We start from the raw sequence: 55,690 nt of genomic DNA, 5'->3' as shown, positions 1-55,690 counted from the left end.
TACGTGCAGGCCGGCAAGCTGCGCGCGCTGGCCGTGACGTCGCGCCAGCGCGACGCCAGGCTGCCCGCGGTGCCGGCCGTCTCCGAGTCGTACAAGGGCTTCGAGGCGTATTCGTGGGTCGCGATGATCGCGCCGGCAAAGGTTCCGCCGGCAGTGCTGGGCAAGCTCGGCACGGCCATGACTGCGACGCTGCGCGACCCGGCGATCGCAAAGCAACTCACGGACGGCGGCTTCGAAGTGGTGGCCGGCGACGCGCAACAGACCAACAAGCTGATCCAGGAAGAGTCGGCGCGCTGGGGGCGGTTGATCAAAGCCCGCCACATCGCAGCCGACTGACGTCCGTGCACCCTGACCGATATCCAGCCATGCTTCCGTTTGCCTACCAGACTTACCCGCAACGCATCGTCTTTGGCTCCGGCAGCCTGGCACGGCTTGACGAAGAGGCCGAGACGCTGGGCGCACGCCGTGTCCTTGTGCTGTGCACGCGGGGCCAGCGCGGGCTGGCCGAACGCGCGGCCGCCGCGCTCGGCGCACGCAGTGCCGGCATCTTCGATGGTGCCGTGATGCATGTGCCGATCGCGCAGGCCCGCCTTGCCTGCCAGCAAGCCGCGCAGCAAGGCGCCGACTGTACGCTGGCGATCGGCGGCGGCTCGACCATCGGGCTGGCCAAGGCCGTCGCGCTGGAGTCCGGCCTGCCGATCATCGCGGTGCCGACGACCTACGCCGGTTCGGAGATGACGCCGATCTACGGGCTCACCGATGCCGGCCTGAAACGCACGGGGCGCGACGCGCGCGTGGTGCCGCGGACGATCCTCTACGATCCGGACCTGACGATGGCGCTGCCCGTCCCGGTCAGCGTGACCAGCGGCATGAACGCCATCGCCCATGCGGCCGAAGGGCTCTATGCCGCGGACCGCAACCCCGTAAGCCAGTGGATGGCGCGCGAAGGCATCGCCGCCTTTGGCCGCGCCTTGCCCGTCATCGGCGCGGCGCCGGCAGACCGCACCGGCGAGGCCCTGCGCAACGCACGCAGCGATGCGCTCTATGGCGCCTGGCTGTGCGGCGCCGTGCTCGGCAGCGTGACGGCAGGGCTGCACCACAAGCTTTGCCACACGCTGGGCGGGACGTTCAACCTGCCCCACGCCGAAGTTCACACGGTGGTGCTGCCCCATGCGCTGGCCTACAACGCCCCGGCCGCGCCGCAGGCAATGGCCACGCTTGCACAAGCGCTCGGCGCCGGGGAAGGCAGCGGCCCGCGCGCCGTGTTCGAGCTGGCGGCGAAGCTGGGTGCGCCCACCTCGCTGCGCGAACTGGGGCTCTCCGCAGGGGATCTGGAGCACGCGTGCGATCTCGCGCTGCGCAACCAGTATCCGAATCCGCGGCCGCTCGAGCGTGACGGCATCCGGCAATTGCTGGAAGACGCATTCGAAGGCAGGCCGCCGACCGCCTGAACCATCGCGCGGCGCGCGCAGTCAGGTCCGGCGGCGCGTCGGCCCGGGCAGCTCGGCCAGGAATTCAAGGAATGCGCCGATCCGCCGCGAGCCGCGCTGGTTCGGCAGATACAGCGCGGAGATCGCCGAACTCGCCAGGTCCGGATTGACCGACCATGCGTCAAACAGCACCGTCAGCCGCTGGTTGTCGATGTCGTCATCGACCAGCCAGTCGGGCAGCAGGCCGATGCCACCGCCCGCAAGCGCCACATCGCGCAGGACATCGATGTTGTTGCTGCGGAAATGGCCCCTGACGGGCACCCGGGTCTCGGTCTCGCCCTGCCGGAAGTTCCAGACCTGATCCCGCGACCCGTAGCTGAAACGGTTGCAGCGATGGTTTACCAGGTCGACCGGTTCGGCTGGCATGCCGTGGCTTTCCAGATAGGCGGGGCTGGCCACCACGCGGCGGCGAAACACGCCGATCTCGCGTGCCACCACGTTGTCATAGGATGCCGGACTCCCCAGCCTCACGGACAGGTCGATCCGTTCGCCCAGCAGGTCGACGATGTCATCGGTCAGCGTCACGTCGAGTTCGACCTGCGGATACTTCGCCAGCCAGCCGCCAAGATAGGGCGCGATGCATTGGCGTCCGAACGCGACGGGCAGCGACACGCGCAGTTGCCCGACCGGCACGTCGCCCCGGTCAGCGACCAGCGCGTCGGCCTCCTCGACGGCATCCAGGATGCTGCGGGCGCGCTGATAGTAAGCGGCGCCGGCTTCGGTGACCGATATGAGGCGCGTCGAGCGGTTCAGCAGGACCGCGCCAAGCGAATCCTCCAGGCCGTCCAGCGCGCGCGTGACCGACGATGTCGCCAGGTTCAGGCGGCGCGCGGCGGCGGAAAAGCCCTTGGCATCCACGGTCTCCACGAACATCTTCAAAGCCAGCAGCTTGTCCATCGTTTGCCTCAGCGTTCATGCAGTGGCTGCCATTATTGCCGAGCGCAGATGCCTTGTGCCGCCGACGGCACGCTGCCGGACGCGTTTGCAGCGACGCCGTCACCCTTCATCGCATCGCGCGGATCAGGGTTAATACCACCTTCCCCGCCCTTGGCCGATTGGGCCTTTCGCCCTATTATTTATCACACGATCACTGATCGATTGATCAATTAAGGAGGCAGCGATGGCACTGACAAGGCTGGCACATTTCTCGATCCGCACCACCGACCTGGAGCGGTCCTGCGCGTTCTACGAACGCATCCTGGGTTTCCGTCGCGGATATCGCCCACCGTTCGACTTTCCTGGCGCGTGGCTCTACATGGGCGACGACGAACGCGACTACGGCACCGTGCACATCATTGGCGTGGACCCTGATGATCCCTCGGGGCTGTCTGCCTATCTCGGCGACAAGGCCCAGCCTGCGTCGGGCACCGGCACGCTGGACCACATCGCCTTCCTGGCCACCGGCGTGCGCGAGATGTGGGCGACCCTGCGCGCCGCCGGGATTGCCTGGCGCGACCGCACCGTCCCAAGCCTCGGCTTGCACCAGGTCTTCCTGGAAGACCCGTCGGGCGTGACCATCGAACTGAACTATCCGGCCAGCGAAGTCGCCGGCCTGGAACTGCCGCATGCGGCGCAATCCACAAACGGAGCCATGGCATGAACCCCGCACCGAACCGGAAACCCAGGGCCATCGTCGTCGGCGGCTCGCTCGGCGGGCTGTTTGCCGCCAACATGCTCTCGCGCGATGGCTGGGACGTCGAGATCTTCGAGCGAACGCCCGAGGCGCTGACGGGCCGTGGCGCCGGCATCGTCACCCACCCCGAGCTGTTCGAGGCGCTCGCCGCCGCCGGCGTGGTAATCGATGACAGCATCGGCGTTCGCGTCGAGACCCGCGTGACGCTCTCGCGCGACGGCGCCGCCGTGTCCGAACGCGAGCTGCCGCAGACGCTCACGGCATGGGGAAAGATGTACGACGTACTGGCCAAGGCCTTCTCCGGCGTCTACCGCACGGGTGCCATGGTGACCGCCGTGGATTCGCTTGCCGACCACGCCGTGGTCACGCTGCAGGACGGGTCGACACACCACGCCGATATCGTCATCGCCGCGGACGGCTTCCGTTCCGCCGTGCGCGAACGCCTGCTGCCATCGGTGGGCCTGGAGTACGCGGGCTATATTGCCTGGCGCGGCCTGGTGGATGAGGTGCGGCTTTCTGCCGACACCCATGCCGCCATCTTCGGAAAGTTTGCCTTCTGCCTGCCGCCGCACGAGCAGATCCTGGGCTACCCGGTGGCGGGCGAAGGCAACAGCACCGAACCGGGTCAACGCCGCTACAACTTCGTCTGGTACCGCGCGACCCGGGAGGACGATCAGTTGCCGGACTTGCTGACGGACGCCACGGGAAAAGTGTGGGCCCATGGCATCCCGCCGGGCCTGATCCGGCCCGATGTGCTGGCCGACATGGAAAGCGCCGCCAGCGACCTGCTCGCGCCCCCGTTTGCCGAAGTCGTCGCCAGGACGCCGCAGCCGCTGTTCCAGCCGATCTACGACCTGACCGTGCCGCGCATGGCCTTCGGCCGGATCGCGCTGCTTGGCGATGCCGCCTTTGTCGCGCGTCCGCATTGCGGCATGGGCGTCACCAAGGCGGCCGGCGATGCCATGGCGCTGGTCCGCGCGCTGGCCGGCCACGCGCCGGTCGAAGCCGCGCTGGAACGTTACAGCGCCGAACGCGTGCCGGTCGGCCAGGCCGTCGTCGAGCATGCGCGGCATCTTGGCGCGTATATGCAGGCACAACTCCGCAGCGCACAGGACCGTGAAATGGCCGAACGCTATCGCACGCCCGAGGCCGTCATGCGCGAAACCGCTGTGTCGCGGCGCTTCTGAATCCTGAACGACAACCACTGGGAGACAACACCATGCCCCAAGCTGCCCCCTGCCCGTCTGGCCTCGGCCTTGCCATATCCGACACGCCCGTCGTGCCGCATCCGATGCTGGGCGAGCCGGCCTTCGAGCGCCTGCACCGCGTGCGACGGCGCTTCTCATGGTCGCTTACCGCCGCCATGCTGCTGGTCTATTTCGGCTTCATCCTGACCCTGGCCTTCCGGCCGGACCTGCTCGCCCAGCCGCTGGTGGCGGGCCGGCCGATGAGCATCGGCATCCCGATCGGCTTCGGCATGTTCGCGTTCACCTTCGCGCTCGTCGCCATCTACGTGCATCGGAGCAACACCGTCTACGACAGGATGATCGCGGACATCCGCAACGGAGAACCATCATGAAGCGCCTGCTGACCACGGTTGCCGCACTGGCGGCGACCACCCCGGCCTGGGCCGCCACGCCGCCCGTCGGCCAGGGGTTGAACCTGATCGCGATCGGCATGTTCGTGGCGTTCGTCGCGGCGACGCTTGCCATCACGCGCTGGGCTGCCAGGCGCAACCACAGCGTGGCCGATCACTACGCCGCCGGCGGCAAGATCACGGCCATGCAGAATGGCTGGGCCATTGCGGGTGACTACATGTCGGCCGCCTCGCTGCTGGGCATCTCGGCACTGGTCTTCACCAGCGGCTACGATGGCCTGATCTACTCGATCGGCTTCCTGGCAAGCTGGCCGATCATCCTGTTCCTGATCGCCGAACCGCTGCGCAACCTCGGCCGCTACACGCTCGCCGACGTGCTGTCCTATCGCCTCAGGCAGCGTCCGATCCGCGGCTTCTCGGCATCGAGCTCGATCGTGATCGTGCTGCTCTACCTGGTCTCGCAGATGGTGGGCGCCGGCAAGCTGGTCGAACTGCTGTTCGGGTTCAACTACACATCGGCGGTCGTGCTGGTCGGCGTTCTGATGGTGGTCTACGTGTTCTTCGGCGGCATGCTGGCCACGACGTGGATCCAGATCATCAAGGCGGTCATGCTGCTGGCCGGGTGCGCGTTCATGGCCTTCATGGTGCTGAGTCGTTTCGGCTTCAGCCTGGACACCTTGTTCGAGCACGCCATCACGGCCCACGGCAAGCATGACGCGATCATGCGCCCCGGCGGCCTGGTTTCCGATCCGGTTTCGGCCGTGTCGCTGGGCATGGCGCTGATCTTCGGCACCGCGGGCCTGCCGCACATCCTGATGCGCTTCTTCACCGTCGCGGACGTCAAGGCCGCGCGCAAGAGCGTGCTCTATGCAACCGGCATCGTCGGCGCGGGCTACGCCATGATCATCGTGATCGGCTTCGGCACGATCGCGCTGGTGGCACCGGACCCGCTCTATCACAACGGCGCGGGCGCGGTGATTGGCGGCGTCAACATGGTGGCCGTGCACCTGGCGCATGCGGTCGGCGGCAATGTTTTCCTCGGCTTTATCTGCGCCGTCTCGTTCTCGACCATTCTCGCGGTCGTGGCGGGGCTGACACTGGCGGGGTCCTCGGCCATTTCGCATGATCTATATGCGACGGTGATCCGCAAGGGACAGGCCTCGGACAAGGACGAGATGCGGGTTTCGCGCATTACCACGCTGGTGCTGGGCGTATTGTCGATCCTGCTCGGGATCCTGTTCGAAAAGCAGACCATTGCGTTCATCGTCAGCCTCACCTTCTCGATCGCCGCCAGCTCCAATTTCCCTGTCCTGCTGCTGTCGATCTACTGGCGCGGCCTGACCACGCGCGGCGCCGTTCTCGGCGGCATGATGGGGCTTGTGACTGCAGTCGTGCTGACCATCCTCAGTCCCACCGTCTGGGTGCAGGTGCTGGGCCATGCCTCGCCGGTCTATCCGTACGAGTACCCCGCGCTGTTCTCGATGCTGGCGGCCTTTGCCGGGATCTATGTATTCTCGGTCACTGACCGCTCGGCGCGCGGCGCCTGGGAACGGGCCGCCTATCAGAACCAGCGCGTGGACTGCGAACTCGGCATGGGAAGCAAGTCGGCGAGCTAGCGCCGCACGTCCCCAGGCCGACGGGCGGACGCGGACAACCGCGCCCGCCCGTCTTCTCGTGGATCGCGCGATTGGTACAATCCGCCATCACCCGCATCGCAATGGCGAAAGAGAACGTCATGGAGACAGGCCACGAACCCGACATGGAAGACGCCGTTGCCAAGGGCACCCGTCGGCTGTTGCCGGAGGAACGCGAGCAACAGATTGTCGAAAAGGCCATCGAGCACTTCACGCGCAACGGCTTCGGCGGCAGCACGCGCGAGCTGGCACGGCAGATCGGCGTCACGCAGCCGCTGCTGTACCGCTATTTCGAGAGCAAGGATGCACTGATCGAACGCGTCTACAACGAGGTGTTCCAGTGGCGTCCGGACTGGGACCAGCAGATCACCGACCGCTCCCTGCCGCTGACGGAACGGCTCTACGCGTTCTACCTCGACTACTCGTCCGTCATCCTCCGCGAAGAATGGATCCGACTGTTCATCTTCGCCGGGCTCACGCACGAAGGCATCAACAAGAAGTACCTCGGCAAGCTGCGCAGCAAGGTTTTCGTTCCAGTGCTGGCCGAGGTCAGGGCAGAGTTCGGCATTCCCGCCCCCCGTGACGCGGCCGAGACCGAAGCCGAGATCGAGATGATCTGGGGCCTGCACGCCGCGATCTTCTATATCGGCGTGCGCAAGTGGATTTACGGGCTCAAGGTGCCGACCGACATGGAAGCCGTGGTCCGGCAGAAAGTCGACATGTTCCTGAACGGCGCACCGGCGACCATACGCGCGCTGCGCGCTAAGGCGAAGTAGGCGGCACCGTCTTTAACGCCGACGAGCAACTCGCGCGCAGGGCAGCCTGCACAGCCACTGTGCGCACTTGTCTCTCTCATTCTCATTTGGATGATTCCCCTGGGATACGTAGCCCCGGGTGAAGTTGCTATGTCGTCTGACCTGAACCCGACGACACGGACGCTCGCTCGCCTCGCCCACGCGTCGCCAGCCAGCACAGGACGGAGCCCGCGCAAACCATCGCCGCCCCTTTCCAGAATGCGAGGGAAAGCGGCGCATGCAGCAGCGCAGCGGCCAGGGCAGCCGAAAGCACCGGGATGAAATACGACGCGCCGGCCAGGACCGTCACGTTGCCATGCAGGATGCCGACATTCCACGCGGCATAGCCAAACCCCATCGCACTCGCCGCCAACGCCAGGTAGATCAGGCCAGTGACGCTAAAGCTCATGACCTCGCCGCCGGTGAACAGGTACTTCGCCCACAGCGCGAGTGCCGTCAGGATGAAGAACAGCGTGACGCCGTTCTTGCCCTGCGCAATGCGCGCCGTCACCGTGCAGTAGCCCGCCCAGATCACCGCGCCGGCAAACGCCAGGCCGTAGCTCAAGGGGTTGTCCCGCACATTGCCAGCCATGCTCTGCGGATCAAGTCCCTGATCACCGCCGAGCACCGACGCGATGCCCAGGATGGCCACCAGGAAGCCGGGCACGATCAGCCAGTTTGCCCGCTGCCGGTTGAACAGGATCGCAGCCAGCATCGTGAACGTGGGCCAGAGGTAATTGACCATGCCGACCTCGATGGCCTGCCTCCCGGTGTTGGCATAGCCGATCGACAGCGACAGGCACAGTTCATACGAGACGAACAACAGGCTGCCCCAGAGCCGATAGCTGCGCGGCAGCGCGCCTAGCCGCACCGGCCCCACCGAGAACCAGAGCAGCACGGCGGCGACCGTGTAGATCAGGGCTGCACCGCCCGTGGCGCCGAAGCTTTGGCTGACGCCACGGATCAGGCCGACGATCGAACTCCAGAGCAGCACGGCCACGAGTCCGATCAGCGTTGCCTGTTTTCTTTGCATGAATGCCATTTGGGTGAAGCCATCGATAAATGCATGAAGGGTCGTACGTTACCGTGCCGGGGCCCGCACGTCGATCCGGATCGTCTTGATTTCGGTGTACTGGTCATGCGCGCACAGGACGGCGATGACCGGACCCACGAAGTAGAGCTTTATCCGGCCCAGCCGTCCGGAAACGGTTCCGCGCGCCCATATGGATCTGTCGCGGCGGCGCATGACGGAGTATGTGGCGCCCGCGGGCGTGGATGTCCCGCTGACGCTTCAGGCACGGTCGGCCTGCCCCGTCGCGGGCGTACCGCGCAGTTCCATCCACGCGTACATCGCCGACGCGATCACCATCGGCAGCAGGTAGTAAAGCGCCCGGTAAACGATCAGGGCCGCGACCACGACATGCTCGGGGGCAACCGGACGCAGCAGCAGCACGAACACGCTTTCCAGGACGCCGATACCGGCCGGGATATGGGCAATCGCGCCGGCGACCGCGCCGACCAGCAAGGCGGTGAGCGACTGCCACAGGGTCACTTCTTTGGGCAGCAGAAAATTCAGGATGCTGGCGAGCACGATCCAGTTCGTGACGGACAACGCTGTCTGCAGCAAGGCAAAACGGAATCCGGGCAGCCGGAACACGCGCTTCCCGAACCGTATGCTGCGTGTGCGGGCCTTCGCGCAGGCCAGCCAGTAGAGCAGCCCGCAGGTCAGCATCAGCAAGCCGATGGCGCGCAGCATCCATGGCGTGACACCCCACTCGACCGGCAATACGGGCGGCACGATGGCGAGCACGCCGCCGGCCAGCAGCATGTAGCCGGTCCAGTTGGTGATAATGGCAATGGTGTAGACGCCGGCCACTTGCGACCCGCTGACGTTGGCGCGCGAATAGAGCCGCAACCGCATGCCCAGCCCGCCCACCACCGCCCCCACGTTGAGATTGAAGATATAGGCGATAAACGCGATCAGCATGACGCGCGGCGTGGACAGGTGGTGTCCGGTGTATTGGCGCCCGAGGACGTCGAACGAGGCATGCAGGGCAAAGCTGACGCAGGCCAGGCCCATCACGGGCAACAGCGTGGCGACGTTGTAGCGCGTCAGGGCCTGCCATACCTGCGCCCAGTCGACGCCTCTCAGGCTGTGATAGATCAGGTACACGACGAGCGCCACGAAGGCGATGGCTGCCACACGCCGGATGATCGGCCAGGGCCTGCCGCGCCGCAGAGTCTGGCGGAGGCGGACCGTGGCCTTCATGGACCGTCCCGTTGAGCGTTGTCCACGTCCATCCCTGCCGGCGCATCGATGGCGGGCTCCGGTGCCTCCGGCGACACCAGCTGCGGCGTATGGGCCGGCAGCCATCCCGCCCACGCGGGAAACTTGCGCAGGAAGTGGAAGATCACCGGCGTGACGATGCCATGCCACCACGCCTCCGGCCGGCCCTCGGCCGCGGAGATCTCGGTGCAACTACGGGACATCAGGTCGCGCAGGTTATCCTTGAGCAAGGCCACGAACGCCTTATCGCGGATCACGAGATTGGCTTCGAGGTTCAGCGACAGGCTCAAGGGATCGAGATTGCTGGACCCGACGGTGGCCCAGTCATCGTCCACCACGGCCACCTTGCTATGGTTCGGCCGCTCGCAGAATTCGAATATCCGCACACCCGATTCGCGCAAGCGCGCATACAGCATGTCGACGGCGCGCTTGACCCACAGCATGTCCGGCCGGCCCTGGAGGATCAGCCGCACATCGACGCCGCGCTGCGCCGCGGCGCAGATCGCCTGCAGCAGCCGATAGCCCGGCAGGAAATAGGCGTTGGCAATGATGATCTCGCGCCGTGCCGCGCGGATCGCAATCAGGTAATGCCGCTCAATGTCGTTGCGGTGCTCGTGGTTGTCGCGCGTCACGAGCAACGCGGCCCCGGGCTGCGGGGGTTCGAGCGCTGTGTTGCCAGGCGTAGCCGGACGCCGCCACCGGTGCATGGCGTAAGGCCCGGTGGCAGCCGCGCCAATGGCCTCCAGCATGAACGCGTGGATCACCTGCGCGGCCGGCCCTTGCACCTCCACGGCATAGTCCTGCTTGGCGCTGGGGCTGGCCTGGACCAGGTGATCGACGCACAGGTTCATCCCCGCGACAAAGGCGATGGACGCATCGATCGCCACCAGCTTGCGATGCAGCCGCCGAAACAGATTGGTCCGCTTGCCCAGCAGGTGGTGGCCCGGCGAGAACATGCGCACCGCAACGCCTGCCTCGGCCAGTCGCGCCATATAGTCGGCAGAGAGCTCGGCCGTGCCGAAACCATCGACGGTCAGCGCTACTTGCACGCCCCGGTGCGCGGCCGCGATCAGTGAGTCGGCAAGCGGCTTGCCGACCTCGTCGTCGGCCAGGATGAACGTTTCCAGCAGCACGCTGCTGCGCGCGGCATCGATGGCCGCGATCAGGCTCGGGAAGAACTCCTCCCCATTCTCAAGCAATCGGAACCGGTTCCCCGACGTCCATGCGCTGTCCATCTGCGGCAACTAGCAGGATTGGTGCCCGGCGGCGCGCGCCGCGGTAGCGCGAGGCGAAACCCGCGCCGCGGCAAGGCCGGCGCCGACGGTTGGGTCCCGCCCACGGCACACGCATGGTGGAAATCAGGCGGCCCGAAGGTCGGCATGATGTAGGAATTGCCCAGCGAGCGAAGCTGGGTAAAGGGTCAGGGGTAAAGGGTCGGGAGGGTCGTGCGACCGTTACCCGAACATCGTGCTGCTCATCAGCGCCTTGGCCACAAGGATGCCGGCATCGGACTCTTCGGCGTACACCTCGACATCGCTGATCACCTGCCGGCGGCCGCGCCGCACCACGCTCGCGACGGCGCGCAGGCTTGCTCCGTTTGCCGGGGCCAGGTACTGGATGGTGAGCGAACCCGTCGCCCCGCCCTTCACCTGCTCCGGATCGGCACCGGAGGCCGCGGCGACGGCGCCCGCGATATCGATCAGCGTGGCGATCACGCCCCCATGGACCGTGTTGCCCAGGGTGACGTTCTCCTGCCTGTACGGCAACACCAGCTCCACATGCTCCGGCTTCAGCACATCGAGCTGCACGCCGAGCGCACGCGCGACCGGAGAGCCCATCAGGACCTCCTCCACCATCTGCCGCATGCGGGGGTGCGTCACGGCGGGAACGGAAACGGCTGGGGCGATGGCTTCGCGCATCTGTGGCTCCTTGGGATCGATGGTCAACCCAATGCAGCGTACGCGGCATGATGCAGCGGCTCAACGACCTCCGAGGTAATCGGAATGATTCCATGCCCTGCCGGCGGCACTCGCCTCAAATCTGTCCGCGCATGGAACCCCGGGACGCCGCGGCAGCCCGTTTATAATGCCCGACTGCCAGCCCTTTCCACGCCTGCATGTCGTCTTCCCCCTCAGACTCCGTCCTGTCCGCCGTCCAGTCCTCCGACGCCACCGGACTGGCTGACCGCCCTGACAGCCCCTGCATCGGCATCTGCTCGACGCTGTTCGACGAAATCTGCCAGGGTTGCGGACGCACCGCCTCGGAAGTCAGCAACTGGGTATTCCTGAGCGATGAGGAAAAGCAGGCGGTCTGGGAACGCATCACGCGCGAGGGCACGGCCCGGCGCTTCCGCCAGGGTTGAGCGCAGCCGGCCGCTTCCCGTTTCAGCCGCTGCCCAGGCGCTTATCCATGTCCTCGACCTCGTGCTTCGCCAGCCGCTGGCGGGCCAGCTTGCGCCAGCTCTCGGCCAGCGGCGGCAACTCGGCCATCTCGGCTAACGCCGCATAGTCCAGGCGATCCACATAAAGCACGCGCAGCAGGCGGGCCAGGCTCCAGTCCGGATACGAACGGCTGACCAACAGCAGTCCGTCGCCCACGCGCAGTTCGCCCTCTTCCAGCACGCGGTAGTACCAGCCCGTGCGCAGGCTCTGCTGCACCGCACGCGACATGCCCGCGTGTCCGAAGCGATGGTTCAGCTTCCAGCATGGCTGGCGCGCCTGCGACACCTCGACCAGTGCGGTGCCAAGGCGGAAGCGGTCGCCGATGCAGATGTCCGCTTCGGTGAGTCCGGTGGTGCTCAAGTTCTCGCCAAAGGCCCCCGGCGCGGACAAGACCGTGCCGGCCTGCGCGGAGAGGTCCGCAAGCTCGGCCCGCCAGGCCGCGTAATGGTCGTGGGCGTAGTGATGCAGCGCCTTTTCCGGACCGCCATGGTGCTTCGGATCGCCCTGGCCATCGCCCGACAGCCCAAGCGCTGTCACCCGCACGGCATCCGCGATCGCCCGCTTGTCGATGCCGCTCGGCACGCCCTTCGGACCGAAAGGGCGAACCTGGCCGATCAGGACCGCATCGACCGGGACGCCACGCAGCGCGGGCGGATTCGTGCGGTTCACAGGCCGGCCTCGTCGAGCCAGCGCGCGAACATACGGCGGCCCGCCGCCGCGACTCTCTCGCCGATCTCCGCGGTACGCGCGCGGATGGTGCGCGGGTCGATGCCAGCCTTGCCCAGTTCAACCGTGTGGCCGATCAGCCAGGCCTCGATATCGCGCGGCAGCACTTCTGGATGGAACTGCAGCGCCAGGACTTGCTTGCCGATCGCGTACGCCTGGTTGGGAACAGCGGCGGTCGACGCCAGCAGTTCTGCCCCCGCGGGCAGATCGAACGTGTCGCCGTGCCAGTGCAAGACCTCCCAGTTGGCCGTGGCCAGTTCGGCCAATGCCGAGGCACGACCAGTGGCGGTCGGCACGATTGGCGCCCAGCCGATTTCGCGCGTTCCCGGGTACACGCGCGCACCGCAGGCCCGCGCAATCAGTTGCGCCCCGAGGCAAACCCCGATCACCTTCCCCTTGGCGGCAATGCGCGCGCGAATGAGCGCGATTTCCTGTTCCAGCCACGGATACGCCTCGGTCTCATAGACCCCGATCGGTCCGCCGAGCACCAGCAGCAGGTCGGCCGGATGGTCCGCAATGGGCTGGAGATCATCCACGCCCGCCTGGAACACCTGCATGGTGTGGCCGCGCGCGCGCAGCGCTTCGGCAATCACGCCGCCGTGTTCAAAGGCGACGTGCTGGATGATGTGAGTGGTACGCGAAGGGGTGGACGTTGCCATGCACGGCTCCTGCCGATGGGATGGCCCGAAATAGTACTGCCATTCGGTCAATGACGTCCGGAACGCGGCTATTTGCCGCGACTGCCCCCTTCCTTTGCCGTGGCGGGCTCCAGCACCAGCGTGTCGAACGGTTCGCGCGCCGGTTCACGCCGCCGCGCCAGCGTGATGTACTCCACCGCCGCCCATTTGCCGGTCCAGTCGCGGTAGTTCGGCGACACAGGGTTGCCCGACTGCCCGGTCGAATCCATGAAATGCGAGGCATCCAGGTCGGCCAGGTCATAGAGCGCGCGCAGGCTGGCGGCGTGCGTGCTCTCGAACGGCGCCTGCTCGTCGCGCGGGTTGTTGCGCCCGACATTGACCGTGTAGGTGTCGCCTCCGGTCGGCACGCGCAGGTTGAACAACCCCGACAGGTACGGCTGCTTGCCGAACGGCTTGTGTTCGGAGCGCGCCGCATGCGCATTGCCCCAGCGCCATTTGCCGGGGTTGTCGCCATAGCGCCGCGACAGGTCGGCGAGCGCGAGTGTCCACGCATCCGCGACGGCATCGGCGCAGGTCTCGTGCTCGGTCGTCCCGGACTTGTCGCACCAGAAGCTGCCGAGCGAGCCGGGGCCGGCGGCATTGCGCAGGATGTTCAGCATCGGCTGCTGCACGTTGCGCTGCTCCCACATGCGCTGGAACAGCGCCTCGCCAACCTTGTCCTCGAACAGCCGTCGCGACAGCTCGCGCAGCCAGGCAGTGACGATCAGCGGCTCCGGCGCCGCGGCATCCATGGTGCCATCCCAGTTGCGTAACGCGTCGAACAGCTCACGCTCGCGCCCTGGCCGGGTGGCGTCATTCGCCACGGGCGATGCCAGCAGCAGCGGCAGGACATCGCGCATGGCCAGCGAGACCACGTCCTTCTGGATGGCCCCGAACGACTCGAACGTATGGCGCGGCACGCCATCGAGCAGTGCGCGGATGCGCTGGTAGCGATATGGCACGGTCCATTCGCTCGTGATGAAGTACGGATAGTCGGGCCCGACGATGCGCTGGTTCGCCGTCACGATGATGCCGTTGGGCGGATTGTAGGCACGCGGCAGGTGCTCGAACGGAATAAATCCGTTCCAGTCATAGCGCGCGTCCCAGCCGGGTGCAGGCGCCAAACCCTTGAGATCGTTGTCGGCGCGGCGCAGCGGAACCCGTCCCGGCGCGATGAAGCCGATATTGCCATCCACATCGGCATAAACCATGTTCTGCTGCGGCGAGTGGAAGTCGCGCAGCGCTTGCGTGAAACTCGCCCAGTCGGTGGCCAGGTTCATCTTCAGCCCGGCCTGGAAAGTGAGATCGTCAGGACGCAGCGCCGCCCACTGGAACGCCACGACGTAACGCGCGCCCAGCGGGGCCGCGGCATTGGCGACGGGTTCGGCCACATCGGAAATGACGGGGCCGTGACGGGTTTCGCGCACCGTCAGGGTGACATCGGCCGCGCCCTTGACATGGATGGTCTCGGCACGCGTCACGAACGACGCCCAGCCATCCGGCGTCTGGTATTTCTCGGTGCTGCCCGGCTGCAGGCGTTCGAGGAACAGGTCCTGGACGTCCGGCGCGGTATTGGTGAAACCCCAGGCAATGCGCGCGTTATGGCCCAGCACGACCAGCGGCGACCCAGGCAGCGTAGCGCCGGCCACGTCCAGCCCCGGCGCCTGCAGCCGCGCCAGGTACCAGAGCGCCGGCGCCTGCAGGCCGAGGTGCGGGTCGTTCGCCAGCATGGGCTTGCCCGACCGCGTATGCGCGCCGGACACCACCCAGTTGTTCGATCCCATTCCTTCCACGTAGCCCGGCGGCGCCATGTCGCCGACGCGGGCCAGTGCCGAGGCCAGCGGGGCCAGGTGGCGGTAAAGGTTGCCGTAGTCAAGCGTGCGGACCGGCCGCTCGCCCGGATACGGTGCCAGCAGTTCGCTGATGCGCGCGGTCGGCAATACCTGCGACAGCGCCATGCGCAGGGTTTCCTGCGTCCAGTTTCCGCCCAGGTCCCATGCCATCATGGTCTGCCAGCCCAGCGTGTCGGCGGGCTCCCAGTGCTCCGGATGCGTCCGCAGAATCACGAACTCGGGCGGCAGCGGTTCCTTGCGCTGGTCGATATAGGCGTTCACGCCGGCCGCATAAGCCTGCAATGCGGCACGCGAGTCCGGTTCGAGCTGCGCGAAGATTGCCTCGGCATTGCGGCGCACGCCCAGCGTGCGAAGGAAGCGGTCGGTATCAAGCGCCTTGGGCCCGAGGATCTCGGCGAGCCGGCCCGCGACGATGCGCTTGTTCATCTGCATCTGCCATAGGCGGTCCTGCGCATGCACGAAGCCCAGCGCGTAATACGCATCCAGCCGCGAAGCGGCCTGGATATGCGGCACGGCGTTGCGATCGCGCACGATGGTGACGCGTCCGTGCAGCCCGGGCAGCGCCAGCGTGCCCGCGGACTGCGGCTGCGACGCCTGCCGATACCAGATATAGCCGCCCGCCAGCGCCGCAGCGGAAACCAGCAACAGCACCGCTACCAGCCAGGCCAGCCATCGGAACCAGCGCATCGGACATCTCCCCGTGAGAATTTTTGTTTGACTGCAATTATCGCCACCAACGCGCACAAACAAGAAGCCCCGCATGCTGCCATGCGGGGCCTTGGATCCGGATACCCGGACGGGCTATCGGCTATCAGGCCGGCTTCTTGAGTTGCAGGGCCTTGTACTCGAGGAATTCCTCGAGTCCGTACTTGCCGGCCTCGCGCCCGTTGCCAGACTGCTTGTAGCCGCCGAACGGCGCCTGCATATTGAACGGGCCGCCGTTGATGTCCACCTGGCCGGTACGGATGCGTCGCGCCACGCGGATCGCACGCGCTTCGTCACCGGCCCAGACGCCGCCACCCAGCCCATAGACGCTGTCGTTGGCGATACGCACCGCGTCTTCCTCGGTGTCGTAGCAGATGATCGACAGGACCGGCCCGAAGATCTCCTCCTGCGCCACCGTGGCGCGCGGCTCCACATTGCCCAGCACGGTCGGCTTGACAAAGAAGCCCTTCTCCAGGCCCGCCGGCGCGTCGGGGCCGCCCGCGACCAGTTCGGCACCCTCTTCCAGCCCTCGGCGGATATAACCTGTCACGCGGTCCTTCTGCACCGCGGAAATCAGCGGCCCGAGCCGGGTGGTTTCCTGCAGCGGGTCACCCACCGTAAAGCCTTCGACCACCTTCGCGGCCAGCGCCTTCACTTCGTCATAGCGGCCGCGCGGCACCAGCATGCGCGTATGCGCCGAGCAGGTCTGGCCGGAATTCAGGAAGCACGCATTGATGGTGCCCTTCACCGCCGCGGGCAGGTCCGCATCGTCCAGCACCACCGAGGCGGACTTGCCGCCCAGTTCCAGCGCCACGCGCTTGACGGTCTGCGACGCCAGTTCCGACACGCGCTTGCCGGCCCGGGTCGAGCCCGTGAACGACACCATGTCGACCTCGGGATGGCTGGCCAGGACCTCGCCGACCACCGGGCCATAGCCGGTCACCAGGTTAAACACGCCCGGCGGCAGGCCGGCCGCTTCGATCACCTCGGCCAGCACGAAGGCATTGAGCGGCGCCACTTCCGACGGCTTGAGCACCACCGTGCAGCCGGCGGCGAGCGCGGGCGCCACCTTCAGCGTGATCTGGTTGAGCGGGTAGTTCCACGGCGTGATCGCCGCCACCACGCCGACCGGCTCCCGCACGACCAGCGAATTGCCGACCTCTTCCTCGAAATCGAAGCTTTCCACCAGCTTCGCGGCCTGGCCCCAGTTGTAGACCGGTCCGCCGACCTGGATCGCGCGTGCCAGCTTGATCGGCATGCCGACCTCGCCCGCAATCAGCTGGGCCAGTTCCTCGGTCCGCGCCTTGAGGCCCTCGGCGATCTTGCGGATATAGTCGGCGCGCACCGCCGGCGGCGTGCTGGCCCAGCCATCAAACGCGGCCCGGGCAGCCTGGATCGCGTCTTCCGCGTCGCGTGCGCTCCCCTCGGGGATACGCCCCATGACCGCTTCGGTGGTGGAATGGATGACATCGATCAGCCCCGTGCCGTGCGGGCTGACCCATTTGCCGTTGATAAAGAGTTTGTCTCGTTGTTGCATGGCCACAGTTGTCAGTTTGGTCAATCAGCGGTTGCAATTATTTTGTTACTTTTATGGTGCACCACATTGTAGAGCGGATTGGAGCAAGCGGTTTTTCAGGCTGCGCCATCCGCGAGGCAACAGATGGCGATAATCGGCCGCGCCCCTGGGATCTCGCCAGCGCGGCGGATACATAACAGGGAGCGAGACGTGGTTAACCCGATTTACCGCAAGACCGAAGCCGGCCTTGACGAGATCAAGACGCGCGCGCGCAAGCTGGATCACAAGCTGCGCGCCCTGCTGCTGATCGTCAATGGCGAACGGCGCGAGCAGGAACTGCTGTCGCAGCTTGACGGCATGGGCATAGGGTCGGAGTCGCTCAAACAGCTGGTGCAAATGACCCTGGTCGAGACCGTGCCGGAAGCCGCCCCGCAGCAGCGGCCCGCCCCGGTGAAGGCCGCACCCGCCAGCGAGGACAGCAATCTCTTCTCGATGTATGCCATGCGCCGCGTCGAAGCGCAGGAGCCCACCCAGGCGCCGGCTACGGCGCCCCACTCCGAGGCGGATATCCGGGCCTACCAGCGCCTGTACCACTTCTACACGGATGTCATCAGCCAGCACCTTGGTCTGCGCGGTTACGTCATGCAGGTCAAGGTCGAAAAAGCCACTGATCTCCCGGCGTTGATCGCCCTGCGTGACCCGCTGAACGGCGCACTGCTCAAGGCCAAGGGCGAGATCACCGCGCAAGCCATCACCGGGCAGCTCGACGAGATCGTCAGGATGATGGGGATGGACGAAGGCAGCTGAACTCGCGCCGTCGCAAACAGCGAACAAGAAGCACAAAGGCCGCCCGGAGGCGGCCTTTGCGTTGACACGGGTTCAGGCGCTTAGCCGTCTTTAGCCGTCCTTAGCCGTCGATACCCTGCGACTGCAGGTACTCGTCATACGTGCCGAGGTAATCCGTCAGCGTGCCATCGGTACGCACTTCGATCACGCGTGTGGCCAGGCCGCTCACGAACTCGCGGTCGTGCGAGACGAAGATCAGCGTGCCCTGGAACTTGTCCAGCGCGATCTGCATCGACTCGATCGACTCCATGTCCATGTGGTTGGTCGGCTCGTCCAGCGCCAGCACGTTGTGCCGCCCCAGCATCAGCTTGCCCCAGATCATGCGGCCCTTTTCGCCACCGGACAGCACCTTGACGTTCTTCTTGATGTCGTCCGCCGAGAACAGCAGGCGGCCCAGCGTGCCGCGCAGCGAGGTTTCGTCGTCGCCGGCCTGCGTCCACTGGCTCATCCAGTCCATCACGTCGCGGTCGGTCGGGAATTCCTCGTAGGTATCCTGCGGCATGTAGCCGACGTTGGCGTTCTCGGCCCACTTGACCAGGCCGCGATCGACCTCGACACCGCGCTGCACGCCGGTCTGCACCGCACCGTTCAGCAGGCTGCGCAGCAGCGTGGTTTTGCCCGCGCCGTTCTCGCCGATGATCGCCACGCGCTCGCCGGCCTGGATCGCCAGCGACAGGTTGTTGATGATCTTGCGGTCGTAGGTCTTGGTGATGCCTTCCACCTCGACCGCCAGGTTGTGCAGCTTCTTCTCGAACTCGAAGCGGATGAACGGGTTCTGGCGCGACGACGGCTTGATGTCCTCGACCTTGATCTTCTCGATCTGCTTGGCGCGCGAAGTCGCCTGGCGGGCCTTGGACTTGTTGGCCGAGAAGCGGCGCACGAAGTCCTGCAGTTCGCTGATGCGCTCCTTGGCGCGCGCGTTGGCGGCCATCTGGCGCTCGCGGGCCTGCATCGACGCTTCCATGTAGTCGTCGTAGTTGCCCGGGTAGACCTTGAGCGTGCCGTAGTCCATGTCGGCCATGTGCGTGCACACGGAGTTCAGGAAGTGGCGATCGTGCGAGATGATGATCATGGTGGAGTTGCGCTCGTTGAGCACGGTTTCCAGCCAGCGGATCGTATTGATGTCCAGGTTGTTGGTCGGCTCGTCGAGCAGCAGCACGTCCGGATTCGAGAACAGTGCCTGCGCCAGCAGCACGCGCAGCTTCCAGCCCGGCGCGACGTCGCTCATCGGGCCCTGGTGCTGGGTGGTGGGAATGCCTACGCCCAGCAGCAGTTCACCGGCACGGGCCTCGGCGGTGTAGCCGTCGTACTCGGCATACTTGGCCTCCAGCTCGGCGGCCTTCATGTAGTCTTCGTCGGTCGCTTCCGGGTTGGCGTAGATGGCGTCGCGCTCCTGCGCGGCGGCCCACATCTCGGTGTGGCCCATCATCACGACGTCCAGCACGCGCATGTCTTCATAGGCGAACTGGTCCTGGCGCAGCTTGCCCAGGCGAATGCCCGGCTCCAGCATGACGTTGCCCGACGACGGCTCCAGGTCGCCACCGAGGATCTTCATGAAGGTGGACTTGCCGCAACCGTTCGCGCCGATCAGGCCGTAGCGGTTGCCCTCGCCGAATTTGACCGAGATATTCTCGAACAACGGCTTGGGGCCGAACTGCATGGTGATGTTTGCGGTAGAAAGCACGTCTGGAACCTTGTCTGGAAACGGGGTATGGCGCCATTGCGCCAGGCTTGCCGAACGGGGCGGAGTCGAATGCGCCCCGGTTCATGGGAGAACCCGGCAGGAATTTGGAAATCGGGGGGAATAACCGCTTATTTTACCATCCGCACGCCTTCCCGGCGACCGGATGGGGTGGATCGAACCGTCGTCAGGCCAGCGTCGGCAGCACCGGATAACCCGACACGCTCAGCGTGAACCCTTCCGCACTTGCGCTGAGCTGCGCCTGCGCGCCAACCGGCAGCGTCAGCTTGCGCGCGCAGTGGCCGAAAGGCAGGCCGGTCACCACCGGCACCTTCAACTCGTCGCGCAGATAGGCCACGACGGCGTCCATGTCGTAGCCGTTGTCGTAGTCCGTCACGCGGTAGTTGGAGAAATCACCAAGGACGATGGCGCGCTGCGCACCGAGCACGCCGGCCTGGTGCAACTGCACCAGCATGCGTTCCACGCGATACGGTGGCTCGTTGATGTCTTCCAGGAACAGGATGCCGCCTTCCACCTTTGGCATGAAGCGCGTCCCCAGCAGGCTGCACAGCATGGCCAGGTTGCCGCCCCACAGCGTGCCCGCCACCGTGCCCGAGAACGGCTGCCCGCCGTCCTGCGGGGCCAGCACCGTCACCGTGTAGGCCGGATCGCGCAGGATGCCTTCGAAGTGCTCCCACATGAACGGGTCGACCATGTCCGCGCCGAAATCCGCCAGCAGCATCGGCCCGGCAAAGGTCACGGCGCCGGTTGCTGCCAGATAGGCCAGCTGGAACGCCGTGAAATCGCTGTGGCCGACGATGGGCGTGCCGCTGGCGCGCGCCTGTTCGGCGATCCGCGCGAAATCGAGCCGCTCCAGCAGCCGCGCGATCCCGTAGCCGCCACGCACGGCCAGCGTCAGCTCGTGCGGCGTACCGGTGCCGATCGCATGCAGGTCCGCGAGCCGTTCGGCATCGGTGCCGCCAAAGCGCAGGTAGCGCCGCGCCAGCACATCGGGGTTAGTCGTGTGGTACCCGTGCGCCTTGAGCCAGGCACAGCCGCGTGCCGCGATGGCGACATCGTGCGGATACCCGGACGATGCGATCAGACGGACTTCGGTATGCGGCTGGATGCTCGGTGTGCTCATACGGGTTGGGCTTGATCAGGGTTGTTCGGGATCGGACAGGGTTCGTGCAGCGAGTTGCGCGGCCTTCTGCGCGCGGCGCCGGGCGCCGAAGAAGTCCTTCAGCATCTGCCCGCATTCGGCGGCCAGCACGCCGCTCGTCATGGTGGTCTGGTGGTTGAGCTGGGCCTGCTCGAACAGGTTCACCACGCTGCCGGCCGCACCCGTCTTCGGGTCCGTCGCGCCGAACACCACATGGCGCAGGCGCGCATGGAGGATGGCGCCGCTGCACATCGCACACGGTTCCAGCGTCACGTACAGCTCGCACTCGGGCATGCGGTAGTTGCCCAGCACCTGCGCGGCCGCGCGCAGCGCCTGCATCTCGGCATGGGCCGACGGATCCATCGACGTGATCGGCAGGTTGTGCCCGCGCGCGATGATGGCATCGTTCCACACCACCACCGCGCCGACCGGCACCTCGCCCGCGGCTTCGGCCAGGCGCGCCTCGTCCATGGCGGCGCGCATGTAGCGCTCGTCGCGAGCGATGTCCTCCGCCGTGCGGGTTTCCGTCATGAGCGACTCAGTCCTGTGCCGGCAGCTCCGCCGTGGCGGTGACTTCGGCCCAGCAGTTGGGCGTTTCGAACAGGACCAGGCGGGTCAGTTGCAAATGGTGGCCGAAGCAGTCCTTGAACACCGGGGCCAGCATGTCGAAGGCGATCTGCGCCAGGTTCTCGACCGTCGGGATGGCGTCCAGCACCACGGTCTTGTGCCCTTCCATCGACTGCAGGAAGTTCAGCAGCGCAGTGTCGCCCCGATAAATCAGGAACGCATGGTCCCATTTGGACACCAGGTGGTCCTGGGCCAGCGACTTGATATCGCCGAAATCGAGGATCATGCCGTCATCCGACGCGCCCTCGCGATGCAGCACCTCGCCCGACAGCGTCAGGTCGAGGCGATAGCGGTGGCCATGGATGTTGCGGCACTGGCCGCAGTGGTTCGGGATGCGGTGGCCGGAATCGAATTCGAGCCGGCGGGTAATGGAAACTTGTTTGCTCATGGGTACGGGCGCTTGCAAGGCGGCCTGCATTGGGTGGACTTCGTGCCGGAGTCCGCGGGCTCTATTGTGGCCCACGCTGCGGCCACGGGACAGGCATCCACCTGAATCAGCGGATGCCCAGCAGCTTGTGGGTCTGCAGCGACAGGCGCCAGCGCGGGTGTCGCTGGCAGAACGCCACGGCGGCGGCGGTATTTTCGCGGGCCAGCGGGCCGTCCATGGCCTGCACCAGGAAATACCGGAAATCCAGCTGCTCGTATGCGGCGAAGTCCTGCCCGGCCTGCGGCATCACCACCTTCAGCTCGTCGCCCTTCCTGACCACGAGTTCGGAGCCCATCTTGGGGCTCACGCAAACCCAGTCGATTCCCGACGGCACCTCGATCGTGCCGTTGGTTTCGATCGCGATCTCGAAGCCCTGCGCGTGCAGCGCGTCGATCAGCGGACCATCGAGCTGCAGCAGCGGCTCGCCGCCCGTGCACACCACCAGCGGCTTGCCGCCGGCGCCTTGCGGCCATTCGGAAGCAACCGTGGCGGCGAGTTCCTCAGCCGTGCGGTACTTGCCGCCGCGCGTGCCGTCGGTACCGACGAAATCCGTGTCGCAGAACTGGCAAACCGCCGTGGCCCGGTCCTCTTCGCGCCCGCTCCACAGGTTGCAGCCGGCAAAGCGGCAGAACACCGCGGCACGGCCGGCGTTGGCGCCTTCGCCCTGCAGCGTATAGAAGATTTCCTTGACGGCGTAAGTCATGCTTTGCGGCGCGTTCCGGTCAGGAACGCAATGGTTTCAGCGGCCAATGGCGACCAATGGCGGCCGGTCTTTCATGGGTCGGGAGAGCGAGGCCAGGACTCCGGATCAGAGATGGCTTGAGGCAAGGCGGTGCCTCCGGCAGTGCATCGGGGCGGGGCTCCGCATGGCCTCTCGCAGGCTGTATCCGGCAGCGGCCAGACAACATGGAAGTATACCAGACGAGTCAGGGTTATCGCTGAGATGGCGACCGCACCGCACGCCGGGCGAGGGGCCGCCACCGTCACCTCACCCCCACCTCAATACCGGGCAGCCTCAGCAGGGCTTACGAACCATTCTTGCGTTCATTTCAAATATCTTCTGTCGATCACCACCTTAATCCGCAAAGGTAAGACAGGCACACTGCCGCCATCCCACTTTCTCCTGGAGGCAGACCATGCCCATTGCCCTGTTAGCGCTGACCCTCAGCGCGTTCGCCATCGGCACGACGGAATTCGTGATCGTCGGGCTGATCCCGACCATCGCCACCGACCTGCACATCAGCGTGCCATCGGCCGGCATGCTGGTCAGCCTGTATGCCCTTGGGGTGGCGGTCGGCGCTCCGGTGCTTACCGCACTGACCGGCCGGCTGCCGCGCAAGGCGCTGTTGCTGTCGCTAATGGCGCTTTTTACGCTTGGCAACCTGCTTGCCTGGAAGGCGCCGAGCTATGAATCGCTGGTCGTGGCGCGCATCCTGACCGGCCTGGCCCACGGTGTGTTCTTCTCGATCGGCTCGACCATCGCTACCGGCCTGGTGCCGAAGGACAAGGCGGCCAGTGCCATTGCCATCATGTTCACCGGCCTGACCGTCGCACTGGTGACGGGCGTCCCGCTGGGCACGTTCATCGGCCAGCATTTTGGCTGGCGCGAGACATTCCTGGCGGTCTCGGGACTCGGCATGGTCGCCTTTGTCGGCAGCCTGCTGTTCGTGCCGTCGTCGATCCCGCATTCGCCGCCTGCCTCGCTGCTGCAGCAGGCCCGCGTGCTGGCTGAGCCGCGCTTGTTGCTGGTGTACGCCAAGACCGCGATCGGCTATGGCGGCTCGTTCATTCCGTTCACCTTCCTGGCGTCGATCCTGCAGGATGTGTCGGGCTTCAGCGCCAGCGCCGTCGGGCTGGTGATGCTCGTGTACGGCGTATCCGTGGCGGTGGGCAATATCTGGGGCGGTCGCCTGGCCGATCGCCATGGCCCCATCCCTGCCCTGCGGCTGGTCTTCTTGCTGCTCGCCGTGGTGCTGTTCGTGCTGACGTTCACCGCACCGCACCGGTGGCTGGTCGTCGCCACCGTGCTGGCCTGGGGTGCCGTTGCCTTCGGCAATGTGCCCGGCCTGCAGGTCTACGTAGTCAAGCAGGCAGAGCGCCATACGCCGCATGCCGTCGACGTGGCCTCCGGGCTGAATATCGCGGCTTTCAACCTTGGCATTGCCGGGGCGGCCTGGGCCGGTGGCCTGATCGTCACGCACCTGGGCCTGATGCATACGCCATGGATCGGTGCGCTCGTCGTGCTGGTGGCGCTTGGTCTGACCGAACTGAGCGGCCGGCTGGACCGCGCCGCCGGATTCGACGCACGCGGCCCTCTGCCTGCCGGCGCCGCGATGCACTGAACCCCGGCCCCTTGCCCCACTCGGCAAGGCCGGCGGCTCAGCGTGCGCCGAGGTAATCCATCTTGCCGATCTGCACGCCCTTGTGGCGCAGGATGTCATAGGCGGTGGTGATGTGGAAGTAGAAGTTAGGCAGGGCGAAGCCCAGCAGGTAGTTCTTGCCATCGAAGGTGACGGCACCCTGCCTGAGCTTCAGTTCGATGCTTCTTGCTTCGCTGCCTTCGAGCTGCTCGGGACGGACCGACTTCAGGAAGGCCACGGTCTTCGCGATGCGTTCCTGCAGTTCTGGAAACGTCGCCTCGGTATCGGCGAAGGACGGCACGTCGATCCCCGCCAGCCGCGCCGCGCAGCCCTTCGCGGCATCGCTGGCGCGCTGCACCTGCGTCGCCAGTGCATCCATGTCGGCGATCAGGCGCGTCTGGATCAGGTCGGCCGGATCCATGCCCTGCGCCTGCGCATGCGCCGCGCCTTTTTCCAATATGGCCGACAGGTTGTTCAGGGCGCGGATAAACGCGGGAATCGATACTTCATACATCGAGAGGGCCATATGGTCTCCTGGCATGGTCATACCTGGTTCTGGGTATTCGGCTGTGCTGCGTCGCCAGCGGCAGCATAAATCGAATCCGCGCCTCTTGCAGGCGGTCCATGCGCCGGCCCACCGCGTCGTGCTTTAAGATATCCAGCTACCGTCCCCGCATGGGGCCTGTCCGGCCGCCCCCCCGATGAACGCGCCCTTCCCGATCCGCACGGAATGCCCGCCCGGCGCCTGCACTTGCCGCAGGGAAGAACTGCTGGCCGATCCGAACGCCGACCTCAGCGTCCTGCGCCTGACCCGCGAGGAGGAAAAACGGCTGGTGGCGCGGCTGGAAAGCGTGACGAGCCTCGCCGACCTGCGGCATCTGGGCGGCCGCTTGCAGGCACAACTTGGCATCGTCCTGACCATCACGCCGAGCGCGAATGGCGTGCGCACGCTGCGGGGGATCAACATCCAGCTCGAAGATAAGCCGGGACTATGCCGGAAGACGAAGCAGGCGATTCCCGCGGCGATACGCCGGGCGATGGAGATGACGCCCGAGATTGCCTACGCGCTGCTCGATGAGCAGGATCTGCTGGGCGGGGCCTGAGTTGCGCCCTTGCCTTACCTGACTGGCACGGGCCACACCCGGCCGTCGCCAACCACGTAGCAATGCTCCCCCGGTTGCGCCCGGATGGTGGCGTGTCCTGTGAATGCGCCAAACGCAGGCAGGATTGCCCCTTCTGCGCCGAACACAAAACACGGCAGCCGCAAGACATCGCCGCCGGTGCCGCGCAACACGCAGGCCGGGTGCAGATGGCCCGCCAGCACGAAGCCTTGAGGCGAAGTCCCCGGCATGTGGCACAAAGCGAATGGCCCGGCCGAAAGCGGCTCGGTGACGACTGCGATCTCCAGGTCGGGCGGCGGATCCCCGGCGTGAGCGTCGTGGTTGCCGCGTACCAGCGTGCAGCGCAGATGCGCCGGCAGGCAGCGCCGCCAGTCGCGCAGCGCCATCAGCACCGCGCCCGTGCGCGCGGCGCGGGCGTGCAGAAAGTCTCCGAGAAACACCAGTTCTCTGGCCGGATAGCGCCGCGCCAGCGCATGTAGCCGCGCCAGGTTATCGGCAGTGGTCCCGCTCGGCACCGGCTGGCCCAATGCACGGAAGGCCGCGCCCTTGCCGATGTGGACATCCGCCACGAGCAGCATGCTGCCTGCCGGCCACCACACCGCATGCTCTGGCAGCAACCACAGCGTCTCGCCGGCCACACGCACGGCATGGGCTCCCGACGCAACCAGGTGGATATCGCTCATGCCGGTCATAGCAGCGGTAGTGGCCGGGACGGCTTGCGCGTCCGCCGAGGCTTGCGCGGGCCTGCCGGTCCTGCGTGGTCGGACATGCCGAAGCGCGCTTGCTCTGCCACGCGTGCCGCATCGACGCCCGGCGGCATGTCATGCATCGGCCCCGTATAGTCGGGCGCCGGACCTGCCGCGCGCTCCAAGTCAGCGAGCATGCGGGCGATGCGGTCCGCAAGCTTCTCCGTGCTCAGTTTTTCGCGCAGGAATTCCACGATCAGCGGGAACGCCAGCGGCGACGGCCGCTCCAGCACGCGCAAGTCCAGCCGCATTGATGCCAGCCGCGCCAGCGTGGTGGTCAGGCGGTGCGCATCCAGCTCCTGCATCAGCACCTCGCGTTCGGCCTGCCCTAGCAGGAGATTACCGGGGTCGTGCTTGCGAAAGACTTCATAGAACAGGCTCGACGAGGCCTGCAACTGCCGCGCGCTCTTGGCCGCGCCGGGATAACCCTGGAACACCAGCCCCGCCACGCGAGCGATCTCGCGGAAGCGGCGCAGCGACAGCTCGCCGGCGTTCAGGCTGCCCATCACGTCGGCGGCCAGATCGCGATGGCGCTCTTCGGCCAGCACCTGCGGCAGCCATTGCCCCCAATCCAGCGGCGCGGACGCCAGCAACTCCAATCCATAGTCGTTGACTGCCACCGAGAACGTAGCCGGCACTTTCTGCCCCAGCCGCCATGCCAGCAGGCTGCCGAGGCCGAGATGCACGGAACGCCCGGCAAAGGGGTAGAGAAACAGGTGCCAGCCTTCGCGCGAATGCAGCGTCTCCGCCAGCAGCGTGTCCGGTGTAGGCACTGACGACCAGCGCATCTGCAAGGCCACGAGCGGCTCGATCAACGGCAGTTCGGGCGTGGTGGCGGGATCCAGCTGACCCGCGCGCACGGCATCAAGTGTGGCGACGACGGCGTCGGCCAGTTCCGTGGAAAGCGGCATCTTGCCGCCGTTCCAGCGCGGCACGGCCGGCCGCTTGCCGGTGGCGCGGCGCACGTAGGCGGTCATCTCCTGCGTGCGCACCAGCTCCAGCAGGCGGCCGCCAAACAGGAAACAGTCGCCGGGCGCCAGGCGGGCAATAAAGCCCTCCTCGACCGTCCCCAGCGACGCACCGCCGCTGCCTCCGCGAGTCCAGTATCGCACCTGCATCGTTGCATCGCTGACGATCGTACCCACGCTCATCCGGTGCCGGCGCGCCAGCCGGGCGTCCGGCACGCGCCAGACGCCATCATCGTCGGGCATCGCTCGGTGATAGTCGGGATAGGCAGACAACGTACCGCCGCCATTGCGCACGAAGTCGAGGCACCATTGCCATTCCTCCCCGGTCAGCGCGCGGTAGGCCCACGCGGTCCGCACTTCGGCCAGCAGGTCGTCGGCCCGGAATCCGCCGCCCAGTGCCACCGTGACCAGGTGCTGGACCAGCACGTCGAGCGGCTTGTCCGGCGAATCGCGCGCCTCGATCCGCCCGGCCAGCGCGGCCTCTCTCGCGGCGACCGACTCCACGAGCTCCAGGCTGTGCGTGGGCACCACGGTCACGCGCGATGCCCGGCCGGGGGCGTGCCCGGATCGCCCGGCGCGCTGCAGCAGCCGCGCCACGCCCTTGGGCGAGCCGATCTGCAGCACGCGTTCCACCGGCAGGAAGTCCACGCCGAGGTCCAGGCTGGAGGTACACACCACGGCGCGCAACTCGCCGTTCTTGAGATGCTGCTCGACCCATTCGCGCACTGCACGGTCCAGCGATCCGTGATGCAGCGCAATCTGCCCTGCCCAGTCCGGTCGAGCCTCCAGCAATGCCTGGTACCAGAGCTCCGCCTGCGATCGCGTATTCAGGAACACAAGTGTCGTGCTGCTGGCTTCCAGTTCGTGCACCACGTGCGGCAGCATCGACAGGCCAAGGTGGCCCGCCCACGGAAAACGGCTGGCGGCGTCCGGCAGCAGCGTGTCGATGATCAGAGTCTTGGGGGTATGGCCGTGGACCAGTACGCGCCGTTCCGGCGGGACACCGGCCAGCAGCACATCGCGCGCATGGTTCAGGTTGCCAAGCGTCGCGGACAGGCCCCACACGCACAGGTCCGGCTGCCACTGGTGCAGCCGGGCCAGCGCCAGTTGCACCTGGACCCCGCGCTTGCTGCCGATCAGTTCGTGCCACTCGTCGACCACGACCAGCCGCACGCTTTGGAGCGCCTCGCGCGCATCGGCGCGCGTCAGCAGCAGCGACAGGCTTTCCGGTGTGGTGACCAGCGCGGTCGGTAGCCGGCGCGCCTGTGCCGCGCGCTCGCTGCTGCTGGTGTCGCCGGTGCGCAGCCCCACGGTCCAGTCGAGGCCGAGTTCGGCAAGCGGTGCAAGCAGCGCCCGGGTGGTGTCCGCCGCAAGCGCGCGCATCGGCGTCAGCCAGAGCACGGTCAACGAAGCTGGCGGCGCTCCGGGGCGGGTTGGCGGGCTGGCAAAGGCGAGCAACGCGCCCAGCCATGCGGCATAGGTTTTGCCGGTGCCTGTGGTGGCGTGCAGCAAGCCGCTTTGCCCTCGTCCGATGGCGTCCCATACCGCGCGCTGGAAGTCGAACGGCTGCCAGTGGCGCGCGGCAAACAGCTCCGGCAGCTTGCGCGCTACCGAGGGCGAAGGTGGCGTGACGTCACGCCGCTTTGTTGCCATGCTTCCCCCGACCGGTCATCCTGGCGACCCCTTCTCAGGTGGACCCTGGCAGGGGAAGACCACGAGCGAATCCCGCGGCCAGCCACCTTCTACCGTGAAGCGTAGGCGACGCGTTTGCGGTCGTCAGCCGGAGACATCCCGTTCCGTTGTCGGCGTATTCCCACATGAGACCGATCTCGTGATCGCCAGAAAGCAAGAAGCCCGCACAACAGCGCGGGCTTCGGATGACAGGCTCAGTGCCCGCTCAATCGCCTGGCATGGCGATTGGCGTGCGCCGCGTCACTCCCATTCAATCGTCGCAGGCGGCTTGCCCGACACGTCATACACGACCCGGTTCAGACCCCGGACTTCGTTGATGATCCGGTTCGAGCAACGACCCAGCAGCGAATACGGCAAGTGCGCCCAGTGCGCCGTCATGAAGTCAGTGGTCTGCACCGCACGCAACGCGACCACATAGTCGTAGGTCCGGCCATCCCCCATCACGCCCACGGACTTGACCGGCAGGAACACCGCAAAGGCCTGGCTGGTCAGGTCGTACCAGCTCTTGCCCACCTGCTGCGGCTCGCACAGGCCCGCAGCGGCGTCCTGCTCCGTCGCGATGGTCTTGCGCAGCTCTTCGATGAAGATCGCATCCGCACGGCGCAGCAGTTCGGCGTAGTCGCGCTTGACTTCGCCGAGGATGCGCACGCCCAGGCCCGGGCCAGGGAACGGGTGGCGGTACACCATCTCCGGCGGCAGGCCCAGCGCCACGCCGAGTTCACGGACTTCGTCCTTGAACAGGTCGCGCAGCGGCTCCAGCAGCTTCAGGCCCAGCGTTTCAGGCAGGCCACCGACGTTGTGGTGGCTCTTGATGGTGGTGGCCTTCTTGGTCTTGGTACCGCCCGACTCGACTACGTCCGGGTAGATCGTGCCCTGGGCCAGCCACTTCGCATTGGTGAGCTTCTTGGCTTCAGCCTGGAACACTTCCACGAACTCGCGGCCGATGATCTTGCGCTTCTGCTCGGGGTCGGTCACGCCGGCCAGGTGGCCGAGGAACTGCTCCGACGCATCGATATGCACAACCTTGGCATGCAGGCGGCCGGCGAACATCTCCATCACCATCTTGCCCTCGTCCAGGCGCAGCAGGCCGTGGTCGACGAACACGCAGGTAAGCTGGTCGCCGATCGCGCGATGGATCAGCGCGGCAGCCACCGACGAATCCACGCCGCCGGACAGGCCGAGGATCACCTCCTCGTCGCCCACCTGCTTGCGGATCAGCGCAACGGCTTCTTCGATGTGGTCCTTCATCACCCAGTCCGCGCCGGCACCGCAGACGCCCAGCACGAAGCGCTCCAGCATCTCGCGGCCCTTCGACGTGTGCGTGACTTCCGGGTGGAACTGGACGGCGTAGTAGCCGCGCGCCTCGTCGGCCATGCCGGCGATCGGGCAGCTCGGGGTGGAGGCCATCAGCTTGAAGCCCGGCGGCAGCTCGCCGACCTTGTCGCCGTGGCTCATCCAGACCTTGAGCATGCCGTGGCCTTCGGCCGTGGTGAAATCCTCGATGTCCTTGAGCAGCGCGGTGTGGCCATGCGCGCGGACTTCGGCGTAGCCAAATTCGCGGTGGTCGCTCCACTCGACCTTGCCACCGAGCTGCACGGCCATGGTCTGCATGCCGTAGCAGATGCCGAGCACCGGCACGCCCAGGTCCCACACCGCCTGCGGCGCGCGCAGCTGGTGGTCTTCGTAGGTGCTGGCGTGGCTGCCCGACAGGATGATGCCCTTGGGCGCGAATTCGCGGACGAATTCGTCGCTCACATCGTTCGGATGGATCTCGCAGTAGACGTGGGCCTCGCGAACGCGGCGGGCAATCAGCTGCGTGACCTGCGAGCCGAAATCAAGAATAAGGATTTTGTCGTGCATGATGGGCGGGTGGCGTATCTTCCGGTTCGGGTTCGGTTGTCACTTCCGTGCCTGGACCATAGCCGGGCGGCGGCGTGATGACCGGCTCGCGCCGGTTGTCGGGGAATGGCGATGTTTGCGCGCGGCGCGCGGGGCCGGGTTGCGGGCGCGGGTCATTGGCTTCAGTGGCCTGCTGCAGATCGCGCTCTGCCTTCAGCTGCCGCTCGCGGTTGCGCACGCGCTTGGCCGCCGGTATCTGCACCAGCGCGAAAAAGCCAAGCATGGCCACCAGGATGGGCACCCAGACCTTGCCGGCGCCTTCCAGCGGCAGTTCCAGGAACACCAGCCAGGAGAGGATCAGCAGCGCGCTGGCCAGGTTCACGTAGCCAACGGTCCGAGCCACGGTCACCGTCATCTGTCCGTTGACGGTGGCATGCCACAGCAGCCAGGACAAGCCGATCAGCGCGACACCCAGCAACTGTCCGAACAGCGCCGGTTGCGGCTGGGGCAGTTGCAGGGCCGCATACAACGTCGTGAACGGCGACATCAGCAGCAGCACGCCGAGCATCAGGTCTAGCAAGGCGTCGAAGAACAGTACGGCTCGCAGCAGCACCTTCATGAGCGGTCCTCAGCAGGCCCGGCAGGCTTGCCTGCCGGGATGCCTGGCACCTGGCTCGGCAGGCCCGCCGCGCGGGTCAGTCGATGTGGTAGTTCGGCGCTTCCTTGGTGATCTGCACGTCGTGCACATGCGACTCGCGCATACCGGCCGCCGTGATCTGCACGAACTGCGAGTTCTCATGCCAGTCGGCGATCGACTTGCTGCCGCAGTAGCCCATCGAAGCCCGCACGCCACCAGTGAGCTGGTGGATGATGGCCATGACCGAGCCCTTGTAGGCCACACGGCCTTCGATGCCTTCCGGAACCAGCTTGTCGACGTTGGCGGTGTTGTCTTCCTGGAAGTAGCGGTCAGCCGCGCCGTCCTTCATCGCGCCCACCGAACCCATGCCGCGGTAGCTCTTGAACGAACGGCCCTGGAACAGGAACACCTCGCCCGGCGCTTCCTCGGTACCGGAGAACATGCCGCCCATCATCACGGTGTGGGCGCCGGCTGCCAACGCCTTGGCCACGTCACCGGAGTAACGCACGCCGCCATCGGCGATCAGCGGCACGCCGGTGCCCTTCAGGGCTTCGGCCACGTTCGACACGGCGGTGATCTGCGGCACGCCGACACCAGCAACGATACGCGTGGTGCAGATCGAGCCCGGGCCGATACCGACCTTGACGCCGTCGGCGCCATGCTCGACCAGCGCACGCGCGGCGTCGCCAGTAGCGATGTTGCCGCCGACAACCTGCACTTGCGGGTAGTTCTGCTTGACCCAGCGCACGCGGTCCAGCACACCCTGGCTGTGGCCATGGGCGGTATCGACCACGATCACGTCCACGCCGGCCTTGACCAGCAGTTCGACGCGCTCGTCATTGTCCGGACCCACGCCGACCGCCGCGCCGACGCGCAGCTGGCCATGGTCGTCCTTGCTGGCCAGCGGATTGTCCACGGCCTTCTGGATGTCCTTCACGGTGATCAGGCCGCGCAGCTCGAAGGCCTGGTTGACCACCAGAACGCGCTCCAGGCGGTGACGGTTCATCAGGCGCTTGGCTTCTTCCAGCGTGGCGCCTTCGTTGACGGTCACCAGCTTTTCGCGCGGGGTCATCTTGGCGCGCACCGGCGCGTCCAGTTCTTCCTCGAAGCGCAGGTCGCGGTTGGTGATGATGCCGACGACGGTCTTGCCTTCCAGCACCGGGAAGCCCGAAATGCCATGCTGCTGCGACAGCGCGATCACTTCCCGCACCTTCATGTCGGGGAAAATGGTGATTGGATCACGCAGCACACCCGATTCATAGCGCTTGACGCGAGCGACCTCGCGGGCCTGGTCGGCCGGCTTCAGATTCTTGTGAACGATGCCGATGCCGCCGGCCTGCGCCATGGCAATGGCCAGGCGAGCCTCCGTCACGGTATCCATGGCAGCGGACACGAGCGGAATGTTCAGGTCGATCGAACGGGTCAGGCGGGTACGAAGGGAGACATCCCGGGGCAGGACGGCCGAATAGGCCGGCACGAGCAGCACATCATCGAACGTGAGTGCTTTCTGGACAAGACGCATAGCAATTCCTCTAGGCGCAAAACCGAATTATACAGGAAGGCGCGCATCTTGACGCGGCGCAAACGCCCGCGCACGACGGCCTCTGCTATGCTCGAAATCTTTTTTCTTCGAAAGCGTGGCGGGAATGGGGATCGGCGTACTGTGCGGACTGCTGGCGGGCGCGTTCTGGGGCATGGTGTTCATTGCGCCCAAGCTGCTGCCGGCGTTTTCGCCATGGGAGCTCGCCATCGGGCGTTACCTGGCCTACGGGCTGGTCGCGCTGGTCGCTGCCCTGCCGCTGATGAAGCGCATCGCACGCAAGCTTACGCGTGCCGATTGCGTGGCATTGCTGCGCCAGGCCTTCACGGGCAACCTGCTGTACTACGTACTGCTGGCCTTCGGCGTCCAGCTCGCCGGGGTAGGCCCGACCTCGCTGATCATCGGTATCCTGCCGATTTCCGTGACCATCATGGGCCGGCGCGACCATGGCGCGGTGCCGCTGTCCCGGCTGATATGGCCGCTGCTGGTGGTCGCGGCCGGCATTGCGTGCATCAACATCGACTTGTTCGGCGGCGGCCAGAGTACGCATGCCGCCGCGGCCGGCGCCATGATCCGGCCAGTCTGGCAAAAGCTCGCGGGCGTGGCTTGCGCGGCCGGTGCGCTGGTCTGCTGGACCTTGTATGCCGTAGACAACGCGCGCTACCTGCAGCGCAATCCGCACTACAGCGGCAATGAGTGGTCGGCGCTGTACGGGCTGTCGACCGGGGCGGTCTCGGCCATCCTCGCACTGGGCGGCTGGCTGCTTGCCGGCGACGCCCTCAGCGCCCCCGGCACCGGACGCGACTGGCAATGGTTCTGGATGGTCAACGCCGCCGTGGCACTGGGAGCGTCGCTGATTGGCAACAACCTCTGGAACATCGCCAGCCGCCGGCTGCCGCTGACGCTGTCGGGCCAGATGATCGTATTCGAGACGCTTTTCGCGCTGGCATACGGGTTTGTGTTCGATCACCGCTGGCCGCGGCCGCTGGAAATCGCCGCCATCGTCCTGCTCATGGTCGGGGTCGCCTGGTCTGTCCGCTTGCACGCCAGCGACAAGTCTGCGTAGACTTGCATTTGATGTCGCCGGGGTCACATCCAGGATGCCCGGCCGGCCCGGAAAGCCAACGCCGGCCACAGAACATCTGCCCAGACACTACCGTACCCAGCCATGATCCGCTCGTCCGCGCTGTCGCTTTCGCTGTTTGCCGCCGCCCTCGCTTCTGTGCCGGCATCGGCATCCGCCCAGTGGCAATGGCGCGACGCCAATGGTCGGATGGTGTACAGCGACGTTCCCCCGTCTCCCGACGTCACGCGCATCGTGAAGGGGCCAGGGAAGCTTTCCGGCGAATACCAGCCAGTCGAGGCCACACCCGCCACTGCCGAAGCTGCTCCGGCCCGGCCGGCCGCTGCAAAGGCCGCCGCGGCACCCGCACCAACGGCCGAGGAAGCGTTCCAGAAGCGCCGCGCGGAGCGGCTCGAGGCGGCTGCCAAGGATGCGCAGAAAGAGGCGGAGGCCAACGAGCGGGCCACGCGTTGCGCCCAGCTGCGCAATTACGCGCAGGGCCTGCAACAAGGCGCGCGTACCGGCGTGATGACCGCAGACGGCGGCGTGCAGTTTCTCGGCGGCGAACAACGCCAGGCCGAGATCGTGAAAACCAACGCCAATATCGAGAAGGACTGCGGCTAAGGCCAGTACCGGACACCAACGCTGGCGTCCCCCGCCCTCAACTGCCCCCGCGCAACCACTTCTGCCCTTCGCGCGTGCCACTCGCGCGCGTCTTCTGCACGCGCCGGCGCCGGGCCAGTTTCGGATCCGCAGTCAGGGGCCGATAGATTTCGAGGCGATCCCCAGCCCGCACCACGGTATCGGTTGTCTTGAGCTTGCCGTAGATACCGACGCGCATGGTGGACGGATCCACCTCGGGGCAGGCCTGCTGCAGCCCCGAGCCGACGATGGCCGCGGCAATCGTGGTGCCTTCCGGCACATCGATTTCCTCCAGGAAAACCGAATCGGGCCTGGCGTAGCACACCGAGATGCGCACCGTGCCCGGCGCGGCATCAGTTGGCGCCATAAACCACCTCGGCACGCTTGACGAAGGCATCCACGAAGGTATTCGCGATGACGCTGAATACCGGCCCGATAATCTTTTCCAGCAGCAGGCTGGAGAACTCGTAATGCAGGTGGAATTCGATCTTGCAGGCATCCTCGCGCAGCGGCGTAAAGCGCCAGGAACCGTTGAACGTCTTGAATGGGCCGTCGGCAAACGTCATGTCGATGCGCGTGGGCCGCTCTTGCGTATTGCGCGTATGGAAGAACTGCTGGATACCCTTGAACTGGATATGGATCTTGGCATCGAGCGTGGTCTCGGTCTGCTCGAACACCTCGACGCCACCGCACCACGGAAGGAACTTGGGATAGTCCTCCACGCGCGTGACCAGGTCGTACATCTGCGCGGCCGAATAGCCGAGCAGCACGGATTTATGGACGTCTGCCATGAATGGAAAAATCGGGTATCCGGCCATACCGCACTGCAATATCGCGCCAATCGGAGCTGGCGCGCCGCGGACATGGACCGGTACCGGGGCTGGTTTGCTAAAATCCGGATTTTAGCCGACACAGGCGACCGCGGCATCCCCGCCGCAGAATGGGCCACCAGGCCCGCCCCGTCCGGCGAGATTTTTCACTCACGCACCCCTACCCAGCACGCATGACCATTGCAGATAACAAGAAGGCCTTTTTCGACTACTTCATCGAAGAGCGATACGAGGCCGGCATCGTGCTGGAAGGCTGGGAAGTCAAGGCGATCCGCGCGGGCCGCGTGCAGATCAAGGAAGGCTACGTGGTGGTGCGCGATGCCGAGATGTACCTGATCGGCGCCCACATCAGCCCGCTGCAGAGCGCCTCCACCCACATCAATCCGGACCCGGTGCGCACGCGCAAGCTGCTGCTCAAGGCCGACGAGATCAAGAGGCTGATCGGCAAGGTCGAACAGCGCGGCTATACGCTGGTGCCGCTGAACCTCCACTACACGCGCGGCCGCGTGAAATGCGAGATCGGCCTGGGCAAGGGCAAGAAGCTCTTCGACAAGCGCGAAACCGAGAAGCAACGCGACTGGCAGCGCGAGAAGTCGCGCATCATGAAGGGCGGCAGCAAGGAATAAGCCGCCGGCCCCGCTTCAATCAGGCGGCCTTCTGCCCTTTCACGATCTGCAAGGCAGAGGCAATCATGCTGCTCATCTCGCCCAGGTTGCCCGGCACGATCAACGTATTGCCCTGCTTGGCCAGGTTGCCGAAGGCCGTGACGTACTCCTCGGCCACCTTGAGGTTCACGGCCTCCATGCCGCCGTCCACGCGGATAGCCTGACCGATTTTCTGGATGGCCTGCGCGTTGGCCTCTGCCACCGCAAGGATGGCTGCCGCCTCGCCCTGCGCCTTGTTGATGGCGGCCTGCTTTTCGCCTTCGGACTTCTGGATCGCGGCTTCGCGCGCGCCTGACGCCAGGTTGATCTGCTCCTGGCGCTTGCCTTCGGACGCGGCAATGAGCGCGCGCTTCTCCCGCTCGGCGGTGATCTGCGCCTGCATCGCATGCAGGATCTCCTTCGGCGGCGTGAGGTCCTTGATCTCGTAGCGCAACACCTTGACGCCCCAGTTCGAAGCCGCCTCGTCCAGCGCATTCACCACGCTGTGATTGATGAACTCGCGCTCCTCGAAGGTCTTGTCGAGTTCCAGCTTGCCGATGACCGACCGCAGCGTGGTCTGCGACAGCTGCGTGATCGCCACCACGAAATTGCTGGATCCGTAAGAGGCCTTCATCGCGTCCGTGACCTGGAAGTACAGCACGCCGTCGACCTGGAGCTGGGTGTTGTCCTTCGTGATACAGACCTGGCTCGGGACGTCGAGCGGGATTTCCTTCAGGATATGCTTGTAGGCGACGCGGTCGACGAACGGCACCACGATCGTCAGCCCCGGCGTCAGCGTTGCGTGATACCGCCCCAGGCGCTCGAGCACCCAGGCATGCTGCTGGGGCACGATCTTGACGCCCTTTGCAATCAGCACGATGGCAGCAATCAGGATAATCAGCGGCAACAAGCCAAGCTGAAAGACTTCCATGTAAGACCCTCCGGACAGTTGACAGCAATGCTGCGCCACTAGGGCGCGGCAACAACGGGAATCAGCGCGGCAGGACGATCAGCGTCGAACCGCGGACTTCGACAATGCGATAACGCCCCGGTGCGGCATCAGGGCCAGGCGCAAGTTCGACGGTCCAGTCCGCTCCGCGGTACGGCACACGCGCACGGCGGTAGGTATCCCACGCCGGCACTTCGAGTTCCTGGCCGATGTCGAGGTTGACGCCTGGATCGGCCGCAGCATTGCCCCTGCGCAGACGGCCAAACCGCGTGCGGCGCAGCAGGACGATGGCGATGATGGCCACCACTGCCGCCACCACCGTCTGCGTCGGCGGCTCCAGCCCTGACAGCGCCGCTACGCCGCCCGCAGCCAGCCCGAACGCAACCATCAGCAGATAGAACGTACCGGTAGCCAGCTCGGCGATCACGAGCACGGCCACGGCGACGAACCACAGGTAGTGCATTGCCATGTGTCCCCTTTCCCCGGCGAGGCCGGGCTACCCTTTCCACCGTCATCCAATGCGTCGGGCAAAGAAAAACCCCCGCAACGCCAGCGGCGTCTGCGGGGGCTTTTTTTCACACCTGCCGCAGGGCCGGTGCTAACCGGCGCATGGTAGCGCCGGCAGTTGTCGTTATTGTGACGTCAAATACATCAGGACGCCAGTTGTTGCCACGTGTCGACGACCGAATCCGGGTTCAGCGAGATCGACTTGATGCCTTCCTTGACCAGCCAGGCGGCAAAGTCCGGGTGGTCCGAAGGACCCTGGCCGCAGATGCCGACATACTTGTTCTGGCTGAGGCAGGCCTGGATCGCACGCGAAAGCATGAAGCGCACGGCGGGGTCGCGTTCGTCGAAGTCCTTGGCCAGCAGTTCCATGCCGGAGTCGCGGTCCAGGCCCAGGGTCAGCTGGGTCAGATCGTTCGAACCGATCGAGAAACCATCGAAGTGCTCCAGGAACTGCTCGGCCAGGATGGCGTTCGACGGCACTTCGCACATCATGATGACGCGCAGACCATTCTCGCCACGCTTCAGGCCATGCTTGGCAAGCAGGCCGATGACCTTCTCGGCCTGGCCCAGCGTACGGACGAACGGCACCATGATCTCGACGTTGGTCAGGCCCATTTCGTCGCGCACGCGCTTCATGGCCTTGCATTCCATCTCGAAGGCTTCGGCGAAGTCTTCGGCGATGTAGCGCGACGCGCCACGGAAGCCCAGCATCGGGTTTTCTTCATCCGGCTCGTAGCGCGAGCCGCCGATCAGCTTCTTGTACTCGTTGGACTTGAAGTCCGACAGGCGCACGATGACCGGCTTCGGATAGAACGCTGCACCGATCGTGGCGATACCTTCTGCCAGCTTGTCGACGTAGAACGCGCGCGGGCTGGCATGACCACGGGCCACGCTTTCCACGGCCTTCTTCAGGTCGGCATCGACTTGCGGGTAGTCGAGGATGGCCTTGGGGTGCACGCCGATGTTGTTGTTGATGATGAACTCGAGGCGAGCCAGGCCCACACCGGAATTCGGGATCTGCGCGAAGTCGAAGGCCAGTTGCGGGTTGCCCACGTTCATCGTCAGCTTGACGGCGATCTCCGGCATTTCGCCGCGCTGCACTTCCGTGACTTCGGTTTCGAGCAGGCCGTCGTAGATGCGGCCTTCGTCGCCTTCGGCGCACGACACGGTCACCAGCGTGCCGTCCTTCAGCACGTCGGTGGCGTCGCCGCAGCCGACCACGGCCGGCACGCCCAGTTCACGGGCGATGATGGCCGCGTGGCAGGTACGGCCACCACGGTTGGTGACGATCGCCGAGGCGCGCTTCATCACCGGCTCCCAGTTCGGGTCGGTCATGTCGGCCACCAGCACGTCGCCGGGCTGCACACGTTCCATTTCGGACGGGTCGTTGATGACGCGCACCGGGCCGGTACCGATCTTCTGGCCAATGGCGCGGCCGCTGGTCAGGATCGGGGCGGTGCCCTTCAGCTTGAAGCGCTGCTCGGCCTTGCCGGCCGACTGGCTCTTCACGGTTTCCGGGCGGGCCTGCAGGATGTAGATCTTGCCGTCCTTGCCGTCCTTGCCCCACTCGATATCCATCGGGCGGCCATAGTGCTTCTCGATGATCACGGCATACTTGGCCAGTTCCGACACGTCGGCGTCGGTGATCGAGTAGCGGTTGCGCAGTTCGGCGGGAACGTCAACGGTCTTCACGCGGCCGGCTTCGCCCGGCTTGGTGAATTCCATCTTGATCAGCTTGGAGCCGATCGAGCGGCGGATGATCGGGTACTTGCCGGCCTGCAGCGTCGGCTTGAAGACGTAGAACTCGTCCGGGTTCACGGCGCCCTGCACCACCGTTTCGCCCAGGCCATAGCTGGAGGTGATGAAGACCACGTCGGGGAAGCCCGATTCGGTGTCGATGGTGAACATCACGCCCGACGAAGCCAGGTCCGAACGGACCATGCGCTGCACGCCTGCCGACAGTGCGACCACGTCATGGGCAAAGCCCTTGTGCACGCGGTAGGAAATGGCGCGGTCGTTGTACAGCGACGCGAACACGTGCTTGATCTTGTCCAGCACGTCGTCGATGCCGCTGACGTTCAGGTAGGACTCCTGCTGGCCGGCGAAGGAAGCGTCCGGCAGGTCTTCGGCCGTAGCCGAAGAACGCACGGCGAACGATGCCTCGGAACCTTCGCGCTCGGCGGCACGGGCGTAGAACTCGCGGACTTCCTGCTCCAGGCGCGGCTGGAACGGTGCCTCGACGACCCAGTTGCGGATCTCTGCACCGGCTTCGGCCAGGGCCTTGACGTCATCGACGTTCAGGGTCTTCAGGCGATCGGAAATGCGCTGGGTCAGGTTGTTGTGAGCGAGGAAGTCGCGGAACGCCAGCGCGGTGGTGGCAAAACCGCCGGGGACACGGACGCCGGCTTCGGCCAGCTGGGAGATCATCTCGCCCAGCGACGAATTCTTGCCGCCAACCGTTTCCACATCCGACATGCGCAACTGCTCGAACGGCTGCACGTAGGCGCCGTTATTTGCCTGGTTAGTCATGAAAGCCTCAAAACAAAGTAAGAAATCTGGCGCGACTGTCCGGTATGTTCTTGTTGTTCTGTTCCCGGAGCTCTGTTCATAAACAGATCGCTTGGCTAAACAACCCCGCACACATCAGGGGAATTGTGTTTTGTGGCTCTCGTCTCGCAGCGCACATTGTCAACAATTCCAGCCGGGAAGGCCGCACCGGCAAAGGCCCAACGGAATTGCTTAGCGAAAAGATCGCCGCTATTCTACCGTGCTGCGCCGCACTTTTCTGCGGAACATCCAATCTATTTATTCTGCTTGCCCATGTCTGAGCCTGTCGCGCCGGACGGCGCCCAGCCGGCAAATGCCGGTGCCACGCCGCAGTCTCCCCAACCCGTCACGAGCGACCGCCCCGCCACCCGCACGGTATTCATCGTCTCGGACGGCACCGGCATTACTGCCGAAACGTTCAGCCACTCGATCCTCGCACAGTTCGAAATGCGCTTCCGCAAAGTGCGCATGCCGTTCGTCGATACTCCGGAAAAGGCACATATTGCCGTCGGGAAAATCAACGAAGCGTTCTATGCTGAAGGCGCTCCACCGATCGTCTTCACCACGCTCGTCAACCAGGAAGCGAACAAGGCACTGCGACGCGCCAAGGCGATGATCCTGGACATGTTCCAGACCTTCATCGAACCGCTGGAAAAGGAACTCGGGCTCAAGTCGACGCATGCGATCGGCCGCTTTCACCAGAACGCGGATACCGAGGCCTACAAGAACCGCATCGAGGCCATCAATTTCTCGCTCGCCCATGATGACGGCCAGTCACACAAGAACCTGCAGGAGGCCGACGTCATCCTCGTCGGCGTTTCGCGCAGCGGCAAGACGCCGACCAGTCTTTACCTGGCCATGCAGTACGGCCTGAAGGCAGCAAACTATCCGCTGATTCCCGACGACTTCGAGCGCGGCAAGCTGCCCAAGGCACTGTACGACTACAAGAGCAAGATCTTCGGCCTTTCCATCGACCCGCAGCGGCTCACGGAAATCCGCAACGAGCGCCGTCCCGGCAGCAAGTACGCCGCCGTGGAAAACTGCCGCTATGAGGTGAACGAGGCCGAGGCGATGATGCGCCGCGAGGGCATCAAGTGGCTGTCATCGACGCACAAGTCGATCGAGGAAATTGCCACGACCATCCTGCAGGAAATCAAGGTCGATCGCGACAACTACTGAACGTCGCGGCGCCTATGGCGCCGTGCGCCGCTGCCGCACTGCCTCGAACAGGCAGATCGCGGTCGCGGCCCCCACGTTCAGCGATTCGAGGCCGCCGGGCTGCGGAATGCCAACGGTGCGCGCCACGCGCTCCATCCATGCCGCACTGACGCCTGCGCCTTCGTTGCCCACGATCCATGCGACCGGATTGCGCAGGTCCGTATCGAACACCGCCGCGTCGGCATGCGATGACGTCGCCAGCAGCGGCACGGCCAGCCGTGGTGCCAGCATGTCGATGGTGCAGTGCTCGACGATGTTCAGGTGGAAGTTGGCGCCCATGCCGGCGCGGAGTGTCTTGATCGACCACGCGAACGCGCAGCCGGTGCCCAGGAACGCGTGACGGATACCGGCCGCGGCCGCGCTGCGCAGGATCGACCCGACATTGCCGGCATCCTGCAAGCCATCGAGGATGATGCAGTCTTCCTCGATCCGCGCCGGCAAATGTCCCGGCGGGGTTTCGATCACCAGCATCAGGTCGATGCCATTGGCTACGCCGCTGACCTGCACGAACAGCGCGTCGGCCAGTACGACGACGCGCTGGCTATCGATCTGTGCCAGCAAGGGCGCCACTTCGGCATGATCGTAGTGGCGCTCCGACACCACGCAGCTTACCGGTTGCCCCAGCGCCGCGACATAGGCCTGGGCAAGGTGCACGCCATCGAGCAGCGACTGCCCGGCCTTGCGGCGCTGGTGCGTCGACGTGGCGAGCGCCTTGAGATGTTTGAACAGCGCGTTGTCGCGCGATGTGACGTGCTTCACAGGTGGATTCTCGATGCGCGCGCTGCGCTCAGAAGGCTGCCGGGCCGCGGGCCAATGCCTCGCGCACGGGTGCGAACGACCGCCGATGGTGTGGCGAAGCGCCGAATTGCGCGAGGGCCGCCAGATGCTGCGGCGTCGGGTAGCCCGAGTGGGCGTCGAAGCCATACTGCGGATAGGCATCATGCAGGACCAGCAGCTCCCGGTCCCTTGCAACCTTCGCCAGGATGGACGCCGCCGAGATGGCCTTGACCAGCGCATCGCCCTTGACGATCGCCTCGACAGGAAACGGTACCTGCGGGCAGCGGTTGCCATCTACCTGGACCAGGTCCGGAGTAATGCCCTTCTCAGCCAGTCCCTGCACCGCGCGCTGCATGGCGAGCATGGATGCATGCAGGATGTTGATGGTATCGATCTCTTCCACGGTGGCGAAGGCGATATGCCAGCCCAACGCACGCTCGCAGATCTTGTCGTAGAGCTCTTCGCGCTTTTTCGCGGTGAGAATTTTCGAATCCGCGAGCCCGCGCAGCATCGGCCTGGCCGGATCAAACACCACGGCCGCGGCGTACACCGGCCCCGCCAGGGGGCCCCGGCCGGCCTCATCGACACCGCACACGAACCGGACGCTCGCCGCAACCGGCGCAAGGTCGAGCCCCATCTGCGGAGACGGCGAATTGGGACGCGCCATCAGGCCAGCCCTCTCGCATGCACCAGGTCGACGACCACGTCGGCGGCAATCTGTGCTGTATTGCACTTGAGCGTTTCGTGCATGCGCGTGAAGTGTTCGTACAGGAAGGCGATATTGCCCTGGTCATTGAGCTGCAGCAGCGTCTCGCGCGCCAGCGCTTCCGGGGTGGCATCGTCCTGCAGCAACTCGGGCACGACAAAGCGACCTGACAGGATATTCGGCAGGCCGACGTAGGGCAGGTAGCCCTGCCGCTTCATGATCTGCGCGGTCAGCCAGGGCACCTTGTACGATATCACCATCGGCTTCTTGTACAGCGCCGCTTCCAGCGTCGCGGTGCCGCTGGCCAGCAGCACCACATCGGCTGCCTCCATGGCCAGGTGGGAGTTGCCATCGACAATCGTCAGGCGCAGTTCCGGATACTGCTGGTGCAGGCTCTCCACGATGGCGCGCAACGGCGCGCTCGCGGCCGGAAGCACGAACGCCAGGTTCGGATCCATGCGCTGCATCTGCGCCATGGCGGCAAAGAACGTGGCGCCAAGATTGCGCACCTCGGACTGCCGGCTGCCCGGCAGCACAGCTACCACGCGATGGCCCGCGGGCAGGCCCAGCGCCGCGCGCGCGCCCGCGACATCGGGCACCATCGGAATGACGTCGGCCAGCGGATGGCCTACATAGGTGGCCGGAATGCCGGCCTTGGCATAGATCTCGGGCTCGAACGGAAACAGGCAGAGGATGTGGTCGACCGCGCGCGCGATGGTGCGGATGCGTCCGCCCCGCCAGGCCCAGATCGACGGGCTGACGAAATGGACCACCGGAATTCCCGCGCGCCGCAGTGGCACCTCGAGCCCGAAATTGAAGTCCGGCGCATCGACGCCAATAAAGCAGGCCGGCGGATTCGCCAGCAGCGAATCGCGGATGGCGCGGCGCGTGGCCAGGATCTCGCGCAGCGAACCCAGGACCTCGACGTAGCCGTTGACCGACAGCGTCTCCATCGGCCAGTGGGAAACAAATCCCTCCGCCATCATGCGCTTGCCGCCGATGCCGGCATAGCTGACCGTATCGCCCAGCCGGGCCTTGAGCCCGCCCAGCATCAACGATGCCAGCAGGTCGCCGGACGCTTCGCCGGCCACCATGGCAATGGTGCCGCGCTGGCTTGCGTTGCTTGCAGTACCGTCAGGCGAGCTGCCCCGAATCGCGAGGTCGACCATGTCCGGCCAGTCTCAGCGTACGATGCCGCGCTGGGTGGCGGCAATGAAGTCCAGGAACGCGCGCAGGGGCTCGGCGGTGCTCGCATCGGCTTGTGCCAGCAGGGCGCCAATTTCATTGCGGGCGTCGTCGAAGCTGAGATCCGACTTGTAAAGCAGCTTGTAAGCCTGGCGCAGCCCGGCGATCTGCGCGGCGTCAAAGCCGCGGCGCCGCAGGCCTTCGACGTTGACGCCGTGCGGCGTGGCCTTGTTGCCGCTCTTGTCGCTGGCCGCGATCACGAACGGCGGCACGTCCTGCACCAGGGCCGAGGCACCGCCCAGCATGGCATGCGCGCCGATGCGCACGAACTGGTGCACGCCGCTCATGCCGCCGAGGATGGCCCAGTCGCCCACTTCCACGTGGCCGGCAATCTGTGCATTGCTGGAGAACACCGTGTGATTGCCCACCGAGCAGTCATGTGCGATGTGCACGTAGGCCATGATCCAGTTGTCGCTGCCGATCGTGGTGACGCCGCGATCCTGCACCGTGCCGGTGTGGATCGTGGTGAATTCGCGGATGGTGTTGCGATCGCCGATGTCGAGCCGGGTCGGCTCGTTGCGATACTTCATGTCCTGCGGCACTCCGCCCACCGAAGCGTACGGGCCAATCTTGTTGCCTTCGCCGATCGTGGTATGGCCTTCGACCGTCGAGTGCGCGCCGATCTGGGTGCCGCTGCCGACCCGCACATTCGGCCCGACAATGGAAAACGGGCCAACGGTCACGTCGGCCGCAAGTTCTGCATTCGGGTCGACCAGTGCGGTGGGATGGATTTGCGTCATACGTCCTGTCCTGTTGGTCTGGTGTCTGGGGGCGAGGCTGGTTCGCCCCGGCCCAGGCGTGGCGGCAGGTAGCCGCCGTGCCCGCGGGCGCTGCCGCGGGCATGTGGACTCAGGCGTCAGCCTGCTTGACGGTGCACATCAGCTCCGCCTCGCACGCTACCTTTTCGTCCACGGTGGCAAATGCCTTGAACTTCCAGATGCCGCGGATATAGCGCTCCACGGTCACGTTCATATGCAGCTGGTCGCCCGGGTAGACGACCTGCTTGAAGCGCGCGCCGTCGATGCCGACGAAGTAGTACAGCGCGCCTTCCTTGCGCTCCATGTCGGCGCCAAAGGTCAGCAGGCCGGCCGATTGGGCCAGCGCTTCCAGGATCATCACGCCCGGCATGACCGGCTGGCCGGGGAAATGTCCCTGGAAGAACGGCTCGTTGATGGTGACGTTCTTCAGCGTCTTGATACGCTTCTGCGGTTCGAACTCGAGCACGCGGTCCACCAGCAGCATCGGGTAGCGATGGGGCAGCAGCTTGAGGATCTTGCGAATGTCGATTTCGGCGGCGGTCATGATCTTTCTCTTGTCTTAGTCTTGTGAGGTTTGAGTCCCGGCGGACTGGCCGCGCAGGCGGCGCTCCAGCTGCATGACGCGTTCACGCAGCTTGGTCAGGCCGCGCACGATTGCAGCGTTGCGCTCCCATTCGCCATGCGGCAGGAACGGAAACACGCTGGTGAAGTGGCCGCCGGGCTTGGTAATGGATTTGGTGATCGAGGTCCCGCCCGACACCGTGGTGCGATCGGCGATGGTCAGGTGCCCCGAGAAATTCGCGGCACCGCCGATCACGCAGAACCGTCCGATGCGCGTGCTGCCCGACACCGCCGCGCAGCCCGCAATCACCGTATGGGCGCCAACCCGCACGTTGTGCGCGATCTGGACCTGGTTGTCGATCTTGCAACCGTCTTCGATCACGGTATCGGCCATCGCGCCGCGGTCGATGGCGGTATTCGCGCCAACTTCGATATCGTTGCCGAGCACTGCCCGGCCCGTCTGCGGAATCTTCACGTACTCGACGCCGGTGGGACCGATGTCCGGCGCAAAGCCGAAACCGTCGGCACCGATCACGACCCCGCTGTGCAGGATCGCGCGCGCGCCGACCACGCAATCGTGGTAGACCGACACATTGGCGTAGATCAGCGAATCGTCACCGATTTCCGCATTGGCACCGACGGAGCTGTTGGCCAGGATACGCACGCGCTCGCCAATGCGCGCACCGGCTTCGATCACCACGTTCGGCCCGATGAAGCACGAAGCCGGAACGGCAACCCCCGGCGCAACGCTGGCGCGCGGGTCGATGCCCGTGCGCGTGTCGCGGTTGGCCTTATCGAAGCGCTGCGCAATCCAGGCGAAGCAGACGTACGGATTGCGCGCCACCAGCCAGTTGCGGCCGTCGGCCTGCCCTTGGGCACGGATGCGCTCCAGATCCGGCGCCGACACGATCACGGCACTGGCGTTGGAAGCCAGCGCCTGCGACAGGTAGAGCGGATTGGAGAGAAACGAGAGTTCGCCGGGACCGGCCTGGTCCAGCGGAGCCAGGCCAATGATCGCGAGGTCGGGATCACCCACAACCTGCGCGCCGTTCTCGGTGGCGAGCTGCCCCAGTGTGGGTGTCTGCATGGCGGTACTTCCTGAAAAAAGGACAGCCGGGGCTTACTTGCCGCCAGCGTTCAGCGCCTTCATCACATCGTCGGTGATGTCGATGCGCGGGTTCACGTACACCGCTTCCTGCACGATCAGGTCGTACTTGCGCTGCTCTGCAAGCGAGCGGATCACGCGGTTGGCGCGCTCGAGCACCTGTGCCAGTTCCTCATTGCGGCGCTGGTTCAGGTCCTCGCGGAATTCGCGCTGCTTGCGCTGGAACTCGCGGTCCAGGTCCGCGACTTCACGCTGGCGGCGCTGGCGGTCGGAGTCGGCCAGCACGGCCGTGTCCTTGTCCAGCTTGTCGGCCATGCCCTTGATTTTCTGGGCCATGTCCTGCAGCTCGCGGTCGCGCTTGGAGAACTCCTGCTCCAGCTTGACTTGCGCGGCCTTGGCCGGCTGCGAATCGCGCAGGATGCGCTCGGAATTCACGGCAGCAATGCGGGCTTCCTGTGCCATCGCCGGTGCTGCCGCGCACAGCGCCGCAGCCGCCACGGCGGCGGCGCTCAGAGTCTTGACCAATTTGGATTTTGTATTCATGAAACAGATCCTTTTACGGAATCAGAACGCAGTACCGATCTGGAACTGGAAGCGCTGAACCTTGTCGGTCTCGTCCTTCTTCAGCGGGAAGCCCATGCTGATCTTCAGCGGGCCGATCGGCGACAACCACGACATGCCGAAACCGGTCGAGTACTTCAGTTCGCTGAACGACAGCGGCGCGCCTTCCTGGTACACGTTACCGAAGTCGAAGAAGGTGAACAGGCGCAGCGTGCGGTCCACGCCCGAACCCGGCAGCGGGAAGATGAATTCCACATTACCGATCATCTTGGACGCACCACCCACCGGGTTGCCGTTCTGGTCCTTCGGGCCCAGCGTGCTGGTCTGGTAGCCGCGCACCGAGCCGATACCACCGGCGTAGAAGTACTTGTACACCGGGAATGGCGTGTTGCCATAACCGTGGCCATAGGCGACTTCACCGTTAAGCGCGAGCGTGAAGGCCTTCGAAAGCGGATAGAAGTACTGCTGCTGCACGCTGGCACGGTAGTATTGCACGTCGCCGCCCGGGATCCCGACTTCCAGGTTGGCCTGGGTGTAAGGGCCCTTGGTCGGCACCAGCGCCGAGTCACGGCGGTCACGCGCCCAGCCGATCGTGAACGGGAAGTTGTTGATCGGCGACGCAGTACCCACGGTCTGGCCAGCCGGAAGCTTGCCGATGTCGTGCAGGAACTTGACGTACTGGGCCGGCGTATTCGGCGAGACCGAGATACGGGTCCATTCGTAGCCGATGCCGAAGAACACGGTATCGACTTCCGAGAACGGCACGCCGAACTTGAAGCCGCCACCCGCCGTTTCGATCTTGTAATCCTGGTCGCCGGTGTAGTACAGCGGACGCGACGTACGGTAGTAGATATCGGTCGAGCGGCTGATGCCATCCACCGTGAAGTACGGGTCGTACTGCGTCAGCGCGATGGTACGGAACGACTTGGCGGTGTTCACGTCCAGGCCCAGGCTGGTACCGGAGCCGAACACGTTGTCCTGGCGCAGGCCGGCCTGCAGCACCAGCTTGTCCGTGGACGAGAAGCCCACGCCCAGGCTGATCTGGCCGGTCGGCTTTTCAGTCACATTGACGTTCACATCGACCTGGTCAGGCGCACCCGCCACGTCCTCGGTCGTGATGTTGGTGTCGGTGAAGTAGCCGGTGCGGTTGATACGCGCCTGCGACTGCTGGAGCTTCTCGCTGTCGAACCACGAGCTTTCCATCTGGCGCATTTCACGGCGCACCACTTCGTCGCGGGTCTTGCTGTTGCCAACCACGTTCACGCGGCGCACGTACACGCGGCGGCCCGGATCGACCATCAGCGTCAGCGCGACTTCACGCTTCTCCTGATCGATCTGTGGCTGCGGGTTGATCGTCGTGAACGCGTAGCCATAGGTGCCCAGAAGGTCCGTAATGGACTTGGTGCTGGCCGTCAGCTTTTCGGACGAGAAAATATCGCCCTTCTTCAGCTGCAGCAGCTTTTCCATTTCCTCCTGCTTGCCGAGCAGTTCGCCGGCCAGGCGGATATCGGACACCTTGTACTGCTCGCCTTCCTTGATGTTCAGCGTCAGGTAGATGTCCTTCTTGTCCGGCGTGATCGACACCTGGGTCGACTCGATGGCGAATTCCAGGTAGCCGCGGTTCAGGTAGTACGAACGCAGTGCTTCCAGGTCAGCCGTGAGCTTCTGCTTGGAGTAGAGGTCGTTCTTGGTGTACCAGGACAGCCAGTTCGGCGTGGACAGCTGCATCTCGTCACGCAGCGTGCCTTCCTTGAAGGCCTTGTTGCCGACGATATTGATCTGCTTGATCTTGGCGACCGGGCCCTCTTCCACGTTGAACACCACCGACACGCGGTTGCGGTCCACCGGCGTGATCGTGGTCTGCACGTCGGCCGCGTAATAGCCGCGGGCCACGTACTGGCGCTTCAGTTCCTGCTCGGCCTTGTCGATCAGCGCCTTGTCGTAGTAGCGCGCCTCGGCGACGCCCACGGCGCGCAGCGAGCGGCGCAGCGTATCCTTGTCGAATTCCTTGATGCCGACGAACTCGAGCTGCGAAATAGCCGGGCGCTCTTCCACCTGCACGACCAGCACGCCGTCTTCGGCGCGGATCTGCACGTCCTTGAAGAAGCCCGTGTTATACAGGGCGCGGATGGCGTCGGCGCCCTTGTCGTCGGTGAACGTCTCACCCACGCGGACGGGAAGATAGCCAAAGACCGTACCGGGTTCCACGCGTTGCAGACCCTCAACGCGGATGTCCTTCACGACAAACGGATCGGCGGCCCAGCCTGCCGGGCTCCAGGCTGCAATAATGGCACTCGCTAGCAAGCCCAGCGAGATGCGCTTATGTCTGATCAATCTTGATCCCCTCTTTGATTCCATCCAGGATTGCGCTCCGATGCTTCGTGGGACTGCGCCTGTCAAAGCGTCCCGGGCGACGGTGTCGGCAACACGACCGCCCTGCTTGCCGTTACCTGTTTCTAGCCATTGGCCAGGAACATCCGGCTGACGTCATTGAACAAAGCGAGCGAAGTCAGGAGCAAGATGCAGGCGATGCCTACCTTCTGCAGCATTGCCTGCCAGTGGTCTGGGACGGGCCTGCCAGTCAAAAATTCCACGCAATAATACAGCAAATGCCCCCCATCCAGAACCGGAATAGGTAACAAATTCAGCACGCCGAGGCTGACGCTGACCAGCGCCAGGAAGCTGACAAAGGCCTGCACGCCGAGGTGGGCGGCACGTCCGGCGTAGTCCGCCACGGTCAGCGGGCCGCTCAGGTTCTGCAGCGAGGCCTGCCCGATCAGCATCTTGCCGAGCAGCTTGAGCGACAGGACGCTGGTGCTCCAGACCTGGCCGGTGGCACGGGACAGCGCCTGTACCGGCCCATAGCGCACCGTTTCCATCTGCACCGCCTGGGTAAGCGCCGCGCCCAGCTTGCCCGACGGGGCGGCCCCATGGGCGTCGCCTTCGCGGGTTGGCGTGCTGTCTAGCGTTACCGGAACATCGAGGCGCCGGCCGCCGCGTTCGATGCCCAGCGCCACGCGCTGGCCCGGCTGCGCGCGCACTGCCTTGATCAGTTCAGCGGCCTGCGTGAGCGATGTGCCCTGCCATGCCACTACCCGATCGCCCGGTTTCAGCCCGGCCCGTTCCGCCGCGGAACCGGGCAGGACTTCCGTGATCGTCACGGGGCCACCCTTCAGCGCCAGGCCCATCATGGCAAGCGGATCCTGATCAGGATTGCTGCCGGTGCTCGGCAGCCGGGCCAGCGTCAGGTCCCGCTCGCCGCCGTCGGTGCCGCGCACGCGCAGCACGGCGCGCGCGTCACCGAAGCCTTCGGCAAATACCGCCATGCGCAGTTCGTTCCAGGAACGGATGGCTTCTTTACTCCCGTTGGCCTCCAATGACAGCACCCGGTCGCCTTCGCGCACGCCAGCCTGGGCCGCCATCGTGCCGCTCGCCGGGGCGGTGAGGATGGGTGCCGGCTCGCGCATCCCGCCTGTAAAGAGTGCGAAGTACAGTACGATCGCCAGCACGAAATTGGCCAGCGGTCCCGCCGCGACAATGACAAAGCGCTTGCCCACCGGCTGCCGGTTGAAGGCGCGCGGCAGCTCGGCCGGGTCGATGGCCGCATCGTGCTCGGGGTCCCGTTCGCGCTCGTCCAGCATCTTGACGTAGCCGCCCAGCGGAATGGCCGCGACGGTCCATTCGGTGCGGTCCCTTCCCTTGGAAGTCCAGCGCAGCAGCGGCCGGCCGAAGCCGATCGAGAACCGCAGCACCTTGACTCCGCAAGCGCGCGCGGCAAGGTAGTGGCCCATCTCGTGCACGAAGATCAGCACGCAGAGGGCGACGACAAAGGCGATTACGGTTTGCATGGCAGGGTCGTCAGGAAAGTTGGCCGGGCTGGCGATGGCCAGGCCGCATGACGGTCGCACGTGTCAGGAGCGCGCGCCATCGCAGCATTGCCATTGTCGCAGATGCCACTGGCCACGCTGTCAGCGCGGCGCGCTGATTGTCAGTTCCTGCAGACAGGCACGTGCAGCGTGCCGCGCCTTCTGGTCGGCATCGAGCACGCATTCAAGCGAATCGGCCGCATGATTGGGTGTACTTTCCAGCACGTTGCCAACGATCCGTGCGATGTCGGTGAAGCGGACGCTACCCTGCAGGAATGCGTCCACAGCCACTTCGTTGGCCGCATTCAGCACCGCCGGCGCCACGCCGCCCGCGCGCAGCGCGTCGAAGGCCAGTGCCAGGCAGGGAAACCGCGCCAGGTCCGGCCTCTCGAAATTGAGCGCGCCGGCCAGCGTCAGGTCCAGCGCGGAAACCCCCGCATCGATCCGCTCGGGATAGGCCAGGCCATAGGCGATCGGCGTGCGCATATCCGGATTCCCCAACTGCGCCAGCACCGAACCGTCCCGATAGGCGACCATCGAATGCACGATGCTCTGCGGGTGAATCAGCACTTCAATATGCTCGGCCGGCGCCGCGAACAGCCAGTGGGCCTCGATGACCTCCAGCCCCTTGTTCATCATGGTGGCCGAATCTACCGAGATCTTGCGTCCCATGACCCAGTTGGGGTGGGCGCAGGCCTGGTCCGGCGTGATGTCATGCAGCGTGGAGGGGTCGCGCGTACGGAACGGGCCGCCCGACGCCGTCAGCACGACCTTGGCCACACCGGCGCGATAGCGCTGATCGTTCGCCGGCAGGCACTGGAAGATGGCGTTGTGTTCGCTGTCGATCGGCAGCAGCGTGGCGCCGTGCTCGCGCACCGCGTCCATGAAGATGCGCCCGGACATCACCAGCGCTTCCTTGTTGGCCAGCAGTACGCGTTTGCCGGCGCGCGCAGCCGCCAGCGTCGGGCGCAGCCCCGCCGCGCCGACGATCGCGGCCATGACCGAGTCGGTCTGCGCATCGCTCGCGACCGACTCCAGCGCGGCCTCGCCGTGGCTGACTTCGGTCGCGACCCCGGCGGCGCGCAGCAGCGCTTCCAGCTCCCGAGCGGCTTCCGGCGTGCCCACGACGGCGCGGGCGGGCCTGAACTCGATGCAGCTCGCCGCCAGTTTCTGCACCTGCCGGTGCGCCGTCAGGGCATGTACGGCATACCGGTCGGCGTGGCGCCGCACCACGTCGAGCGTGCTTTCGCCGATCGAGCCGGTAGCGCCGAGGATGGTAATTCGATGCATATCAGGACAGAACGCAGGACAGAACGGCTTCAGAAATAGGTCACCATCAGGGCCGCCAGCGGAAACACCGGCACCAAGGCATCAATGCGATCCAGCACGCCGCCATGGCCGGGCAACAGCCGGCTGCTGTCTTTCATGCCGACCTGCCGCTTGAGCAGCGATTCGAACAAGTCGCCGATGATACTGGCCGCAACCAGCAGCGTGGTCAAGAGCGCCACCAGCACCAGCCCGCCATGGTCGGCCATGACAGAGAACCAGGTCGGGGCAAACGCATGCGTCGCCGCCAGGCTCAGGCCGATCAGCATCGCCAGCAGCCAGCCGCCGATGGCGCCTTCCCACGACTTGCCCGGGCTGATGGATGGCGCCAGCTTGCGCCGGCCGATGGCCTTGCCGACGAAATAGGCGCCAATGTCGGCCGCCCACACCAGCACCGCAGCCGTTAGCAGCACGCCGATGCCGGCGCCACGCAGGATCATCGTTGCGTGCCCGAAGGCGGGCAGCATGATCAGGCCGAGAATGGCCCCCAGGAGGGTAAAGCCCGCTGTTGCCGAGCGCACGCCGCGCGCGAGCAGCACCAGCGCAACGCCCCAGCAGACCACGGCTGCCTGCAGCAGCCAGACCAGGCCCTGGCGGGACGGGACATCATGCCAGGCGATCAGGGCCAGCAGGCAGGCCACCGCATAGACGTAAGGCCAGGCGCCGCGCAGGCCGATAAGCCGCCCGAACTCCCAGCCGCCGAGCAGCACGATCACCGCAACCAGGCCGGCCAGCGCCGAAGGCGGCGCCAGGAACAGGATCGGCAGTATCAGCAGCAACAGGCACAGGGCGGTGATGACGCGGGTGAGAAGCATGCGCTGCTAGTCCCGTGGAAAGGTGGATTGGCCTGCCGCTCAGGCAGTGCCGGACAGCCCCGGCGCAACCAGCTGCGCGCTGGTGCGGCCAAAGCGGCGTTCGCGCTGGCGGTACGAGGCAAAGGCCTTGTCCAGCTCGGCGGCGTCGAAGTCCGGCCAGTAGACGTCGGTGAAATACAGCTCGGAATAGGCCAGCTGCCACAACAGGAAATTACTGATGCGCTGCTCGCCCCCGGTCCGGATAAACAGATCCGGCTCCGGCGCGTAGGACATCACCAGGTGCGGCGCCAGCACCGACTCGTCGATCGACTCCGGATCGAGCATCGGCGAGCGAGCCAGCATCTTGCGCATGGCCTGCAGCAGATCCCAGCGACCGCCGTAGTTGGCGGCGATGGTCACGGTCAGGCCGCTGTTGCCCGCCGTGCGCGCCTCGGCATCCCGGATCAACTGCTGGATGCGCGGACTGAAGCGGCCCAGATCCCCGACCACGCGCACGCGGATATTGTTCGCGTGCATCTTGACCACTTCGCGCCGCAGAGCGGTCATGAACAGGCGCATCAGGAACGAGACCTCGTCCGCAGGGCGGCGCCAGTTCTCCGAGCTGAACGCAAACAAGGTCAGGAATTTCACGCCGCGAGCGGCGCTGGCTTCCACCACGGCGCGCACGGCGTCGAGCCCGCGACTGTGACCGGCCACGCGCGGCAGATGGCGTTGCGTCGCCCAGCGGCCGTTGCCATCCATGATGATGGCAACGTGGCGGGGCACATAAGTGGTGTCAGGGACGGCGAGCGTAGAACTGATGTGCTGCATGGTGGCAAACGACACTGAAGACTCCGGCGACAAGGCGCGTGGCAGTCCTCAGACCGTCATGATCTCCTTCTCTTTTTCGGCGACCAGCTTGTCGATTTCGGCAACGAACTTGTCGGTCAGCTTCTGCACGTCGTCCTGGCCGCGGCGCTCGTCGTCTTCGGAGATGGTCTTGTCCTTCACCAGCTTCTTGAACTGCTCGTTGGCGTCACGGCGCAGGTTGCGCACCGCCACCTTGGCACCCTCGGCCTCACCCTTGACGACCTTCGTCAGCTCCTTGCGGCGCTCTTCGGTCAGGGCCGGCATCGGCACGCGGATGACTTCGCCCATGGTGGCCGGGTTCAGGCCCAGGTCGCAGTCGCGGATGGCCTTCTCGATCGCGCCAACCATCTTCTTTTCCCAGGGCTGGACGGTAATGGTGCGGGCATCGCCCAGGCCGACGTTCGCCACCTGGCTGATCGGTACCATCGAACCGTAGTAGTCCACCTGTACGTGGTCGAGCAGGCCGGTGTGGGCACGGCCGGTGCGGACTTTAGCCAGATCGGCCCTGAAGGCCTCGATCGACTTCTGCATCTTCTGCTCGACGCTCTTCTTGGTTTCGGCGACGCTCATCATTACCTCCGGAAATCAGCTACCAGGATCCCGGCATCCCGGGATCGAAAATGAATCATTCTACTCTTTGCCGGGCCGCGCACCAGATTTCGCGCCCGGACCGCCTTCAGACGTGGACCAGCGTACCTTCGTCCTCGCCCAGGATCACGCGCTTGAGCGCGCCCGGCTTGACGATGGAGAACACCTTGATCGGCAGTTTCTGGTCGCGGCACAGCGCGAAGGCCGTGGCGTCCATGACCTGCAGGTTGCGCGAGATGGCCTCGTCGAACGTAATCGTGGTGTAGCGCGTGGCGCTCGGGTCCTTCTTGGGGTCGGCCGTGTACACGCCATCCACCTTGGTGGCCTTGAGCACGATCTCGGCGCCGATTTCCGCGCCGCGCAGCGCCGAAGCAGTGTCGGTGGTGAAGAACGGGTTGCCGGTGCCTGCGGCGAAGATCACCACCTTGCCCTCTTCAAGCTGGCGGATGGCGCGCGGACGGATGTAAGGCTCGACCACCTGGTCCATGCGCAGCGCGGACTGGACGCGGCCTTCGATATTGGCATGGCGCATGGCGTCCTGCAGGGCCAGGGCGTTCATCATGGTGGCCAGCATGCCCATGTAGTCGGCCGTGGCGCGATCCATGCCGGCGGCACCGCCCGCGACGCCGCGGAAGATATTGCCCCCGCCGATCACGACCGCGACCTGGACGCCGAGCTTCACGATCTCGGCAATGTCATTGACCATCCCTTCGATGGTGGCGCGGTTGATGCCGAAGGCATCGTCGCCCATGAGGGCTTCACCGGAGAGTTTCAGTAGGACGCGCTTGTAGGCTGGCATGTTCACCCTCGGACAGGAGCTAGTCGCTCGATTTGAGACCTATAGTTTTGATACACCCGTGCGGCAGGCCGCGCGAATGCCGGATTGAACCGGTTTTCGGGGTCACCCGCGACGGGCGGATGACGCCGGAAACTGGCTGTTGCAGCGCACACAAGGAGGCCGCGTGCTGCTGCTTCGATCCTACTTACACAGAGGGGCACCTCGCGGCGCCCCTTCGGCATTATAGGCGGCGGGCCAACCCGGAAGGGTGGCACCCCGCCCCGGACATCAGCCCTTCTGTGCAGCGGCCACCTGGGCGGCCACTTCGGCAGCGAAGTCGTCCTGCTTCTTCTCGA

Annotated in this window: 55 protein-coding genes (2 of these 55 only partly in view); 15 read left to right on the top strand and 40 right to left on the bottom strand. The window is 65.6% G+C overall.

Annotation, left to right across the window (positions count from 1 at the left end):
- Together AC3FKH_RS30250 and AC3FKH_RS30245 are read left to right on the top strand one after the other, a co-directional pair.
- Window positions 1-336, top strand: partial view of a tripartite tricarboxylate transporter substrate-binding protein gene (locus tag AC3FKH_RS30250; protein WP_488679378.1) — the 3' portion only. 603 nt of this gene lie to the left of the window's left edge; 336 of the gene's 939 nt are visible here — the last part of the coding sequence; the start codon falls outside the window, past its left edge; its stop codon occupies window positions 334-336.
- Between the two features lie 29 nt (window positions 337-365).
- Window positions 366-1,451: a maleylacetate reductase gene (locus tag AC3FKH_RS30245; RefSeq protein ID WP_488679368.1), complete on the top strand. Its 1,086-nt coding sequence runs from the start codon at window positions 366-368 to the stop codon at window positions 1,449-1,451.
- A gap of 21 nt (window positions 1,452-1,472) precedes the next feature.
- Here the strand turns inward: AC3FKH_RS30245 and AC3FKH_RS30240 are convergent, their stop codons facing one another.
- Window positions 1,473-2,387, bottom strand: a complete 915-nt coding sequence (locus AC3FKH_RS30240; protein ID WP_488679367.1) for a LysR family transcriptional regulator — start codon at window positions 2,385-2,387, stop codon at window positions 1,473-1,475.
- Window positions 2,388-2,610: 223 nt separating this feature from the next.
- On the opposite strand from AC3FKH_RS30240, the gene AC3FKH_RS30235 reads away from it, so the two are divergent.
- From AC3FKH_RS30235 to AC3FKH_RS30215, 5 genes are all read left to right on the top strand, one after another.
- Window positions 2,611-3,090 (top strand): VOC family protein, encoded by a 480-nt coding sequence (locus AC3FKH_RS30235; protein ID WP_483729468.1) that lies wholly within the window; start codon window positions 2,611-2,613, stop codon window positions 3,088-3,090.
- The gene (locus AC3FKH_RS30230; RefSeq protein WP_488679366.1) at window positions 3,087-4,310 is read left to right on the top strand and encodes an FAD binding domain-containing protein; all 1,224 of its coding nucleotides are present in this window, start codon (window positions 3,087-3,089) and stop codon (window positions 4,308-4,310) included. The genes AC3FKH_RS30235 and AC3FKH_RS30230 overlap by 4 nt, the downstream gene beginning before the upstream one ends.
- Window positions 4,311-4,342: 32 nt before the next feature.
- Window positions 4,343-4,702, top strand: a complete 360-nt coding sequence (locus AC3FKH_RS30225; RefSeq protein WP_488679365.1) for a DUF485 domain-containing protein — start codon at window positions 4,343-4,345, stop codon at window positions 4,700-4,702.
- Window positions 4,699-6,336: a cation acetate symporter gene (locus tag AC3FKH_RS30220; protein ID WP_488679364.1), complete on the top strand. Its 1,638-nt coding sequence runs from the start codon at window positions 4,699-4,701 to the stop codon at window positions 6,334-6,336. Before AC3FKH_RS30225 ends, AC3FKH_RS30220 begins: the two co-directional genes overlap by 4 nt.
- A gap of 119 nt (window positions 6,337-6,455) precedes the next feature.
- Window positions 6,456-7,130: a TetR/AcrR family transcriptional regulator gene (locus tag AC3FKH_RS30215; protein WP_483708198.1), complete on the top strand. Its 675-nt coding sequence runs from the start codon at window positions 6,456-6,458 to the stop codon at window positions 7,128-7,130.
- Window positions 7,131-7,257: 127 nt separating this feature from the next.
- Here the strand turns inward: AC3FKH_RS30215 and yddG are convergent, their stop codons facing one another.
- The 4 genes from yddG to AC3FKH_RS30195 all read right to left on the bottom strand — a co-directional run bounded on the left by yddG (window position 7,258) and on the right by AC3FKH_RS30195 (window position 11,354).
- Window positions 7,258-8,181: an aromatic amino acid DMT transporter YddG gene (yddG, locus tag AC3FKH_RS30210; protein ID WP_488679363.1), complete on the bottom strand. Its 924-nt coding sequence runs from the start codon at window positions 8,179-8,181 to the stop codon at window positions 7,258-7,260.
- A 258-nt stretch (window positions 8,182-8,439) separates the two neighbouring features.
- On the bottom strand, window positions 8,440-9,417 hold the full coding sequence (locus AC3FKH_RS30205) for a lysylphosphatidylglycerol synthase transmembrane domain-containing protein (RefSeq protein ID WP_488679362.1): 978 nt from the start codon (window positions 9,415-9,417) through the stop codon (window positions 8,440-8,442).
- Window positions 9,414-10,670 carry a cardiolipin synthase ClsB gene (clsB, locus tag AC3FKH_RS30200; RefSeq protein WP_488679360.1) on the bottom strand — a complete coding sequence of 419 codons (1,257 nt, stop codon included), beginning with the start codon at window positions 10,668-10,670 and terminating at the stop codon, window positions 9,414-9,416. Before clsB ends, AC3FKH_RS30205 begins: the two co-directional genes overlap by 4 nt.
- Before the next feature lie 219 nt (window positions 10,671-10,889).
- Complete coding sequence (locus tag AC3FKH_RS30195) at window positions 10,890-11,354, bottom strand: PaaI family thioesterase (RefSeq protein ID WP_488679359.1); 465 nt, start codon at window positions 11,352-11,354, stop codon at window positions 10,890-10,892.
- 197 nt (window positions 11,355-11,551) lie between these two features.
- Here AC3FKH_RS30195 and AC3FKH_RS30190 point away from each other — a divergent pair, with 197 nt between their 5' ends.
- Window positions 11,552-11,797, top strand: a complete 246-nt coding sequence (locus AC3FKH_RS30190) for a DUF1289 domain-containing protein (RefSeq protein ID WP_488679358.1) — start codon at window positions 11,552-11,554, stop codon at window positions 11,795-11,797.
- A 22-nt stretch (window positions 11,798-11,819) separates the two neighbouring features.
- On the opposite strand, the gene AC3FKH_RS30185 is transcribed toward AC3FKH_RS30190, so the two are convergent.
- From AC3FKH_RS30185 to AC3FKH_RS30170, 4 genes are all read right to left on the bottom strand, one after another.
- On the bottom strand, window positions 11,820-12,545 hold the full coding sequence (locus tag AC3FKH_RS30185) for an MOSC domain-containing protein (RefSeq protein ID WP_488679357.1): 726 nt from the start codon (window positions 12,543-12,545) through the stop codon (window positions 11,820-11,822).
- Window positions 12,542-13,261: a glutamine amidotransferase gene (locus AC3FKH_RS30180; RefSeq protein WP_488679356.1), complete on the bottom strand. Its 720-nt coding sequence runs from the start codon at window positions 13,259-13,261 to the stop codon at window positions 12,542-12,544. The genes AC3FKH_RS30185 and AC3FKH_RS30180 overlap by 4 nt, the downstream gene beginning before the upstream one ends.
- A 68-nt stretch (window positions 13,262-13,329) precedes the next feature.
- The gene (locus tag AC3FKH_RS30175) at window positions 13,330-15,819 is read right to left on the bottom strand and encodes a penicillin acylase family protein (protein ID WP_488679355.1); all 2,490 of its coding nucleotides are present in this window, start codon (window positions 15,817-15,819) and stop codon (window positions 13,330-13,332) included.
- Window positions 15,820-15,943: 124 nt separating this feature from the next.
- Window positions 15,944-17,374, bottom strand: coding sequence for an aldehyde dehydrogenase family protein (locus tag AC3FKH_RS30170; RefSeq protein WP_488679354.1), 1,431 nt, complete (start codon window positions 17,372-17,374; stop codon window positions 15,944-15,946).
- A gap of 189 nt (window positions 17,375-17,563) precedes the next feature.
- On the opposite strand from AC3FKH_RS30170, the gene AC3FKH_RS30165 reads away from it, so the two are divergent.
- Window positions 17,564-18,160, top strand: coding sequence for a hypothetical protein (locus AC3FKH_RS30165; RefSeq protein ID WP_488679353.1), 597 nt, complete (start codon window positions 17,564-17,566; stop codon window positions 18,158-18,160).
- A gap of 100 nt (window positions 18,161-18,260) precedes the next feature.
- Here the strand turns inward: AC3FKH_RS30165 and AC3FKH_RS30160 are convergent, their stop codons facing one another.
- The 5 genes from AC3FKH_RS30160 to queE all read right to left on the bottom strand — a co-directional run bounded on the left by AC3FKH_RS30160 (window position 18,261) and on the right by queE (window position 22,799).
- A complete protein-coding gene (locus AC3FKH_RS30160; protein WP_483708213.1) occupies window positions 18,261-19,883 on the bottom strand; it encodes an ABC-F family ATPase in 1,623 nt (540 codons plus the stop codon).
- Between the two features lie 184 nt (window positions 19,884-20,067).
- Window positions 20,068-21,024, bottom strand: a complete 957-nt coding sequence (ldcA, locus tag AC3FKH_RS30155; protein ID WP_488679352.1) for a muramoyltetrapeptide carboxypeptidase — start codon at window positions 21,022-21,024, stop codon at window positions 20,068-20,070.
- Between the two features lie 15 nt (window positions 21,025-21,039).
- The gene (gene tadA, locus AC3FKH_RS30150; RefSeq protein WP_488679351.1) at window positions 21,040-21,573 is read right to left on the bottom strand and encodes a tRNA adenosine(34) deaminase TadA; all 534 of its coding nucleotides are present in this window, start codon (window positions 21,571-21,573) and stop codon (window positions 21,040-21,042) included.
- A gap of 7 nt (window positions 21,574-21,580) precedes the next feature.
- Complete coding sequence (locus AC3FKH_RS30145) at window positions 21,581-22,057, bottom strand: 6-pyruvoyl trahydropterin synthase family protein (RefSeq protein ID WP_483708216.1); 477 nt, start codon at window positions 22,055-22,057, stop codon at window positions 21,581-21,583.
- 106 nt (window positions 22,058-22,163) lie between these two features.
- Window positions 22,164-22,799: a 7-carboxy-7-deazaguanine synthase gene (gene queE / locus AC3FKH_RS30140; RefSeq protein WP_488679349.1), complete on the bottom strand. Its 636-nt coding sequence runs from the start codon at window positions 22,797-22,799 to the stop codon at window positions 22,164-22,166.
- Window positions 22,800-23,232: 433 nt separating this feature from the next.
- Here queE and AC3FKH_RS30135 point away from each other — a divergent pair, with 433 nt between their 5' ends.
- Complete coding sequence (locus AC3FKH_RS30135; protein WP_488679348.1) at window positions 23,233-24,438, top strand: MFS transporter; 1,206 nt, start codon at window positions 23,233-23,235, stop codon at window positions 24,436-24,438.
- Between the two features lie 37 nt (window positions 24,439-24,475).
- On the opposite strand, the gene AC3FKH_RS30130 is transcribed toward AC3FKH_RS30135, so the two are convergent.
- A complete protein-coding gene (locus AC3FKH_RS30130; protein ID WP_488679347.1) occupies window positions 24,476-24,982 on the bottom strand; it encodes a DUF1993 domain-containing protein in 507 nt (168 codons plus the stop codon).
- A 175-nt stretch (window positions 24,983-25,157) separates the two neighbouring features.
- On the opposite strand from AC3FKH_RS30130, the gene AC3FKH_RS30125 reads away from it, so the two are divergent.
- Window positions 25,158-25,559, top strand: a complete 402-nt coding sequence (locus AC3FKH_RS30125) for a hypothetical protein (RefSeq protein WP_488679346.1) — start codon at window positions 25,158-25,160, stop codon at window positions 25,557-25,559.
- A gap of 14 nt (window positions 25,560-25,573) precedes the next feature.
- Here the strand turns inward: AC3FKH_RS30125 and pdeM are convergent, their stop codons facing one another.
- From pdeM to guaB, 5 genes are all read right to left on the bottom strand, one after another.
- On the bottom strand, window positions 25,574-26,269 hold the full coding sequence (gene pdeM / locus AC3FKH_RS30120) for a ligase-associated DNA damage response endonuclease PdeM (RefSeq protein WP_488679345.1): 696 nt from the start codon (window positions 26,267-26,269) through the stop codon (window positions 25,574-25,576).
- A complete protein-coding gene (locus tag AC3FKH_RS30115) occupies window positions 26,266-28,944 on the bottom strand; it encodes a ligase-associated DNA damage response DEXH box helicase (protein ID WP_488679344.1) in 2,679 nt (892 codons plus the stop codon). Before AC3FKH_RS30115 ends, pdeM begins: the two co-directional genes overlap by 4 nt.
- A 279-nt stretch (window positions 28,945-29,223) precedes the next feature.
- Entirely contained in the window at window positions 29,224-30,843 is a 1,620-nt protein-coding gene (guaA, locus tag AC3FKH_RS30110; RefSeq protein ID WP_488679343.1) for a glutamine-hydrolyzing GMP synthase, read from the bottom strand.
- Complete coding sequence (locus AC3FKH_RS30105; protein WP_488679342.1) at window positions 30,818-31,441, bottom strand: hypothetical protein; 624 nt, start codon at window positions 31,439-31,441, stop codon at window positions 30,818-30,820. Before AC3FKH_RS30105 ends, guaA begins: the two co-directional genes overlap by 26 nt.
- Window positions 31,442-31,517: 76 nt before the next feature.
- Window positions 31,518-32,981: an IMP dehydrogenase gene (guaB, locus tag AC3FKH_RS30100; protein ID WP_488679341.1), complete on the bottom strand. Its 1,464-nt coding sequence runs from the start codon at window positions 32,979-32,981 to the stop codon at window positions 31,518-31,520.
- 124 nt (window positions 32,982-33,105) lie between these two features.
- On the opposite strand from guaB, the gene AC3FKH_RS30095 reads away from it, so the two are divergent.
- Both AC3FKH_RS30095 and AC3FKH_RS30090 read left to right on the top strand, forming a co-directional pair.
- Entirely contained in the window at window positions 33,106-34,065 is a 960-nt protein-coding gene (locus AC3FKH_RS30095) for a DMT family transporter (RefSeq protein WP_488679340.1), read from the top strand.
- A gap of 102 nt (window positions 34,066-34,167) precedes the next feature.
- Complete coding sequence (locus tag AC3FKH_RS30090; RefSeq protein WP_488679339.1) at window positions 34,168-34,686, top strand: DUF4124 domain-containing protein; 519 nt, start codon at window positions 34,168-34,170, stop codon at window positions 34,684-34,686.
- A gap of 37 nt (window positions 34,687-34,723) precedes the next feature.
- Here AC3FKH_RS30090 and AC3FKH_RS30085 read toward each other — a convergent pair whose 3' ends face one another.
- Together AC3FKH_RS30085 and AC3FKH_RS30080 are read right to left on the bottom strand one after the other, a co-directional pair.
- On the bottom strand, window positions 34,724-35,071 hold the full coding sequence (locus tag AC3FKH_RS30085) for an RnfH family protein (protein ID WP_488679338.1): 348 nt from the start codon (window positions 35,069-35,071) through the stop codon (window positions 34,724-34,726).
- On the bottom strand, window positions 35,058-35,495 hold the full coding sequence (locus tag AC3FKH_RS30080) for a type II toxin-antitoxin system RatA family toxin (protein ID WP_483729515.1): 438 nt from the start codon (window positions 35,493-35,495) through the stop codon (window positions 35,058-35,060). The genes AC3FKH_RS30085 and AC3FKH_RS30080 overlap by 14 nt, the downstream gene beginning before the upstream one ends.
- A 212-nt stretch (window positions 35,496-35,707) precedes the next feature.
- On the opposite strand from AC3FKH_RS30080, the gene smpB reads away from it, so the two are divergent.
- Window positions 35,708-36,160, top strand: coding sequence for an SsrA-binding protein SmpB (smpB, locus tag AC3FKH_RS30075; protein WP_488679337.1), 453 nt, complete (start codon window positions 35,708-35,710; stop codon window positions 36,158-36,160).
- Window positions 36,161-36,179: 19 nt separating this feature from the next.
- Here smpB and AC3FKH_RS30070 read toward each other — a convergent pair whose 3' ends face one another.
- The 3 genes from AC3FKH_RS30070 to ppsA form a co-directional block, all read right to left on the bottom strand.
- Window positions 36,180-37,109: an SPFH domain-containing protein gene (locus tag AC3FKH_RS30070; RefSeq protein ID WP_483729517.1), complete on the bottom strand. Its 930-nt coding sequence runs from the start codon at window positions 37,107-37,109 to the stop codon at window positions 36,180-36,182.
- Window positions 37,110-37,170: 61 nt separating this feature from the next.
- Window positions 37,171-37,596: an NfeD family protein gene (locus tag AC3FKH_RS30065; RefSeq protein WP_488679336.1), complete on the bottom strand. Its 426-nt coding sequence runs from the start codon at window positions 37,594-37,596 to the stop codon at window positions 37,171-37,173.
- Window positions 37,597-37,778: 182 nt separating this feature from the next.
- Window positions 37,779-40,163, bottom strand: coding sequence for a phosphoenolpyruvate synthase (gene ppsA / locus AC3FKH_RS30060; protein WP_488679335.1), 2,385 nt, complete (start codon window positions 40,161-40,163; stop codon window positions 37,779-37,781).
- 291 nt (window positions 40,164-40,454) lie between these two features.
- Here ppsA and ppsR point away from each other — a divergent pair, with 291 nt between their 5' ends.
- On the top strand, window positions 40,455-41,360 hold the full coding sequence (gene ppsR, locus AC3FKH_RS30055; RefSeq protein WP_488679334.1) for a posphoenolpyruvate synthetase regulatory kinase/phosphorylase PpsR: 906 nt from the start codon (window positions 40,455-40,457) through the stop codon (window positions 41,358-41,360).
- 12 nt (window positions 41,361-41,372) lie between these two features.
- On the opposite strand, the gene AC3FKH_RS30050 is transcribed toward ppsR, so the two are convergent.
- The 15 genes from AC3FKH_RS30050 to tsf all read right to left on the bottom strand — a co-directional run.
- Window positions 41,373-42,158, bottom strand: a complete 786-nt coding sequence (locus AC3FKH_RS30050; RefSeq protein ID WP_488679333.1) for a TrmH family RNA methyltransferase — start codon at window positions 42,156-42,158, stop codon at window positions 41,373-41,375.
- Window positions 42,159-42,186: 28 nt separating this feature from the next.
- Window positions 42,187-42,843, bottom strand: a complete 657-nt coding sequence (rnhB, locus tag AC3FKH_RS30045) for a ribonuclease HII (RefSeq protein ID WP_488679332.1) — start codon at window positions 42,841-42,843, stop codon at window positions 42,187-42,189.
- A complete protein-coding gene (lpxB, locus tag AC3FKH_RS30040; RefSeq protein WP_488679377.1) occupies window positions 42,843-43,976 on the bottom strand; it encodes a lipid-A-disaccharide synthase in 1,134 nt (377 codons plus the stop codon). The genes rnhB and lpxB overlap by 1 nt, the downstream gene beginning before the upstream one ends.
- Before the next feature lie 87 nt (window positions 43,977-44,063).
- Window positions 44,064-44,867, bottom strand: a complete 804-nt coding sequence (gene lpxA, locus AC3FKH_RS30035) for an acyl-ACP--UDP-N-acetylglucosamine O-acyltransferase (protein ID WP_488679331.1) — start codon at window positions 44,865-44,867, stop codon at window positions 44,064-44,066.
- Between the two features lie 109 nt (window positions 44,868-44,976).
- Window positions 44,977-45,429 (bottom strand): 3-hydroxyacyl-ACP dehydratase FabZ, encoded by a 453-nt coding sequence (fabZ, locus tag AC3FKH_RS30030; RefSeq protein ID WP_483708241.1) that lies wholly within the window; start codon window positions 45,427-45,429, stop codon window positions 44,977-44,979.
- Between the two features lie 15 nt (window positions 45,430-45,444).
- Entirely contained in the window at window positions 45,445-46,533 is a 1,089-nt protein-coding gene (lpxD, locus tag AC3FKH_RS30025; protein WP_488679330.1) for a UDP-3-O-(3-hydroxymyristoyl)glucosamine N-acyltransferase, read from the bottom strand.
- A gap of 33 nt (window positions 46,534-46,566) precedes the next feature.
- Window positions 46,567-47,094 (bottom strand): OmpH/Skp family outer membrane protein, encoded by a 528-nt coding sequence (locus AC3FKH_RS30020; RefSeq protein WP_483708244.1) that lies wholly within the window; start codon window positions 47,092-47,094, stop codon window positions 46,567-46,569.
- A gap of 21 nt (window positions 47,095-47,115) precedes the next feature.
- On the bottom strand, window positions 47,116-49,470 hold the full coding sequence (gene bamA, locus AC3FKH_RS30015; protein ID WP_483708245.1) for an outer membrane protein assembly factor BamA: 2,355 nt from the start codon (window positions 49,468-49,470) through the stop codon (window positions 47,116-47,118).
- Between the two features lie 98 nt (window positions 49,471-49,568).
- Entirely contained in the window at window positions 49,569-50,960 is a 1,392-nt protein-coding gene (gene rseP, locus AC3FKH_RS30010) for an RIP metalloprotease RseP (RefSeq protein ID WP_488679329.1), read from the bottom strand.
- A 120-nt stretch (window positions 50,961-51,080) separates the two neighbouring features.
- The gene (gene ispC, locus AC3FKH_RS30005) at window positions 51,081-52,268 is read right to left on the bottom strand and encodes a 1-deoxy-D-xylulose-5-phosphate reductoisomerase (RefSeq protein ID WP_488679328.1); all 1,188 of its coding nucleotides are present in this window, start codon (window positions 52,266-52,268) and stop codon (window positions 51,081-51,083) included.
- Window positions 52,269-52,297: 29 nt separating this feature from the next.
- On the bottom strand, window positions 52,298-53,119 hold the full coding sequence (locus AC3FKH_RS30000) for a phosphatidate cytidylyltransferase (RefSeq protein ID WP_488679327.1): 822 nt from the start codon (window positions 53,117-53,119) through the stop codon (window positions 52,298-52,300).
- 39 nt (window positions 53,120-53,158) lie between these two features.
- Window positions 53,159-53,929: an undecaprenyl pyrophosphate synthase gene (uppS, locus tag AC3FKH_RS29995; protein ID WP_488679376.1), complete on the bottom strand. Its 771-nt coding sequence runs from the start codon at window positions 53,927-53,929 to the stop codon at window positions 53,159-53,161.
- Window positions 53,930-53,977: 48 nt separating this feature from the next.
- Window positions 53,978-54,538, bottom strand: coding sequence for a ribosome recycling factor (frr, locus tag AC3FKH_RS29990; protein WP_488679326.1), 561 nt, complete (start codon window positions 54,536-54,538; stop codon window positions 53,978-53,980).
- Window positions 54,539-54,644: 106 nt separating this feature from the next.
- On the bottom strand, window positions 54,645-55,355 hold the full coding sequence (gene pyrH, locus AC3FKH_RS29985) for a UMP kinase (RefSeq protein WP_483708250.1): 711 nt from the start codon (window positions 55,353-55,355) through the stop codon (window positions 54,645-54,647).
- Between the two features lie 267 nt (window positions 55,356-55,622).
- On the bottom strand, window positions 55,623-55,690 hold the 3' portion of the coding sequence (gene tsf, locus AC3FKH_RS29980; protein ID WP_488679325.1) for a translation elongation factor Ts. It continues 811 nt past the right edge of the window; 68 of the gene's 879 nt are visible here — the last part of the coding sequence; its start codon lies off the right edge, out of view — the gene reads right to left on this strand; its stop codon occupies window positions 55,623-55,625.

Source organism: Cupriavidus sp. 21MJTG02-4 (genome assembly GCF_057798975.1).
Note: the sequence above shows the minus strand (reverse complement) of the source record. Positions and strands in the feature narration are given on the sequence as shown.

Bases quoted from the DNA above. Each gene is read 5' to 3' on its own strand.
- pyrH (WP_483708250.1), bottom strand. From the start codon at position 55,355: ATGCCAGCCTACAAGCGCGTCCTACTGAAACTCTCCGGTGAAGCCCTC.
- AC3FKH_RS30020 (WP_483708244.1), bottom strand. From the start codon at position 47,094: ATGAATACAAAATCCAAATTGGTCAAGACTCTGAGCGCCGCCGCCGTG.
- queE (WP_488679349.1), bottom strand. From the start codon at position 22,799: ATGACTTACGCCGTCAAGGAAATCTTCTATACGCTGCAGGGCGAAGGC.
- AC3FKH_RS30125 (WP_488679346.1), top strand. From the start codon at position 25,158: ATGAACGCGCCCTTCCCGATCCGCACGGAATGCCCGCCCGGCGCCTGC.
- AC3FKH_RS30190 (WP_488679358.1), top strand. From the start codon at position 11,552: ATGTCGTCTTCCCCCTCAGACTCCGTCCTGTCCGCCGTCCAGTCCTCC.
- ldcA (WP_488679352.1), bottom strand. From the start codon at position 21,024: ATGAGCACACCGAGCATCCAGCCGCATACCGAAGTCCGTCTGATCGCA.
- AC3FKH_RS30000 (WP_488679327.1), bottom strand. From the start codon at position 53,119: ATGCTTCTCACCCGCGTCATCACCGCCCTGTGCCTGTTGCTGCTGATA.
- AC3FKH_RS30090 (WP_488679339.1), top strand. From the start codon at position 34,168: ATGATCCGCTCGTCCGCGCTGTCGCTTTCGCTGTTTGCCGCCGCCCTC.
- AC3FKH_RS30225 (WP_488679365.1), top strand. From the start codon at position 4,343: ATGCCCCAAGCTGCCCCCTGCCCGTCTGGCCTCGGCCTTGCCATATCC.
- AC3FKH_RS30145 (WP_483708216.1), bottom strand. From the start codon at position 22,057: ATGAGCAAACAAGTTTCCATTACCCGCCGGCTCGAATTCGATTCCGGC.
- AC3FKH_RS30240 (WP_488679367.1), bottom strand. From the start codon at position 2,387: ATGGACAAGCTGCTGGCTTTGAAGATGTTCGTGGAGACCGTGGATGCC.
- fabZ (WP_483708241.1), bottom strand. From the start codon at position 45,429: ATGACCGCCGCCGAAATCGACATTCGCAAGATCCTCAAGCTGCTGCCC.
- AC3FKH_RS30230 (WP_488679366.1), top strand. From the start codon at position 3,087: ATGAACCCCGCACCGAACCGGAAACCCAGGGCCATCGTCGTCGGCGGC.
- clsB (WP_488679360.1), bottom strand. From the start codon at position 10,670: ATGGACAGCGCATGGACGTCGGGGAACCGGTTCCGATTGCTTGAGAAT.
- frr (WP_488679326.1), bottom strand. From the start codon at position 54,538: ATGAGCGTCGCCGAAACCAAGAAGAGCGTCGAGCAGAAGATGCAGAAG.
- AC3FKH_RS30245 (WP_488679368.1), top strand. From the start codon at position 366: ATGCTTCCGTTTGCCTACCAGACTTACCCGCAACGCATCGTCTTTGGC.
- AC3FKH_RS30235 (WP_483729468.1), top strand. From the start codon at position 2,611: ATGGCACTGACAAGGCTGGCACATTTCTCGATCCGCACCACCGACCTG.
- AC3FKH_RS30195 (WP_488679359.1), bottom strand. From the start codon at position 11,354: ATGCGCGAAGCCATCGCCCCAGCCGTTTCCGTTCCCGCCGTGACGCAC.
- AC3FKH_RS30130 (WP_488679347.1), bottom strand. From the start codon at position 24,982: ATGGCCCTCTCGATGTATGAAGTATCGATTCCCGCGTTTATCCGCGCC.
- rseP (WP_488679329.1), bottom strand. From the start codon at position 50,960: ATGCAAACCGTAATCGCCTTTGTCGTCGCCCTCTGCGTGCTGATCTTC.
- AC3FKH_RS30070 (WP_483729517.1), bottom strand. From the start codon at position 37,109: ATGGAAGTCTTTCAGCTTGGCTTGTTGCCGCTGATTATCCTGATTGCT.
- guaB (WP_488679341.1), bottom strand. From the start codon at position 32,981: ATGCGTCTTGTCCAGAAAGCACTCACGTTCGATGATGTGCTGCTCGTG.
- lpxB (WP_488679377.1), bottom strand. From the start codon at position 43,976: ATGGTGGCCGGCGAAGCGTCCGGCGACCTGCTGGCATCGTTGATGCTG.
- pdeM (WP_488679345.1), bottom strand. From the start codon at position 26,269: ATGACCGGCATGAGCGATATCCACCTGGTTGCGTCGGGAGCCCATGCC.
- ppsA (WP_488679335.1), bottom strand. From the start codon at position 40,163: ATGACTAACCAGGCAAATAACGGCGCCTACGTGCAGCCGTTCGAGCAG.
- AC3FKH_RS30115 (WP_488679344.1), bottom strand. From the start codon at position 28,944: ATGGCAACAAAGCGGCGTGACGTCACGCCACCTTCGCCCTCGGTAGCG.
- AC3FKH_RS30135 (WP_488679348.1), top strand. From the start codon at position 23,233: ATGCCCATTGCCCTGTTAGCGCTGACCCTCAGCGCGTTCGCCATCGGC.
- uppS (WP_488679376.1), bottom strand. From the start codon at position 53,929: ATGCAGCACATCAGTTCTACGCTCGCCGTCCCTGACACCACTTATGTG.
- AC3FKH_RS30220 (WP_488679364.1), top strand. From the start codon at position 4,699: ATGAAGCGCCTGCTGACCACGGTTGCCGCACTGGCGGCGACCACCCCG.
- AC3FKH_RS30180 (WP_488679356.1), bottom strand. From the start codon at position 13,261: ATGGCAACGTCCACCCCTTCGCGTACCACTCACATCATCCAGCACGTC.
- smpB (WP_488679337.1), top strand. From the start codon at position 35,708: ATGACCATTGCAGATAACAAGAAGGCCTTTTTCGACTACTTCATCGAA.
- AC3FKH_RS30095 (WP_488679340.1), top strand. From the start codon at position 33,106: ATGGGGATCGGCGTACTGTGCGGACTGCTGGCGGGCGCGTTCTGGGGC.
- bamA (WP_483708245.1), bottom strand. From the start codon at position 49,470: ATGGAATCAAAGAGGGGATCAAGATTGATCAGACATAAGCGCATCTCG.
- lpxD (WP_488679330.1), bottom strand. From the start codon at position 46,533: ATGCAGACACCCACACTGGGGCAGCTCGCCACCGAGAACGGCGCGCAG.
- AC3FKH_RS30080 (WP_483729515.1), bottom strand. From the start codon at position 35,495: ATGGCAGACGTCCATAAATCCGTGCTGCTCGGCTATTCGGCCGCGCAG.
- ispC (WP_488679328.1), bottom strand. From the start codon at position 52,268: ATGCATCGAATTACCATCCTCGGCGCTACCGGCTCGATCGGCGAAAGC.
- yddG (WP_488679363.1), bottom strand. From the start codon at position 8,181: ATGCAAAGAAAACAGGCAACGCTGATCGGACTCGTGGCCGTGCTGCTC.
- AC3FKH_RS30065 (WP_488679336.1), bottom strand. From the start codon at position 37,596: ATGGCAATGCACTACCTGTGGTTCGTCGCCGTGGCCGTGCTCGTGATC.
- AC3FKH_RS30105 (WP_488679342.1), bottom strand. From the start codon at position 31,441: ATGAAGGTGCTGCTGCGAGCCGTACTGTTCTTCGACGCCTTGCTAGAC.
- AC3FKH_RS30085 (WP_488679338.1), bottom strand. From the start codon at position 35,071: ATGGCGCCAACTGATGCCGCGCCGGGCACGGTGCGCATCTCGGTGTGC.
- ppsR (WP_488679334.1), top strand. From the start codon at position 40,455: ATGTCTGAGCCTGTCGCGCCGGACGGCGCCCAGCCGGCAAATGCCGGT.
- rnhB (WP_488679332.1), bottom strand. From the start codon at position 42,843: ATGGCGCGTCCCAATTCGCCGTCTCCGCAGATGGGGCTCGACCTTGCG.
- AC3FKH_RS30170 (WP_488679354.1), bottom strand. From the start codon at position 17,374: ATGCAACAACGAGACAAACTCTTTATCAACGGCAAATGGGTCAGCCCG.
- lpxA (WP_488679331.1), bottom strand. From the start codon at position 44,867: ATGACGCAAATCCATCCCACCGCACTGGTCGACCCGAATGCAGAACTT.
- AC3FKH_RS30215 (WP_483708198.1), top strand. From the start codon at position 6,456: ATGGAGACAGGCCACGAACCCGACATGGAAGACGCCGTTGCCAAGGGC.
- AC3FKH_RS30205 (WP_488679362.1), bottom strand. From the start codon at position 9,417: ATGAAGGCCACGGTCCGCCTCCGCCAGACTCTGCGGCGCGGCAGGCCC.
- tadA (WP_488679351.1), bottom strand. From the start codon at position 21,573: ATGACGGAAACCCGCACGGCGGAGGACATCGCTCGCGACGAGCGCTAC.
- guaA (WP_488679343.1), bottom strand. From the start codon at position 30,843: ATGCACGACAAAATCCTTATTCTTGATTTCGGCTCGCAGGTCACGCAG.
- AC3FKH_RS30175 (WP_488679355.1), bottom strand. From the start codon at position 15,819: ATGCGCTGGTTCCGATGGCTGGCCTGGCTGGTAGCGGTGCTGTTGCTG.